The sequence below is a fragment of the Natronoarchaeum philippinense genome (assembly GCF_900215575.1).
Lineage (GTDB): Archaea > Halobacteriota > Halobacteria > Halobacteriales > Natronoarchaeaceae > Natronoarchaeum > Natronoarchaeum philippinense.
Map to the genome: position 1 here is coordinate 829,765 of NZ_OBEJ01000001.1, position 57,671 is coordinate 887,435.

Here is a 57,671-nt window from a genome sequence, read left to right on the forward strand (position 1 = left end):
TCGGCTGCTGTCTCACCGCCAGACCGAGCCGCGCGCTCAGCAGTGCCGGCCGGATCGTCGAATGCCATATGCAGACGACCGAGTCGGTCCCAGTTAGGGTCGTCGGTGAGGGTGTGGCGACAGCCCTAGGACGCCGTGATATATAGATGCAATGACCTGTCTGTGTTCGCCCCTGTCGATGCCCTTACAAGGGTACCACCTAACGGTGTACCTAATGGAGGCCGTCCTGTGGTACGTGTTCACCGGCACGCGGGGCGGAGAAAACAGAGCCAGAATCCTCCGGGCGCTCGACGACCGCCCGCGCAACGCGAACCAACTGGCCGAGGATCTCGAACTGGATTACAAGACCGTTCGACACCACCTCGACGTGCTCGCCGACAACGACATCGTCGAGAAGAGCGGCGACGACTACGGTGCGATCTATCTGCCGACCGACCGCGTTCGACACAACTGGGGTACCGTCGAACAGATTCTCGAACAGGTGAACTGAGTATGTACGAATTTGGGAAAGAGTATATCCGGACTGGGTGGAAAGAGGTGAACAGATGACGCTCCTGATCGACGTAGTGCGGCTCGCCGTGCTGGCGAACGTCCTGCTACTGACAGGACTATGCTACGTCTGGGGGCGAAACTACCTGCAGTTCCGGTCGAAACACACCGTTGGACTGTTGCTGTTCGGCGTGCTCTTGCTCGCCCAGAACCTGCTGCATCTCTACTACTACCTGCTCGATCCCACGCTGTCGACGTGGTGGCACAGCAGCGCGGTGTCGGCCCCGGTCTGGGAGGCTCAGATGGTGCTACACGTCGCCCAGACGATCGGACTTGCAGTCCTGATGTGGGTTACGTGGGACTGATCTCGGCTTCTTATTCCCCGACGCGCAACTGATAGCGAATCAGCAGGTAGGCGCCCTGAAACGCGCATTAGGTCCGGATTACGAACGAATTTGGGTGAGAGTTCGGAAAATCGACTTTAAATACCTCTCCGAGATTCGGAGTATGCGGCAACGCATCACCGCGGCACTGATGATCGTCGTCGTGACGACCAGCGTGGGGCTGGTCGGCGCGGCGCCCGCAGCGGCGGGAGATACCACTGCGTCTAACCACACGGCCTCGGTGACGTTCACCGAGCAGACATCGGGCGGAACGACAGTTACCGTCGACGAGGTAACGCTGCCCGACGGCGGCTTCGTCACGATACACGACAGCAGCCTCGCTGACGGCGCCACGTTCGGGAGCGTCGTCGGCACGTCGACGTATCTCGAAGCGGGCACCCACGAGAACGTGACCGTCACGCTCGACGAGCGCCTGAGCGAGGACGCCACGCTCACGGCCATGCCCCACAAGGACACCGACGGCGACCGCGCGTACACGTTCGTCTCCAGCAACGGGATGGCGGACGGTCCCTACACCGCCGACGGCGGCGCTGTCGTCCAGACCGCCAACGTGACCGTCTCGGCGACGGTGTCGATCACCGACCAGCCCACGAACGGCGACTCGATCGTCGTCGACTCGGTCGTGCTCTCGGAGGGCGGGTTCGTCACGGTCCACGACGCGAGCCTGCTCGACGGCGCGACGTTCGACAGCGTTCGCGGCACCAGCGAGTACCTCGAAGCCGGTCACCACGAGAACGTCCGGGTCCACCTCGACGACGAACTCACCGAGAACGCCACGGTGATCCCGATGGCGCATATGGACTCGAACGACAACCAGATGTACGACTTCGTCGAGGATCAGGGCGGCGCTGACGGCCCATACACCGCTGACGGCGGCGCGGTGCTCGACACCGCGATGGCGACGCTCCAGACCGAAGCGAGCGCGACCTTCGACGCCCAGACCACCGGCGGGCACCACGTCACCGTCTCCGAGGTGTTCGTGCCCGAGGGCGGCTTCGTCACGATGCACGACAGCTCGATCAACGACGGCGCCGTGTTCGACAGCGTTCGCGGCACCAGCGAGTACCTCGAACCGGGCCTGCACCACGACGTGACGGTTGCACTCGACGACCCGCTGACCGAGGACGGAACGCTCGTTGCGATGCCACACATGGACTCGAACGGCAACGAGACGTACGACTTCGTCGAGCAGGAAGGCGGCGCTGACGGTCCCTACACCGCTGACGGCGGTGCAGTCGTCGACGCCGGTGCAGTCACCGTCTCAGCATCGGTTTCGCTGGACGACCAGACCTCCGACGGAACGACCGTCGTCGTCGATTCGGTCGACCTCTCGGAGGGTGGCTTCGTGACGGTTCACGACTCCAGCCTGTTCGCCGGCGAAACCCTCGGCAGCGTTGTCGGCACGAGCGAGTACCTCGAAGCCGGCCACCACGAGAATGTGGCCATCGAACTCGACGAGAAGATCACCGAGACGCGCTCGCTCGTTGCCATGCCACACATGGACTCGAACGGCAACGAGATGTACGACTTCGTCGAGCAAGAGGGCGGTGCTGACGGCCCATACATCGCTGACGGCGGTGCAGTGGTCGACACCGGAACGGTCACCGTCCCCGCGGCGGTCTCGATCAGCGCCCAAGAGGGCGGCGACTCGATCGTCGTCGACTCCGTCACGCTGCAGGACGGCGGCTTCGTGACGATCCACGACGCGAGCGTCCTCGACGGCGCCGTGTTCGACAGCGTTCGCGGCACCAGCGAGTACCTCAGCCCCGGCACCCACGAGAACGTGACCATCGAACTCGACCAGCAATACGAGCAGGATGGCACTGCGATCGCCATGGCGCACATGGACTCGAACGGGAACGAGATGTACGACTTCGTCGAGCAGGAGGGCGGCGCTGACGGCCCCTACACCGCAGCGGGCGGCGCGGTCGTCGCTGACGCCTCCGTGATGGTGTCCGGAATGGACGACGGCAGCGGCTCCGACGAGATGGACGACTCCGACGAGATGGATGACAGCGAAGATATGGACGACTCGGGCGACTCCGAAAACACGAACGATAGCGACTCGACAGGCGAGGAGAGCGACTCTGAGAACGACGGCACGCCCGGCTTCGGCGTCGCCGCAGCGCTGGTCGCACTGATCGGCGCCAGCCTGATCGCCCTCCGGTCCCGCCGGTAAGCTGCGCTTTCGGCCCTCAAACGTTATTTTTCGGGACGCAATCTGACGCCGAGCGATGGCGTCGGTCGTGCTGGCTTAGACCACCGTGACGGCGACGCGGTGGTCGCCGGCATCGGTCGCAAGCACTACCTCGTCGACGATGCACTCGCTGACTGCGTCGCGCCAGTCCGCCACGGCCTGCTGGTGTCGATCGTGGTGACACTCGCGCGTGTACTCGACGTTCGGATCGGCACGAAGCGCGTCTTCGGAGTCGTCTGGATCGGGATAAGCGGGAAGATCGTCGACCAGCGCCCGCGGAGCGACGTGAATCGGCGCCGTCTCCCCGTACTCGTCGCCACTGGGGACGTGGAGCCGTGCGCGCATCCGCCCGCTGAACGGTGGCGTGATTCGAAGGACGGCGTCGCCGCCACCGCGCAGATCGGCTTCGAGCGCGGCGACCAGATCGTCAGTGCGGACCGCAATCGACCTGATCGCTGTCGGATCGTCTGACTCCGTCATCGGCGGACGTTGGTGCCAGACCTACTTAGCACCTTAACCAGCACGACGCCGCCGCTCCCCGGCTTGGCTGGAGCTGCTGGAATGGAAGTGTGAGAAGTTTGCGAGGGCAAGACGCTCCGTCTTGCCGCACTGTTGCCAGTGCGAGGGAAGGGATTTGAACCCTTGGACCTCTACAGGAGCGGATCTTGAGTCCGCCGCCGTTTCCGGGCTTGGCTACCCTCGCACGCGTCCGACCGAACGGACTCGCCCAGTTTGAACCCATCGGTTCGTCCGAGATGGGAGACTGCCACGCGGCGAGTGGGCCGAGGCGGCGCCCCTACGCGTCGGCGATGGCGGCGTCGATCCGTCGACGGAGTTCGTCCTCGTCGGATGCGTAGGCGAGGTGGGATCGGCAATCGCAGTCCGAGGCGCCGAACCCGTCGACGGGGCCCGCAGGCAGCGCTCTGGCCACGGGACACTCGATCTCTCTGCCGGGCGCGCGAACGGCGTCCCGGAGCGTCGTGGCCTCGTGACCCAACAAGTAGTCGACGTGCCAGTGTCGAACGTCGTGTTCGCCGGCCGCGACGCGGCGGTGTCGGTCGATACGCGAAAAGCCGCCGGCGCCGAGCGCGCTCCCGACGTAGGCGTACCAGCCGGCTGGAAGCTCGTGCGTTCCCAGCGCGCCGATCGGCGGGCTGATCGGCTCCGGGAGTTCGACGAGCAGCGCGTACGTACCACCGGTCATCGGGGGGCTACTCGACGCTGACCGGCCCGTCGTCGGCGTCGCCCGGCGTCCATTCGAGCTCGAACTCGACGCTGAGCTCCTCGACGCCGCCCTCGATCTCGCGCTCGGCTTTGATCTCGAATTCGGGGCGTTCTGGCGGGTCGAGTTCGAGCGACTGATCGCCGCCGCGGAGCGTGATCGACTCGCCGGCGTCGAGTTTGTCTGCGACGGCCCGGAGCGTCGCCGCGATGTCGCTGCGGGACTGGCTTCGCTCTGACTCGAACAGCACTTCTTCGGACATAGACAGATCTACGCGCCGAACGGTAATAAGCCAGCGGGAGCAGTGTCAGTCTCGGCCGGCCGCCGCCGGGTCGCAAGCAGGTCGCGCCGCCGCCTGATTAATCGTCTGGCTCGTCGGACGCGTTCGACGCCGAGGACGCCGCGTCGTCGCTCGACTGTGCCCCGACATCGTCAGCGGCGTCGAGATAACCCGGATCGACCGCGTACGGATCGACGGACCGGGCGGCAAGCAGTTCCGGCAGCACGATCCGGCAGAAATGAATCGTGACCAGCAACAAAAGCGGTGCCAGAAACAGCCCGTACCAGCCGAACACGAGCGGGCCGACGATGTAGGCCACCATCACGGCACCGAGATGGACGTTGCGGCCCGAGACGTACGGCCGAAGGAAAAAATCCGGGATCGAGTCGACGATCACGAACGACACGACAGCGAAGACGATCGGAAACCAAAACACGCCGGTGGCATCGTCGACGACGATCCGTCCGAACAGGTACGCTGTCATCGGGAAATAGACGAGTTTCATGCCGATCACCGGGATCAGGCTGGCGACGCCGGTGAGCAGACCGAGCAACACCGGGTAGGGAAGCGAGATCGCGGCGGGCGCGACGGCGTCGAGCGCGCTGTAGGTCAGTGCGCCGAGGACGCCCGTCGTGATCGCCGTCAGGATGTTACCGAAGAAGACGATCTGGAGGTCTCGATCGAGTTCGTAGCAGAAGGCGTCCATCACGCCGTGCTGGTCGCCAAAGCGCGCGCGAAACCACCGCGAGAGGTCGCGGCCGTCGCGCAGTAAGTAGTACGCGATCACGATCACGATCAGCAGATGTAACGCGAAGGTGCCGAGCAGTCCGACGTAGGACAGCGCCGAGTCGGCGGCGTCGAACAGCTGCCCGCCGTCGATGCCCGAGAGGAGCGTCTGCGGATCGTCGACGATCGCCGAGACATCGAGATAAGGCTCGATCACGGCTAGCTGTCCGGACAGATCGCTACCGTTGATCGCCTGCGAAAGCTCTTCGACGCCAACGACGAGCGTGTAGGTCGCCAGCAAGATCGCCGGCAGTGCGAGCACGACGAGCGCGGTCGCCGCCGCGACGCTGGGCGAGCCGATGCGGTGCTCGATGCGCTGGTAGATCGGTCGGGTCGAGTAGTAGACAAAGAGCGCGAACACGAACGTCCCGACGAACGCGACGACGATTCGGGTCAGCACTACGAACAGGAACGCTCCGAGCGCCCACCACAGCACCCGTGTCCGGTCGACATCGAGCCCGATGGCCATAGTTGGGCGGCACCCGCTACGATCAAAAGCGTTCCGCCACATCGTTGCCTGCGACGGATTTAACAGTCGTATGCGCGTATCCCCACCGGTGTTCGAGGCCGTCGCTGTCGAGTCGGGGCAAATGTTTGCGCAAGCCGCCGGAGCGTCGACAGGTGTGATACCGGCGCTGCTAGCGACTGGGCAGGACGCCGTCGCGGCCCAGTCGGGACCGATGGGGCCGGCAGCGCTGGAAAGCACCGTCGCCCGGATCGCGCTGGCGGCGGCGCTGGGCCTCTTTCTCGGACTGGAGCGGGAGTGGTCCCAGAAGACCGCAGGGATCCGGACGTTTTCGCTGATCAGCCTACTCGGTGCGGTGTTCGTCGTGCTCGATCGGGAAGCGCTGCTGGTCGTCGGCGGCCTGCTGGTCGTCGTCCAAGGCGTGTTGCTCGCGGTGCAGGGGCTGCTGGCCGACGACGAGGAAGACGAGGGGCTGAGCCTCACGACCTCGACGTCGATGCTGGTCGCCTACGGCGTCGGCGCGCTGGTCGCCACCGGCTTCGTCATCGAGGGCGTCACCGTCGCGGTGCTGTCCTCGCTGTTGCTCGTGTTGAAACGCGAACTCCACGACATCGCGTGGGGACTCTCCCGCGAGGAGTTGCGATCGGCCTCGGAGTTTGCGATCCTCGCGTTCGTGATCTACCCGCTGTTGCCGTCCGATCCGGTCGAAATCGACGTTCTCGGCGCGCCAGTACCCATCGAAGCCCGCGTCGCGTGGCTGATGGTGGTGATGGTGGCCGGAATCGGCATCGTCAACTACGCCGTCGTGATGAACTACGGCGGACGGGGCATCGCCGTCACTGGCTTTTTCGGTGGGCTGGCGTCCTCGGCCGCCGTCGTCGGAACGATGCTCGACCACGTCCGCCAGCGTCCGGACGCCGACGCCTACGCCATCGCTGCGATCTTGCTCGCCAACGCGGCGATGGCGCTGCGCAACCTCGGCATCGCGCTGGTGTTCACGCTCGGGAGCGGCCGACTCCTCTACGGCGCGCTCGTTCCGCTGGGCGCGATCGTCGTCGGCGCCGTGGCGATCGCGGCCTACGCCGCCGACTGGTCAGAGCACGTCGAGATGGAACTGGTCGATCCGTTCTCGCTGCGCAACGCGCTTGGCTTCGGCGTCGTCTTCCTCGCGGTGCTGGTCGCCGGCTCGCTCGCGGAGATCCATCTCGGTCGACTCGGGTTTTACGCGACGGCAGCCGCGACCGGGCTCGTCTCCAGCGCCGGCGCGACGGCGTCGGCGGTGATGCTGTACCGCGTCGGTGATCTTGACGGTGCCGCCGCCGTCGTCGCGATCCTACTTGCAACGGGCTCCAGCGTCCTCGTGAAAGTCGCGCTCGCTGGACTGGGGCCGGATCGAAACTTCGCCTATCGCGTCGCCGGTTGGAGCGTGCTGTTGCTCGCTGGGGCCGGCATCGCCACGGCACTGGCCACGGTCTGATGGGCGACTGAACGGCAGGAATGACTCGTCGACGCCGTCACCGGGACCGCCGACTCACTCGATAAAGCGAGCCTGCACGTCGCCGTCGGGCATCATGCACTGGTCTTTCTTCCCGAACCAGTCGTAGCGGTGTTCTGCAACGAAATCGTAGATCCGATCCCGTATCGCCCGAGGAACGACACGAAACGGCGCGAGTGCGGCGTAGACGCCGCCGAGAAGGGTGGCGATCCGGATGACGGCGCCGGACTTGACGTAGCAGTCGTCGCCCTCGATCAGGACGATCGACTCTAGCTCGTCGGTCGGAAGCCCGTGCTCGGCCAGCAGTTCCTTGCCGACCTCCGACTGCAGCGATGCGAAACGAAATCGTCCCTCCGGATCGCGCGGCACGACGAACTGTACGAAGCCGCTACAGAGGTTGCACACGCCGTCGAAGAGGATGATCGGACCGCCATCCGCGTACGCCTCGCTCATCTGTTAGAAAGAGTTTGGAGTCCGACGTAGTTGAGCGTTCCGTGTGTCCCACGGGCATGCGGCTACTCGGTTCTGCGTCGGTACAGCGTTTGTTTTACCATCAGGAAAGCTTATGCAACAGGGTTGCACATGCTGACAGACCTAGCTAGTTATGACACATCGCTCGCCCAGAGAAACCGCCCACAACCAGCTATCGACCGCTCTGGATCGGGTAGCGCCAATAGTTGGAAAGTGGTTTGAAATCGATCTGCGGGCCCTCGCCGCGTTTCGTGTTTCGCTTGGGCTACTGATACTCGCCGATCTGGCCACCAGAGCACGAAATATTGGGGCATTTTACACCGACGCAGGCGTGTTGCCACGGCAGGCACTGTTCTCCGATTACTCACCAGTGTACTCACTGCACGCAATTTCAGGAGCTGCATGGGCACAGACCCTGCTATTTCTCGTCGCTGGCGCGTTCGCACTTGCCCTGATCGTCGGCTACCGAACGCGTGTGGCGACCGTCGTCTCGTGGCTGTTGCTCCTGTCACTGCATGCGCGGAACCCGATGGTACTCAACAGTGGGGATGTCCTGTTGCGGATGCTTCTGTTCTGGGGCATCTTCTTGCCGTTGGACGAGCGCTGGTCGTTGTTTGCGGCGGACCGTACCGACGACACGGATCGAAGCACCGTCGCCTCGATCGCAACGATAGCGCTGTTGCTGCAGGTCGTGTTGATGTACGCGACGAACACGATCCACAAGTTCAACGGCGAGTTCTGGATGGACGGAGAGGCGCTCGTGTATATCCTAAGCGCGGATCAGTTCACCGTCCACCTCGGGAATGTGATCGCCGAGTACCACACGCTACTCGAGCTGTTCAACTACCTGTGGATGGGTCTGATCTTGGCGTCGCCGCTCCTGTTCGTGCTCACCGGTGCGTGGCGCGCAGTGCTGCCGACGATGTTCGTGGGGATGCATCTCGGAATGATCGTCACGATGCGTATCGGCCTGTTTCCACTGGTCGTCGTCGCTGCCTTGCTTCCGTTTTACCCGCCGGTGGTGTGGGATGCAGTGAGTAAGGCCGCTGAGCGAATCGGCCTCTCCGAAGTGTTGCGCACTGGACAGAACAAACTCACAAGGATCGCGGCGGCCGCACCGTCGTTCCGGACGCCATCCGTCCCGAACCCTGCTGGCGTGATCAACCACAGCCGAACAGCGTTTTTCACTGTCGTGCCGTACCTGCTGCTCGCTCTCGTCATCATGTCGAACGCTCAGGCTGTCGACTACGCTGAAGTTCCTGACCCGGGCGAAGAGGTTCTCGATACGGTGCAGGCTGAACAGAGCTGGCGGATGTTCGCGCCGGATCCGGCGCGGACGACCCGGTGGTTCGCAGCGCCGGCGACGCTCGAAAACGAGAGCAGAGTCGACGTGCTGCATAGATCCCAAGTCGACTTAGAACGCCCGGAAGATGTCGAGACGACGTATCCGACCGCACGGTGGCGCAAGTACCTCTCGAACGTGTATTCGGCCGACAACGAGAACCATCGGTCGTACCTCGCTAACTACCTGTGCGATCGCTGGAATCGCAACCACGAGACGGATGCGAAGTCGGTGACGATCTATCAGATGTACGAACGCTACGATCCCTACGCCGAGGAGATGGAAGCAGACGGGATCGTGAAAGTGATAACGTACAGCTGCTCCGGCGAGTTCGTTCAGAACGACTAGAGCAGCTCGGACTGCTTTTTAGCGCGGCCCTCCGCTCTCGTTCGTCACACACTGCGTCGGTCGGCACTGACGTTCTGTGCTCCAAATATTCGTAACTCGTCGCGGCGATACCGTCTCGAAGTCACACCCCAGTGGCGGCGTCAAAGCGGAAGGCGTCGTCACATCGCTCCTCGTCGAGACGGTTCTCCGTCGTGTCTGACCACCGCTGTGGTGGGGACTCTGCGGTGTTGCCCCTCCAGCAGCCGGACGCCACGTTGGGAGACTGTCCGGTGCCCGAAGCGTACAAACTGCATCGCTGGTTCGCAGTGAACCGCCTCGGGGTCAAGTGGTTCGAGAGAGCATAGCTCTCTCGTCATCACGAGACGGCTTTACCGTCTCGGACGACCCCGAGGCACTCGGCTTGCTCTGCCTGTAGGCAAACTCCGAGATCGTCCGTGCTACTGGCGAATAGGAGACGACGTGCGTGCTCTGTTTCGCACAGGCTCGCAAGCCGCGATTACAACTGCAGGATACCGTGACGACGAGGGGTCAGGGATGCCTGTGTCAGAGAACACAGCGGCGATCCGGTCATCGGCACCGCTGCGAGTCATCACAAACCCACTGCGTCGTTCCGTGCGCGGTGCCACGTGTTCATGAACCAGACGGCACGTGCGTAAGACTCGGCTGTGATATCATCGGCACAACGCGTTTGCACACGATCGCCATGCCGTCGGCTATCGACGTAGCGGCACAAAAAATGGAATCCGCGCGGTGCGGAATAGGGGGATCAGCCGCGAGGGCTGATTAGTTATTCGCGCTTGCGGAGCGCCAGCATGGCGGCGCCGAGCAGCGAGAGGATGGCCACGGCGATACCGAAGCCGGGCTGACCACTGCTGCCGGAGTCACCGGAGCTGTCGCCGGAGGAGTCGTCCGAGCCGGAGTCGTCCGAGCCGGAGTCGTCCGAGCCGGAGTCGTCCGAGCCGGAGTCGTCCGAGCCGGAGTCGTCCGAGCCGGAGTCATCCGAGCCGGAGTCGTCCGAGCCGGAGTCGTCCGAGCCGGAGCCGTCGTCACTCTCTGCGATGACGAATGCCGCGGAGGCGGACGCGTTGTCGACGGAGGTCGACAGTTCGTGCTCGCCAACGGGGTAGGAGTCGCTCGAGGTGTTGACCTCGAAGGTCAGGGTCGTGGTGCCCTCAGCGTCGAGGGAGACGTCCTGACTTGCGACGGAGTTCCCGTTGACCATCAGCGGGACGGACGTGTTGAGACCGTCAGCGCCAGCGGTCACGTCGATCATGACCTCAGCGGTGTCGTTCTTCGTCACGTCGTAGCTGGTGCTGCCGAAGGAGACCATCGTCTCAGCGTCGGAGCCACCGTCAGTGGACTCGACGAGCGTCGCGTCGAGGGTTGCCGTGTTCTCCGCGTCGTTGTTGTCCTCGGCACGGAGCTCGAACTCGGTGCCGGTGGTTTCACCGCTAAGGTCGAAGGAAGCGGTGAACGTGTTCGCGTCGTCGCCGGCCATCACGGTCGGCGTGTCACGCTCGACGAACGTGCCGGGTGCGCGGGCACGGGTGTCGATCGTGGTGCCGGGTGCGACGTTCGTCGTACCGGACACAGTCGCGTCAGCGGATGCCGCAACTTCGTCAGCGCTGTCGCCCCACGAGAGGGTGCGCTGTTCGATGGAGAATTCGCCCGAGATGGACTCGAGGTCGTCGTCCCAGTTGTCGACGAAGTTGTTGTTGGCGCCCATCTCGATCGTGGTCGAGAGGTCGGCGCTGCTCGGGAGAGCCTCGCCCTCATCGGAGGCGAGGTGGATGATGAACGTACCGTTCTGCTGGTCAGCGCTCAGAACCGTGGCGCTGAGGGTGCCCTTGTGGTTGAAGTCCTGGTCATCGCCTTCGCCGAAGGTTGCCCAGACGTTCGTCGCGTCGGGGCGGTTCGGACCAGAGACATCTTGGGACAGCTTGAGCTGCATTCCGGGGACACCTTCGCCAGCGTGGCCGATCTGGTCGCCCTGCTCGACGAAGCCGTAGACACTCTCAGCGTTGACCTGAACGAGCATCTCGTCGCCGTTGGCGATGGTGCTCGTCTCGGTCAGCGTGGCGTCTTGAAGGTCTTCAGCGTTGTTGACCGAGTCACTCGGTGCAGTCCAAGTAGACATCGAGGCCTCGCTGAACGAGGTGCGCTCGTTCAGCGTCAGGTAACCGACGTCCTGCTCGGTCTGCGTCGAGTAGTCGCCGTCACCGTACTCAGTAGCGATGCTCAGTTCGTAGCCCGTCGGGCCAAGGGCACCGGGGACATCCTGAGTGTTCGCGTTGTCGATGACGTTCAGCCCAGCACCATTGTCGCTGGTGATTTCGTAGTCACCGTTGTAGGTGTTGAGCGTAACGGTAATCTCTTCGTCACCAACCTCGTCGAGGTTGGTCACTTCGAGGTGCTGCTCGTAGTTGACGTCCTCGACGTCACCGACCTTGATGTAGACAGGGTTGTCGATGCCCTGTGCGGTGAAGGAGAACGAAACCTCGTTACCGACCTGACCCTCGTACTGGTCCTGTCCGAACTCGATGGTGTCGGGGGTCTGCTCGGTGACTTCGATCGAGGCCGAGTCGGACGCCGTCGTCTCGACGGACTCGATGTCGAAGGTGTAGTTACCGACCGTGCTCAGGTCCAGGCTCCAGGTGTCAGCGGGGTTGCCGGAGACGATAGCTGCGTTACCGTCGTCGGTCTCCTCACCGCCGGTGAGGTCAGCGAGCTCGGAGCCGCTGAAGGAGGAGCTGGAGATCCGGAACTCGGCGCCGTTTGCTAGGTCATCCGGAAGGTTCGTGCCCGTCCATTGGAGCGTTGCCTGCTCGTCAGTCTCGATGGACGAGGACTGGAACTCGAACGTGACCTCAGGCGTTTCGACGTAGAACTCACCGTACACGTTGGCGCTATCTCCAGAACCGGTCTGGAGGTAGTGGAAGCCACTCGCGTCGGTGGTGTCGATGGTCACGTGACCGTTTTCGCTCGCTCGGAGCACGTCGATGCGCTCGGAAGCGCCCTCGACACCCGAGTAGAGCTGAACTGCTTCACCAGATTCGAAGCCGCTGACGTTCAGCGTCTCGCCTTGGTAAACTGTTTCGTCCTGCAGCGATGCCTTATCGACTGCATTGCTATTCCCGTCATGGTTCGCGGCTGCAGTCCCCACCAGCGCGGCGGAGCCAGCAACCACAGAGAGAACCATCATCGCTGCCAGGAACACTGCGCGTCCCTTTTCGCGATATGAGTTGTTGTCTGTCATGTGTTGTTGTTGTAGTTGTTTGTCTGTCGATCAGACGGCGACAACATCGTTCGCACACGCACGGAAATCGTTCCGAACGGTGATACTTGGTGCTGCCACCATGGGTAGGGGTACAGTCCAAAGGTTACGCTGTCGTTATAAATGCTTTGTGGTGGCGTTAAGAACCTGTTACTTGTTGTCATGGGACGATACAGGTCTGCTCGCGGACTAGTAGGACCGGCGTATCGTATCGGCACACCAGTGAGTACTACTTGAACGAACCGAGAAATTCCCGGTCGTGTCGGTCGAGCGATTTCGGCGTGCTGACCTGTCAGTACGAGGCCGTTACTATCATATTCGGATGTGATAATCACGGCCTATCCGATGCCACACGACGGCAGCGATTCGGACTGCGACGCCGAGACGCCGCCGGCCGATGGCGCTCGACCGACGGTAACGCGGCGAGCGCTGTTGCGGTCGGTCGGCGGTGCGACGGCGCTTTCGTACACAGTTGGTTCAATCGCGCACGCGCGTGGACGCCGACGTGCGGATCTAGATCAGGACGGGCTCGTCGCGGCCGAAACGCACACTGGCCCCACAGAACGAGCGCTCGCAGCGACGTTCGGCGACCAGTTCGACGGGCTCGATCCGTCCCGTCGAGAGCTGTTGATCGATGTCCGGTACGTTCGCGGGACCAGCGTCGCCGCCGAGACGAAAGCGGCCATCGAGGGGTTGTTTCGGCGGGAAGGAATCCACGCCCAATGGCTCGACTATCCGAAGCGATACGATCGTGAGCGCTTCGAGCGAGAATACGGGTCGAACGCGCGTACCGTCCTCTGGGGCGGAAACAGTTTCTACCGGACCGAGATCAAGCGGGAGTTCAGAAACGTCGCCGTGCAGTTGGTCGTTGTCCCCGGACGGAGTCATCCCGCGTACGAGGGGCTCGTGTACAGCCCGTGGACCGACGCGCTCGGTGGAGGGCAGGACGGACACGTCAACGGATTCAGCGTGGGCAATCGCGCGGTCGTCGCCGAGCGCGATCAGGTCCGCGAAGAACAGCGCTTGATCCTCCACGAGATCGCACATCTCGCGCTCTGTCACGCCGACGATCCACAAAACGACGGCGTGATGGGCACCGGCGAACGGATCGACCTGACCGACCGTGAGTGGGAGCGGCTTCGGCGGAATCTGGACAACGTCCGCGATCGGACTGGCTACGACGTGCTGTTTCGGTCGTGTCTCTGGGAGGACTGTCTCCCGATGCTGTAGGCAGTGGGACAGGTTGATCTGGGGGACGACTCGACGCTATCGTCCCGATGAGACGTTCGTACTACCACACTCGGGACAGCGCGTCATCGTTCCCAACGAGACGACTTCGATCGTCTCCCACCGATCGCTGCCTGCGGGCGCCTCGAATCCGCAGGTCCAGCAATGCGAGCGCGACGTGGACTGTCGGGACTGTGGCATGCGAAAAGATAGCACCACCTACGTCATAAGTCTCACACACGAGGACCCCAGCACAGCAGCACTATTAACTCAATTACGAATTGCAGTACCTTAATAAGCATCGCCGTCGGAACACCACGTGATGCCCGAAATCACAGTGTCCGACTCGCTGTACCGCCAGCTCGAAGACGCCGCTGACGGAGGCGAGATGGAAGACGCGATGTGGGAGATGGTGTACCTACTCCAGCGCGGTTCAGACCCGACATAGAGGGTTCCGGAATTCGAGCGCCACGAGAGCGCGGCGTCGAAACGAAGACACCGCCGATGGTCTTTATTTTCCGGACTCGGGATCGGCGGCCGTCTCTGCCCGACGCAGCAACTCTCGGATCGGCCGGCCCGTGTCGGCCGCGGCTGCGGCGGCGTCGTCGTACTCGGCGCTGATGTCGTAGACGATGCCGTCGGAGTCGCTTGCGATCTTCACGTCGATATCGTACTCGTCGCCGTCGATCTCGATCGTCGCCGTCTCGAACGATCGTTCGGCGACCCAGCGATGACTGGCGCCCGCCTGTCGGACGCCGAGCGTCCCGGTCTCCTCGGCGAGACGGCGCGCGACGCGTTCTGCGTCGTCGGGCCGAGCGATTACCTTTATCAAGTGTCCCGGCCGGGACTTTTTCATCGTCGTGGGAACAATTGTCACATCTCGCGCGCCCGCGTCTGTCAACGTATCTTGTAGCCCACCCAGTACTTCCGGAGCAACATCGTCGACGTTGGTCTCGATCACGGCGATGTCCTCCGTGCGGAACCCACCGTCACGCTCGCCGACCATCGCACGGAGCACGTTCGGCCGGCCGTCGAGCTCGTGATCGCCGGCGCCGTAGCCCGACGCCGAAATATCGAACGCAGGGAGTTCGGTCACTCCGTCGGCGATGTGCGCGAGGATCGCGGCGCCGGTCGGCGTGAGCAGTTCAGCCTCGACCGGTCCGCCGCGGATCTGCCAGCCCGCCTGCTCGGTGATCTCGACGACCGCCGGGGCGGGGACGGGATACTCACCGTGGCTCATTTCGACGGTGCCCCCACCTACGGACACCGGCGTCGTGACGACCTCGTCGACGCCGAGATCGTCGAGCAAGAGCGCGGCACCGACAACGTCCGCGATGGCGTCGTCGGCGCCGACCTCGTGGAAGTGTGTCTCCGAGAGGTCCGTTCCGTGAACCGACGCTTCGGCGTCGCCGAGCACGCGGAATATCGCTTTCGTGTCGTCCTCGACCTGCTGGGGCAGTCCCATCGACTCGACGATCTCGACTACTTTGGGGAACGTCCGATTCGGTCCGGCACCTTCTGCGTGGTCGTGATCGTGAGGGTGGTCGTGCGAGTGCTCGTTGCTGTGACCGTGAGATGTGTCGTGGCTGTGCTCGTGAGAGTGCCCGACGCCGTGCTTTTGCAGGTAGTCCTCGGCGTCGTGTTCGTGCGAGTGGTCATCGGCGTCGTGCGCATCTCCATCGCCGCCGTCGAGCACCACGTCGACCGCCGTCGCCGCGATACCGGCACGATCCGTCTCGGAGACGACGTACCGAACGTCGAGAGCGTCTTCGACGGGAGCGAGCGCGTCCCGATCGGCGCCGGCCGCGAGCAGCGCTCCGAGCACCATATCGCCGCTGGCGCCGGTCCGGCCGTCGAAAGCGAGCTGTCGCATACGGTAGCTCGGGCGCGCGCCGTGGAAAACCCATCGGGTCGCGCCAAATGCCGGTTCGGCGTCCAGACGCCGCGGCGTCGAGACGGGGCGGGGCGTGCCTCAGCCGTTAGTCATTTGTACTCCCGTGACGCAATCATACATGGTAACACGTGACACTAGACGGCCCCTCGGTCCCACGGGTCCGACTAACAAAAGACATATCGGAACCGGTCCCGGACAACCGAACATCCCCGCAGGCACCCAATCATGAATGAAGTTCAACTCGAAGTTGCGAAGGCCTACCCCAACGACTCGGGCCGCGGCATCGCTCGCCTCGACCCGGACACCCTCTTGCACCTCAAGCTGAGTCCGGGCGACATCATCGAAATCGAGGGCGCCGACACCACCGCCGCCAAGGTGTGGCGCGCCGACCGACAGGACTGGAACACCGACACCGTCCGCATCGACGGGTTCACCCGGCAGAACGCCGACGTGGGCATCGGCGAGCGCGTGTCGATCCGCAAGGCCGAAGCGACCAAGGCCGACTCGCTGGTCCTCGCGCCGCCCGAGGAAGCCAGCGTGCAGTTCGGCTCCGACGCCGCCGGCATGGTCAAACGCCAGATCCTCAAGCGCCCGGTCGTCGAGCGCGACATCGTCCCGGTGATGTCGAGCACGAACCACCCGTTCATGCGCTCGCCCGGACAGGCGATCCCGCTGATCGCGGTCGACACCGAGCCCGACGGCGTCGTGCTCGTCACCGAAGACACCGATGTCGAACTGCGCGAGGAGCCGATCAGTGGCTTCGAGAAGACCGGCGGCGGCATCACCTACGAGGACATCGGCGGCCTCCAAGGCGAGATCCAGCGGGTCCGCGAGATGGTCGAGTTGCCGATGAAACACCCCCAGATCTTCAAGAAGTTGGGGATCGAGCCGCCACAGGGTGTCCTGCTGCACGGGCCGCCCGGCACCGGCAAGACGCTGCTCGCCAAAGCGGTCGCCAACGAGACCTCCGCCAGTTTCTTCTCTATCGCAGGGCCGGAGATCATCTCGAAGTACTACGGCGAGTCCGAACAGCAGCTCAGGGAGATCTTCGAGGACGCCACCGAGGAGTCGCCGTCGATCATCTTCATCGACGAACTCGACTCGATCGCGCCCAAGCGCGAGGACGTCACCGGCGAGGTCGAACGCCGCGTCGTCGCCCAGTTGCTGACGATGATGGACGGCCTCGAATCGCGGGGCCAAGTCATCGTCATCGCGGCGACGAACCGCGTCGACTCGGTCGACCCCGCGCTGCGGCGTCCCGGCCGGTTCGACCGCGAGATCGAGATCGGCGTCCCCGACGAGACGGGGCGCGAGGAGATCCTCCAGATCCACACCCGCGGGATGCCCCTGTCCGACGACGTGAATCTCGGCCATCTGGCCGACGAGACCCACGGCTTCGTCGGCGCCGACATCGAGAGCCTCACGAAGGAGGCCGCGATGAAGGCGCTGCGCCGCTACCTCCCCGAGATCGACCTCGACGAGGAGGATATCCCGCCGAGCCTGATCGACCGGATGATCGTCAAGCGCGAGGACTTCCGGGGCGCGCTCAACGAGGTCGAGCCCTCGGCGATGCGGGAGGTGCTCGTCGAACTGCCCAAGATCACGTGGGACGACGTGGGCGGACTCGAAGAGGCTCAACAGAGCATCCAAGAGAGCGTCGAGTGGCCGATGTCCAGCCCCGAGAAGTTCGAGCGGATGGGCGTCAACCCGCCCAAGGGCGTCCTGCTGTACGGGCCGCCCGGGACGGGCAAGACGCTGATGGCGAAAGCCGTCGCCAACGAGACCAACGCCAACTTCATCAGCGTGCGCGGGCCGCAACTGCTCTCGAAGTGGGTCGGCGAGTCCGAGAAGGCGATCCGCCAGACGTTCCGCAAGGCCCGGCAGGTCGCCCCGACGGTGATCTTCTTCGACGAGCTCGACAGCCTCGCGCCCTCGCGCAGCCAAGAGATGGGCTCGAACGTCTCCGAGCGCGTGGTCAACCAGCTCCTGACCGAGCTCGACGGGCTCGAAGAGATGGAGGACGTGATGGTGATCGGCGCGACCAACCGGCCGGACATGATCGACCCCGCGCTGATCCGGTCGGGGCGGTTCGACCGACTCGTGATGGTCGGCCAGCCCGACGTGGAGGGGCGCGAGCAGATCCTCAAGATCCACACGGACGACACGCCGCTGTCGCCGGACGTGAGCCTACGCGAACTCGCGGAGATCACCGACGGCTACGTCGGTAGCGATCTGGAGTCGATCTCGCGGGAAGCCGCCATCGAGGCGCTACGAGAGGACGACGACGCCGAAGACGTCGACATGCGTCACTTCCGGCAGGCCTTGGAGGATGTCCGGCCGACGATCACCGAAGAGATCCTCGACTACTACGAGCAGATGGAAGAGGAGTTCAAGGGCGGCGGGAGCAGCGACGCCGGACGCCGGAGCGGCGGCCGGATCGGCTTCCAGTAGCCCGCGACTGCGATTTTTGGTCGAGGAGAGCACCGGGAGACGATCGAGACGGCGCCACAGCCGGGGAAGTTATGACGGGTCGGTGAGTACCGCTGTTCATGGTCACGGCCTCCTACGTCCTCGGCGGCGCGTCGATGTTCATTCTGGGAGCCGTGTTCACGCGACTCGGAGCGAGCAACGACACCGAGGAGCTGTATCTGCAGGTGCTGGAGTACGGCTTCGCTATCGCATTCCTGACGATCGGCGCCGGACTGGTCGTGATCAGCCTTCTGTGATCGGGGCAGCAACAGCGCAAAACTCCCAAAGTGTTTGTACGCGATTGATAAAATCAGCGAGCCCCAAACCCTGACAAACGGTTCATTTTATCAGGTGTGGCTGTTTGAGTACCGATAGGTAGTGCTATCGTGACAGGTCCAGAACGCGACGGACTGTTCGCCTCGATCCGGAGCGACGCGGACGGGTCGATACCGCTGCGCGTCGCCCCGATGTTGATGCTCGGGCTGAGCATTCTGGTGCTGGTCATCCTGTACGTAACCACTGCGTGACTGACGGTGCGAGGCGATGCAACAATGACAACGACACAGACGAGGACAGGTGATCCGCCGAGCGTCACCCTCGAAGTTGTCGCGTGGACGCTGTCGGCGAGAGTGTGGGTCTGGACGGCGGTGCTGACCGCAGTCGTCGCGGTGTTGATCGGGCTCGTCGGCTGGTTCCAGTTCGACGCGCCGCCGGTAGCGACGATCGTTACGGCAATGACCACGCCGGACAGCATGCTGGCGACGTTTCTGAGCGGCCGAGCAGTGGCGTTCCTCCACTGTCAGCGCCACCGCGACCGCGCGATGGCAGCGGGGACGAAGACGCTCAACTCAGACGTCTCGCTGGCGTCGGTCGTGACGGTCGCGTCCTACACGATCGTCGGACTGATCGCGACCGGCGTGGCGATGCCGATCGTCTACGAGGTGACGGGGCCGTTCTTCTACCTCGCGGCCGGCATCGCCGTCGTGGCGACACCGATCGGCTTTCTGTTGCTCACCTACCAGCTGACGGAACTGGTCGCCGCGGATCGTTACCGGCGAGGGTTTCGCGTGCTGCCGGCGGCGTGGGTGTACGCCGTCTCGCTGCCGTGGCTCGTGCTCGTGTGGCTGCTCGTGACCGAACGGACCGCGCTGTACCCGCCGGTACCGCCAGCTATCCGCAACGCCACGTCGCTGATCTGGGGTGAGTACCTCACGATCGACGCTTGGGAAATCGCGTACGTCGGCCTCTGTGCGCCCACGGCGTTGGCGTTCGCGTACACGATCCGCCGGCAGTTCGAAGCCGTGTTTCGACGGATTTTCAGGCTGTGAGAGCCGATCAGCGGCGAAATCGGTCCGATCGGTAATATTATACTATTCTATCGCCTGTGTCCGACAACCGACCGATGGCACAAGCATCAGAGGACGAGACGGGAGACTTCTCCGTTCAGATCTCCGACATGACGCCCGAGCAGCTCGCCGCGGTGTCGATCTTCGGAGCTCTGCTGACCGGAGGCGTATTCAGCATGATCGGACTGCAACTAAACGTGGGGCGCTATCAGGCGGCGCTCGTCATCATCGGGCTGTTGCTCGTGATCCTGATCGGCACCGTGTTCGCCGTCATGCGCGCGATGGTGATCAGCGCGGAGAAAGACGGCGACAACCCGCTCGACGCGTTGACGAACCCGCTTTTCGTCGTCCTGTTCCTCTTTGTCGCCATCGCCGTCAGCGTGTTCGTCGGCGTCTACACCTGGCTGTTCTGAGTTTCCACAGTTCCAATTACTCCGTCGTTACTCTCCCGCCTCGACCAGCTCCGGCAGTCCCCGCAAATCCTCGATCTCGTGGGTTGCCGGCGTCGACAGTTCGGCGTCCCGCCGATGCGAACGCCGGACGAACGCAGAGTCGATTCCCGCCCGGTCGGCGGCAACGATGTCGCTCTGACTGTCGCCGACGTACAGCGGCTCGTCGACGCCGAGGCGGCTACGGACCGTCTCTATCATCGACGGATCGGGCTTCTTGGTCCGGAGTCCTGAGAGCGTCGGCTGGCGACCGATGGCGACATCGACCGCGTCGAGCCCGTAGTAGTCGACGACGTACGCGACGAGTTCGGCCTGATTGTTGCTGACGACGCCGACGGGCACGTCCAGCCCGTCGAGCACGTCCACGTCGTCGAACGCGGGCTTGCGCCCGGCACGGATCTCGGCTTGCTGAGCGAGCGCGGCGTTGCGGTCGCGGCGGCGCCAGAACGCGGCGGGATCGAAGCCATAGGAGTCGGCGACGGCTTCGAGATCGTCGATCGTGAGGTGGTGCAGCGCCTCGATGTCCTCGGCAGGCGGGTCGGCGACGCCGAACTCGCCGAACGTCGTCTCGATGGCGCGTTCGAGCACGTCGATCTCGGTGAGGTAGGTCAACACGCCGTCGTTGTCGAAGATGACCGCGTCGTACATACTGGTAGCTACCGGGCGTTGGCACCGGTCACACTTAGCTTCGAGAGAAATCGGATTCTGCAGCGCCCGGCGATCAGGACGACCGGGAGAGCGCGGGCACGAGCCCGCCGGCGGCGTCACGCAGCGCCCACCAAGCCGCCGCGAGCGCGAGTCCGCCGATCAGCCCCCCGGCGAGTGCGAGTTCGGCCTGTGCAGAGGGGGCGATGACGAGCCGACCCTGAAGCAGTAGTCCGGCGAGCAACGCGGCGGCGCCGAAAGCGGTCGCCGGAGTCCGGCGGGACGCCGATTCGTCCATCGACCAGAGGCCGAGGGACAACAGCGCGGCAAACGCCAACAGCCCGACGGCGTAGTAGCCGATGTGGACAGGGACGGATCCGGAGATCAGGACGAAGGGCGTGGCGACGGCGACGACGGGGACGAGTGCGAAGGCGGCGAGCGCCCCCCAGCGCTGGGGCGTTTCAAGCGCGGTGTCGAACGTCAGCGCCGTCGCGGTCACCAGCAGCGAGAAGATGAGGACCGCGAACACGAAGTGGGCGGTCAGGATCACGATCTCGTACTGGGTGACCGTCAGGGCGCCCAGAATGATCTGGGTCGGGAGCAGCGCTAGCGCGCCGGTCGTCGCCCAGCGCACCGCCTTCGAGCGACCGCGGCGCCACGCCGAGACGGTCAGCCCGAACACCATGAACCCGACGACCATCGCCACGAGCCGGTGGAACCACTCGATGAAACTCGGCCAGTTGGCCGGGAACAGCCCCAGCCAGCCGTCGCAGAACGGCCAGCGGCCCGCGCAGGTCAGCCCCGCGCCGGCCACCGCTGTGTAGATGCCGAGCAACAACAGCACGAACGTCAGGGCGGTCGTCGCCACCGCAAGCTGGTGGAACGAGACCAGTCCGCCGCCCCCCGTATCGGATGAAGCGGACGCCATACTAGACGATTGTCGGGCCTTCGCGCACTTAGCTTTGACCAAACTGGCGCGCCGCGGCGGGTCACCGAGGCGCCGGAGAACGGGCTGTGGCGTCCAGCGGCGGTCCGGAGCGTTCAAGGCGATCCTGTGGGTGGAGTCGTGTATGCGAGACGCACGCCTCGACGCCTATCTCGACGAGCACGGTCTGGAGTCGGTGTGGTTCGCGCGCCCGAACGCGTTCGCGTGGCTCACCGGCGGGAACAACGTCGTCGACCGCGAGGGCGATGTCGGCGTCGCCGCGGCCGGCTACGACGGATCGGACGTGACCGTCGTGACCGACAACATCGAAGCGCCGCGGCTGACCGACGAAGAACTGGCCGACGACGTTGCGGTCGAGACGTTCGAGTGGCACGCCGATTCGCTGGCCGACGCCGTCGCCGCGCGGGCCGCCGAACCCGCCGCCGCGGACTTCGACGTGCCCGGCTTCGACGCCGTCGACGCCCGCGAACTGCGCCAGCCTCTCTCCGAGGAGGATATCGAAGCCTACCGAACGCTCGGACGGGAGACGGCGGCGGCCGTCGAAGCCGTCGCGCGGGAGCTCCAGCCGGGCGACACCGAGCGCGAGGCCGCCTCGGCGCTCCGGGTCGCGCTGTCGGCGCGGGGCATCGAGTCGCCGGTCGCGCTCGCCGGCGGCGCGGAGCGCGCCCAGCAGTACCGTCACTACACGCCCCAGCCGGTCGAGTTGGGCGACTACGCGCTGCTGTCGGTCAGCGCCGAGATGGCGGGACTGCACGCCTCGTGTACTCGCGCGGTCGCGTTCGACGCGCCCGAGTGGCTCGACGAGCGCCACGACGCCGCGACGGCGGTCGAAGCCCAAGCGCTGGCCGCGACACAGGAGGTCGGGCAGTCCGGCGGCACCGCCGGCGACGTGTTCGAGGCCGTGCAGGACGCCTACGCCGCAGTCGGCTACGAGGGCGAGTGGCGCAACCACCATCAGGGCGGTGCGGCCGGATTCGCCGGCCGCGAGTGGATCGCCACGCCCGGCCACGACGCCCCGGTCCACCTGCCGATGGCGTACGCGTGGAACCCCACGGTACAGGGCGCAAAGAGCGAGGACACCGTGCTCGTCACCGAGGACGGCTTCGAGTCGCTGACGACCACCGGCGACTGGCCGACTCTGACCGCGACGGCGCCGGACTACGATGTCGAGATCGAACGACCCGCCATCCTCGACGGCGGCGCCGACGAATAGCACACCCGGTTTTTCGACGGTCGTCGAACCCCGCCTTGGGTGCCTTTTTACCCGTACAGGCTGATGACTTCTCCCATGGGACTGGACGAGGACTCGCTGGAGTACCACAAGGAGGAACCACCGGGGAAGATCGAGATTGCGACCACCAAGCCGACCAACACGCAGCGCGATCTGAGTCTGGCGTACTCGCCCGGCGTCGCGGCGCCGTGCCGCGAGATCGACGACGATCCCGAGAAGGCCTACAGCTACACCGCGAAGGGGAATCTCGTCGGCGTCGTCTCGAACGGGTCGGCGGTGCTCGGCTTGGGGGATATCGGCGCGCAGGCGTCCAAGCCCGTCATGGAGGGCAAGGGCGTGCTGTTCAAGCGCTTTGCCGACATCGACGTGTTCGATCTGGAGTTCGACCACGACGATCCCGAGGCGTTCGTCGAGTCGGTCGCCGCGCTGGGGCCGACGTTCGGGGGGATCAATCTCGAAGACATCAGCGCCCCGGAATGTTTCGTCATCGAGGAGCGCCTGCGCGAGCGCATGGACGTGCCGGTGTTCCACGACGACCAGCACGGCACCGCGATCATCAGCGGCGCCGCGCTACTCAACGCCGCCGAGATCGTCGACAAGGACCTCTCGGACCTGAAGATCGTCTTCTCCGGTGCGGGCGCAAGCGCCATCGCGACGGCCCGGTTCTACGTCTCGCTGGGCGCGAAAACGGAGAACATTCGCATGTGTGATTCCTCGGGGATCATCACCCAAGAGCGCGTCGAGCGCGACGACGCCAACGAGTACAAGCGCGAGTTCGCCAGCGACGTTCCCGAGGGCGATCTGGCGGACGCGATGGAGGGGGCCGACGTGTTCGTTGGACTGTCGGTCGGCGGCCTCGTCGACGAGGAGATGGTCCGGTCGATGGCGGCCGACCCGGTCATCTTCGCGATGGCGAACCCCGATCCCGAGATCGACTACGAGACGGCAAAGCAGGCCCGCGACGACACGGTGATCATGGCGACCGGACGTTCGGACTACCCGAATCAGGTCAACAACGTGCTCGGCTTTCCCTTCATCTTCCGGGGCGCGCTCGACGTGCGTGCCAGCGAGATCAACGAGTCGATGAAAGTCGCCGCCGCCGAAGCGCTGGCCGAACTCGCACGCCAAGACGTGCCCGACGCCGTCGTGAAGGCCTACGGCGACCAACCTCTGCAGTTCGGCCCCGAGTACATCATCCCGAAGCCGCTCGATCCGCGCGTCCTGTTCGAGGTCGCGCCCGCCGTCGCGCAGGCGGCAATCGACAGCGGCGCCGCCCGCTCCGACCTCGACATCGACGAGTACACCGAGACGCTCGAAGCCCGGCTTGGCAAGTCCCGCGAGATGATGCGCGTCGTGCTCAACAAAGCAAAGAGCGAACCACAGCGACTCGCGCTCGCCGAGGGCGACGACGAGAAGATCATCCGCGCGGCCTACCAGTTAGACGAACAGGGGATCGCCGAACCGGTGCTGATCGGCGACCCCGAGGAGATCGGCGACACCGCCCGCGAACTCGGCCTGCGATTCGACCCCGAGGTCGTCGATCCATCGAGCGACAACTACGAGGAGTACGCCGAGCGGCTCTACGAGCGCCGCCAGCGCAAGGGGATCACCCGGAGCGAGGCCGGGGAGATGATCCACGACAGCAACTACTTCGCCTCGGTGATGGTCGAGGCCGGCGACGCCGACGCCATGCTGACGGGGCTGACCCACCACTACCCCTCGGCGCTCCGCCCGCCGTTGCAGGTGATCGGCACCGCCGACGACGCCGAGTACGCCGCCGGCGTCTACATGCTGACGTTCAAAAACAGCGTCCTCTTTATCGCCGACGCGACGGTCAATCAGGACCCCGACGAGGACGTGCTCGCGGAAGTGACCCGCCACACGGCCGAACTCGCGCGGCGGTTCAACGTCGAGCCGCGGGCGGCGCTGCTGTCGTACTCGAACTTCGGCTCGGTGAAAAACGAGGAGACCCGAAAGCCACGACGGGCCGCAAAGCGGCTCCGGGAAGACCCCGAGGTCGACTTCCCGGTCGACGGCGAGATGCAGGCCGACACCGCCGTCGTCGAGGACCTCTTGGAGGGAACGTACGAGTTCTCGGAGCTCGACGGCCCCGCGAACGTGCTCGTGTTCCCGAACCTCGAAGCAGGCAACATCAGCTACAAGCTCCTCCAGCGCCTCGGCGGCGCCGAGGCCATCGGCCCGATGCTCGTCGGAATGGACAAGCCCGTCCACGTCCTCCAGCGCGACGACGAGGTCAAAGACATCGTCAACATGGCGGGCGTGGCGGCGGTCGACGCCCAGCAGGAGTAGGACCGCGAGCGAGCGGCTGAGCAAGCCGCTTTTTCCGAACGTTTCGAGGAGTGAGAGCGAAGCTATCTCGTGGAGAAAAGGGTCACCGCGTCAGTCGCTCGCGTGGCGGTCGGCGCGGGACGGCGGCGGGAACTGCTGGGGTGATCGGTCGATCCGGCCGGGCAACACGCACCGATCGGGCTCGCGGTTGACGTGTTCGTACTGTTCGGGCGCGTTAGCCAGCGGATGCGCGGGGTTCTGCTCGCTCCGGATGCGAGCGGCTCGGACCGTCTCGAAGCCCGAGAGCCGCGCCCGGACGCCGCGCCAGTGGTGTTCGACGCCCGGCGGCGTTCGAAGCTCGTGTGGCGGTTTCCCATCGGGGTGGCGCCCGGCGAGCACCGCGGCGTTGACGTTCTCGGCGAGGTCGTCGTGATCGACGAGAACGCCGATACGAGCGTCGTCGGGGGCTCGCGCCGCGAGCACGTCGAGTCCGAGGTGGAGCGCCCGATACTCGGCGATGTTGTTGTCGGGAACGGTTTCTGCGATCGAAAGGCGAGCAACGCGCGTCCCGTCCCGCGTTTCGATGACGGCGCCCAGTCCACCCGAGCCATCGGCGCGGAACGACCCGTCGGTCGCAACGTAGTAGTCTCGGTGGTGGGTTTCGGGAGGATGAGCGATGTGCGGCGTTGGTGACTCGTCGAACAGGTCCCGCAATCCAGACCGGCCGTGAGCGGCCATGCGAGAGACAAGAGGGTAGATGAACTTAAAGCTGCGGACCGTACTGGTCCGGACCGGGACGTACGTCACCGCTTCGACGCCGAAGCTGGACGGGGGAATACGCGACATCGGCAGATCGAAAGCACGTTGAACGACGGTACGAGATGGACGGCCATGAGTACCGGACGAGACGTTGGCCTGTTCGTCGCGCTGGCGGCAATCTGGGGGACGGCCTTTGTCGCGATCAAAGCCGGGCTGTCGTACTTTCCGCCCGTGCTCTTTGCCGCGCTGCGATACGACATCGCCGGACTACTAATGCTCGGTTACGCCGTCGCCGCAGTCGACCAGTGGCGACCGCACACCAAGGGAGAATGGTCGCAAGTGGTCGTCGGTGCGGTGCTGTTGATCGCTGCCTACCACGCGTTCTTGTTCGTCGGCGAGCAGAGCGTGACGAGTGCGACCGCCGCGATCGTCGTCAGCCTCTCCCCGGTTCTCACGACCGGGTTCGCGCGGGTCTTACTCCCCGACCAGCGGCTTTCGACGCTGGGCGCGCTCGGGCTTGCAGCCGGCTTTGCCGGCGTCGTGATCGTCGCTCGACCGACGCCCGACGCCGTGTTCTCGGCCGATGTCGTCGCCGTCGGGCTGGTGTTTGCCGCCGCGACGGCGTTCGCGCTGGGAAGCGTGCTCTCGAAGCGGATCGCGGCGTCGCTACCGATCGAGACGATGGAAGCGTGGTCGATGCTCGGCGGCGCCGCGATCATGCACGCGGTCAGCTATCTACTCCCCGGCGAAGCGTTCGCGGACGTGATCTGGAACGGCGAAGCGCTGGCTGCGCTTGGCTATCTGGCAGTCGTCGCCAGCGCGCTCGGCTTTCTGGTGTACTTCGAACTACTGGACCGCCTCGGGCCGGTCGAGATCAATCTGGTCTCATACGTCGCGCCGGTCTTCGCCGCCGTCGCGGGATGGGCGCTACTGGGCGAGGTCATCGACGCCGGGACGGCGCTTGGCTTCGCCGCGATCGTTTTCGGATTCGCACTGCTCAAGCGCCGGGCGATCGCCAGAAAGCTATCGGCGGCGTGAGTGACGGCAACACGGACACGCGAGAAAGCGTCAGCGGGGGGTGGGGGACCTGCGGGCGAGTGGCACGATCAGCGTTGACGGTGGGGGTAGCCGACAAGCAGTGCCAAGAGGTTCAGGGCCAGCAACGAGAGGAACGTGACCGTTTGCTGGCTTCCTTCGAGGCCCGTCGCAAGCAGCGGAACGTGGAGGAACGGCAGGGCGACGGCGCTCCAGAAGCCGATCATCCGGATCGGAGCTACGACTGACCCCGCGAACTGATTGTAGACGTGCTCACGGAGTGATTGGCGCTCGGTTGCGTCGGCGGCGATCGTTCCTTGGTCGTTGTAGGTGGAGGGGCTGGACATGGGTTGGCGCCTACTTCCACCAACAGCGGCAACCCACATATAGGGGTGTGAGCCTTTCTTTCCTTTCGTCCCATTTCACTGGAACGATCTCCGGGAGCCGACGTTTTACGAGCGGCTAAGACGCAAGTAAACGTTTTATAACTTGCAGAGAAGTGGTAATCCAACATATCGGGGTGCTGTGAGGACACACCGATCTGACGGTCGAGCAGCGACTATCGAGCAAGCTGAGTTCCGGTCCACAAGCTCCGACCGCTATGCGCTCGCATCACCCGCGCGAATCTCGATCGAGGCCGACACGGCGTCGCCGCGGACGGTCAGCGTCTGATCGTAGGTGCCTGCTGGCGTCTCAGTCGGGACGGCGAACTCGACCGTCGCGCGCTGTCCGGCTCGCAAAACGACAGTCTCGGTGTCAACGGTCGCGCCGTCGAATCGGTACGTCACCGACGCGGCCCCCATGTCGCTCCCGCGGTTCGAAACGTCGACGGCGATCGTCGCGCTGGCGTTTCTGTTCACTGATTCGGGAGCCTCAACGCCGCCGAGCCGATACTCGGTATCTTTGACCGTCACAGTCAGCTCGTCGGCCGGGAAGCGGTGGGTCGAAGTGTTGGCACGCGTCGCGGTAGCTGTCACCGTGCCCGATTGGGTGAACTCGACCGTCGCCTCGCCGTGCTGGTCGAGCCAGTACGTTCGGTTACCGACGGTGAGTTGGCCGGGGAGCGGTTCGCCGGTGTCCGAACGGACTGCGGTGAATCTGACCGACTCGCCCGATTCGACCGTCGTCTCGTTTGCCGAGAGCGACACTGGCGCGGCGTACCGGTACACGCGGAGCGTCTGCTCGACCGGTTCGAACGCGATCGAATCGGAGTTGGTCGTCGTGCCTCGGACCTGATACTGTCCCGCACGGTCGTACGAGACCGTCACCGCGCCGTCGACGGTGCGGAGCGACCGGTTGCCGACAGTCAGGTTGCCGTCGATGGTCGCGCCCGTGTCGGTTCGGAAGAGCGTCAGCCGAACGGTTTCGCCCGGGCGCGGCGCGGAGCGGTTCATCGCGATCGCAAGTCTGACCTGCTGTCGCTCGGCCGAGACGCTGACCGAGTCTGAAACGTATCGCTGGGCTGCCGTCGGATCGCGGCGAGCGACTGCCTCGAAGTGACCGGCGCGCTCGATACGAGCGACAGCGTGTCCCCGCTGATCGGTCTGGAGTGTCCGGCCGGCGACCGAAATCGTGGCCGTCACGGGGGCGTCCGTGTCAGCACGCCGGACCGCAAACCGGACCGCGTCCCCGGCGGTGACGTTCGTCGCGTTCGCACTGACCGCGAGCGGGATCTTGTAGCGTTCGACGGACAGTATCGTCCCGTCAGCGACGTACCGGACCGACTCGGTGTTTTCTTTCCGGATCGTCGCCGTGTACGACCCGCCCCCTTCGAAGGTCACCGTGGCCCGGCCGCTGTCGTCGAACGAATACTCCGAGCCGCCGACGGAGAGCGTCGCGCTCGATGCCGGCGTTCCATTCTCGTAGGTGGCGTTAAACAGGACCGCTCCGCCGGGTCGCAACGAGCTGCGGTTGACCTCGAGCGCCAACGCCACTTCCTCGCGGGACTCGTTGTTGATGTCTTGGAACGGAAACACCGTCCCGCTGCCGTCACCACTCATGACCGGCGTCGATCCGACGCCGGCGAGCGCGATGATCAGCGTTCCGAACACGATCACGGCGATCCCGATGATTTTGGGATCCTTGCGCGGATCGTACTCTCTCGACCCGTCGCTGCTGGTGGTCGTTGGGGGGCGGTGGTCGCGCGGTGGGGACGATACCGTCGTCGTCACGATACGTTGCCTCGCTGGAACGTGCTATGCGGGCGTGCGTTATATGCGTTCGGCTCGGCTGCGAAACGCCGCTACTCCACTGAACCGCCGAACGAACGGCCAAACTATATTGTCGGGGACGCCGAACGCTAAACGACTCATGACCGAGGAGCCCGAGGAGGCCGAAGACGATCCATCGGTTCTCACTCCCGAGGAGCTACAACTCGAAGACGTTCGGGAAGATGCCGTCCAGAAGATTGGAGACAACAGATACGTCATCAAGCCGAACGAGGACGACTCCGAGGGACAGACGCGGGACGGTCACATCGTCGAAACTCCGGACGCAGACGACGTTCCGGACGCCACACCAGCGCCGGCCCAATCAGACGCTGACGCTCCCAGCGATACCGAAGCGCAAGACGCTTCGAGCCTTGGCCCGGCGTCATCACGCCAAGACGCTGACGCTCGCGAGGACGCCCGATCACAGGACGGACCCAACATCGATCTTGACGCCAGAACCGTCGCCCTCGAACACGCTACTGGCGAGTACGGCATCGACGCCGTGGTCGACACCGGCGACGGTATCGTCGAACGACGCATCACCGCCGACGACCAGATCGGCGTCTTCGAGTCGTTCCTGCGATGGTACGCGCTACAGATCGATGCCGAAAGTCCGCCAGCGGCGACGATTTCTGCGATGCTGGCCGAAGCAGACCTCAGTGAGTGACGCCGCCGTCACGCTCCGAGCGAGCGTCGAGACTACTGGATTAGCCACGCGTCGTCTCGACGCCGATCGTTGCCTCATTAATTAGGTACGTGATTTATCCGTAGAGGTGCGCAATCAGCGTTCAGCTTTAGATGGGCGATTCATGAATATTGGAACGATTCTGGACGAACTCGGGTTGGACGCGCTCGCACCGGGAGGCCCGGATCGTCCCGACGCCGGACCGGACGGACCGCAAGACGACGACTCCGAGGAGGACGAGGAGTCCGAGGCCGTCGACGAACAGTCGGACGGCGAGGAAAGCACCGGCAGCCGTTCCGGTGGACTGTTCGGCGGCCGATCGAGCGACGACGCCGACGACGAACTCGTCGAGCGCCTCGACGACGTCGAGTACGAGATCGACCAGATTCGTAACGATGTCGAGCAAAACGAGGCGACGATCGAGGGGATCGAGAGCGAGCAGCTCGATCTCCACGACCGGATGGGCCAGATCGAAGAGCACAACGCCACGCTGCTGGGCGTCTACGATCAGCTCACCGACGGCGTCAATCCCTTTACCGACAGCTGGGATCACTCCAGCGAGCCCAAAGCCAACGGCGGCGAGTCGACCTACGGCGTCATCCCGAACGAGGACGACGACAGTCCCGAGCAAGAGGAGCGGCGGACGCGCAAGCGTCGTGAGGGTCGCTCCCGCCGCGACGAGACTGCGGACAGCACTGACGACGAGCAGGATGCGGACGACGCCGACGAGCGGGCGCCGACGCCGAGTCCCGAGCCCGCCTCGACGCCGGTGCCGGAGACGCCGCCGTCGGGGACGACGCCGCCGGAGAACGGGCCGTACCTGACGGAGTTCGCCGACACGTACGCCACCGACGTGCTCGTCATGGAGTGGCTCTCGATGCTGATCGACACCGCCGGCGAGGAAGGCGCACTCAAGGCGCTGGATCACTACGACCGCATCGACTGGGTCAGCGAGTCGATCCGCCGGCAGCTTGAGGTCGTACTTAGCGGCGCGTGGAGCGAGTCAGACACCGCACCACGAAACGATCTGAGCACCGACGTTCACGACCGAAGCTTCCGGTTTATCGCACGGCTCTCCCAGCAGGCACAGCTTGCCAAGACCGACCACCGGAGGTGACCGAGGATGGGATTCAGCACCAGCGCTGCCGTCGCAGTCGTCTCGATCGGCGTGTTGATCAGCGTCGGGCTGCTGTATCCCGCAGTCGAACAGTCCGTTCAAGATATCTCCGACGCGACCGACCAGCGCCAAGATCGGATGCTCGACACGCGCAACAGCGACGCGCTCGTCTACAGTGCGAGTTACAACGCGACGAGCGACGTTCTCAACGTCACGGTCAACAACACCGGCACGGTGACGATGGGCACCGCGGCGACTGACCTGCTAGTTGACGGGCGGCTGGCGACGAATCGGTCGACGTTCGTCGGCGGCGTCGGCGGGCGCGAGCTTTGGGTGCCCGGCGAACAGCTACGAATCGCGGCGTCTAACGTCACGACGGCACCCGAACGGGTGGTCGTCGTGACCGGCACCGGGCTGGAACGGACGAACACCAGCGTCGCGGAGGTGGCCTGACGTGGCGAGCGTCTCCGTCTCCCATCTGATCATCTTCATCGCGGCGCTGACGGTGTCGGTCGGTGTCGCCACGACGCTGACGGTCAACGTCCAGAGCATGACCGCCTCGATGGACGAACGGGGCGAAAGCGTCGCCAACGACATCGAGACCGACGTGACCATCATCAGCGATCCCGGCAGCCCCGCCTCGATCTACGACGGCGCCGGCAACGTAACGCTCCTCGTGAAAAACACCGGCGACAGGCCGATCGACATCGAGAACGACCCGCCTGACGTGCTGATCGACGGGCGCTACCAGCCGTCACCGACAGTCACTATCATCGGCGACTCGTCGACGGCGTGGGGCGAAGACGACGTGATTCGTGTCGTCGTCGACGAGAGCTTAGAGCCGGGCGGCCACAGAGCGACCGTGCGCACCGGATCGGCCGAAGCGACCATGCGATTCCGCGTCAACTGACCTGACCATGCCCGATCTATACAATCTCGGACTCGAAGAGCGCGACCGGGTGAACCCGTCGCTTGGCGGCGGGCTCCCCGAGGGGAGTATCGTACTGATCGAAGGGAAACACGGCGCCGGCAAGAGCGTCATCACGCAACGGTTCTGCTATGGCCTCTGCGAAACCGGCACGAACGTGACCTACGTATCGGCCGAGCACACCGCCGGCGGGCTGATCAAGCAGATGGGGTCGATGGAGTACGATATCGTCGACCACCTGCTGCGCGAACAGCTGTTGTTCCTGCACGCCGACGTGGACACCGTCGACACGATCAACGGCGACGAAGATCCCGAGCCGTCGACGGGCCGCGAACTCATCACCCAGATGATGCGCGCGGAGGTGATGTGGCGCAGCGACGTGATTATTTTCGACGGGTTCGACGGCATACTCCTGCACGATCCCCACTACGAGGCGATCAGCGAGCACGGCGACGCCGACGACATCATGCAGAACCTCATCACCTACTTCCGGCAGATCGTCGGTCAAGATAAGACGATCGTGCTGACCGTCAATCCCGATTCGCTGTCCCGGACAGCCCTGCGGCCTCTGCGTGACGTATCGAACGTCTATCTCTCCTTAGAGATGGAATCGATCGGGAACGAGGTCCGGCGGAAGATGGTCGTCAAGAAGTTCGCCGGGATGGGTAATCAGGTCGACGACAACATCGGCTTTGCCGTCCAGTCGGGGCGTGGGCTGACGATCGTAACGCGAACGGTGGCCTGACAGATGACGGAACTCGGCTCCCCCCAACTGACCGGCCGCCTCGAATCGCTGGCAAACGAGCACGACCACCTGCGCCAGCATCTCGAATCGAAGCGCGAAGAGCACGGTGAGTATCCGACCTACACCGACGAACTCGAAGACCAACACGAGATTGCTCGCCCCAACGTCGTCTACCCGACCCAAGGCGAGCATCCGGTGTTCTGTCACGTCCACGGCGACGTTGGGTCCTCGACGACCTACTACGTCGTCGAGCCGACGCTAGACGCCGACGAGCAGGAGACGTTCAAGGAGGTCCGGCAGCGCATTCTCGAAAAGAGCGTCAACAAGCCCGCGCCCAGCGACGACGAACAGTTCGTCGATCACATCGACGAGTTGCTCGGAGCAGTGTCCCACGTCGGCGGGACCGCAACCGGCGCGCTCCAGCAGTTGCTCGGCACGCGAATATCGCTGTCCAGAGAGACGTACCACCGGATTCGCTACCGCCTCCAGCGCGACATCGTCGGGTTGGGGCCGCTCAACCCGGTGATGCAGGACCCGCAGAACGAGGACATCCACGTCATCGGCCCCCACCAGTGCTACGTCGATCACGGAACCTACGGCATGTTGCCGACGACGGTTGATTTCGGCACGCCCGCCGAATTCGAAAACTGGATCCGCAACATGGGCGAGCGGATGGACACGCCGGTCAGCGACTCGAACCCGATCATCGACTCGACGCTGCCCGACGGCTCGCGTATCAACATCATCTACTCCGACGACGTGTCCGTGCAGGGGCCCTCGCTGACGATCCGTCAGGGCGACGAGGTCCCCTTGTCGGTGTTCCAGATCACCAAGTGGGGCACCCTCTCTCCGAAGTTGGCGGCGTACCTCTGGCTCTGTCTGGAGAACGAACAAACCGTGTTCGTCGTCGGCGAGACGGCGTCGGGCAAGACGACGACGCTGAACGCCATCACCTCGTTCATTCCCCGCGACTCGAAGATTTACACCGCAGAAGACACCGCCGAGGTGCTCCCGCCCCACGACACGTGGCAACAGCTCTTGACTCGCGAGGGGCAGGGCGACGACGAGAGTTCCGACATCGACCTGTTCGACCTCGTCGCGGCGGCGCTACGTTCTCGCCCGGACTACATCATCGTGGGCGAGGTTCGTGGCGCCGAGGGACAGATGGCGTTTCAGGCCGCCCAGACGGGCCACCCCGTCATGCTGACGTTCCACGCCTCAGACATCGTCTCGATGATCCAGCGCTTTACCGGCGAGCCGATCAACGTCCCCGAGACGTTCATGGACAACTGCGACGTGGCACTGTTCCAGAACCGCGTCAAACAGGGCGACCGCGTCCTGCGGCGCGTGACGAGCGTCCAAGAGATCGAGGGGTACTCGAAGGTCGACGACGGCGTCATCACGCAGCAGGCGTTCAAGTGGGATCCCACCGACGACGAGATCGTCTTCACCGGGATGAACAACTCCCACGTGCTCGAAAACCAGATCGCAGAGCTGCTCGGCTACGAGAACACCCGAGATATCTACGACGAACTCGATCGACGCGCGCAGATCATCGAACGGTTGATCGAGGCCGACGTGCTCGGCTACGACGAGGTCAACGACGCCATCCAAGTGTTCCAGCGCGACGGCGTCGAGTCGCTGCCGATCGACATCACCGGCCTGCCATCGTCGCCCCAGTCGGTCTGACCGGGCGCCGAGCGCGTCCCCAGTTGGGGTAACGTTTCGTACCTGCAGCGCAATCACCAGAGCGAACGGCTGACGACCGACTCCACGACCACGTATGGCGACTAGCTCCGACACGGCGACGGCGACCGACGCGACCCAGACAGAGGAGGGTGACTCGGTCGATCTCAAGGAGGCGATCCGGTCGCTGGTACTCGCCTACGAGCACATGGACATGTCGATCCGTCGGTACCTTCTCACCGTGTTGCTGCCGTCGGTCGTCGGCGCCGGTGCGGTGATGATCTCGCCGCTGTTCATACCGATCCCCGGCGTGGCGACGGGACCGGTGATCATGCTCGCGCTCCTGTTGCCGTTCGTCGCAATCGTCTACCCCAAGCTGATGCAGGACCGAAAGCAACAGCAGGTCCGCGAGCGCTTTCATTTGTTTATCACTCATATCACGGTGCTGTCGACGACCAACATCGACCGCGTGGAGGTGTTTCGTACGCTCTCGAAGGAAGACGAGTACAAAGCGATTGCCACCGAGATGGGCCACATCGTCGCGCTGATCGACACGTGGAACCAGAGTCTCGACGACGCGTGTCGGTTCCGCGCTCGGCGCGTCTCCAGCCCGCTCATGCGGGACTTCCTCGAACGGTTAGCCTACACCGTCGGCGCGGGCCAGCCCATGTCGGAGTTCCTGCTGTCCGAGCAGGACAACATCCTCCGGAACTTCACGACGCGGTACGAGAACCAACTCGATCGCCTGAGCGTGATGAAAGACGTCTACCTCTCGGTGATCAACTCGACGACGTTCGGGCTGGTCTTTGCAATCTTGCTCCCGTTCCTGATCGGGATCGACCCGATGATCGCCCTCTCGAGCGTCATTACGCTGTTTTTCTTCGTCCAACTAGCGTTCCTGTACGTGATGAACAACGTCGCACCACAGGACCCGGTGTGGAGTCACGCCGACGGCATCGCGCTGGATCGCAACGTCCGGCTTCGCATCGCGCTGATCGTCGGAACGGGGCTTGCGTTGTTGCTCGCGGCGGTGACCTACCTCGCGCTCGACGGCGTGCTCCCGGACGGCGGGCTTCCCGACGCGATCTGGATGGCGGTACCGTTTACCCCGCTTTTGATTCCGGGGCTCGTAATCCGGCGCGAGGAGAGCCGCGTCAAAGAGCGCGACGGCGAGTTCCCCTCGTTCATCCGAGCGCTCGGGGCCGTCGAGAGCGTCAAGCAGAGTTCCTCGTCGTCGGTGCTGTCGAGCCTCCGGCGCAAGGACTTCGGCGCACTGACCGACAACGTCAACGACCTGTACAAGCGCCTTGCGATGCAGATCAACTCGACGCTCGCTTGGCGGTACTTCGCCGCCGAGACGGGATCGTACCTGATCCAGAAGTTCAGCGACATGTACGTCGTCGGCCGCCGAATGGGCGGCGAGCCGCGTCAGCTGGGTGACCTCATCGAGACGAACTTCACGCAGGTGCTGAACCTCCGCCAGATGCGAACCCAAGAGACCGGCACGATTATCGGCGTCATCTACGGCATCACCGCGACCAGTACGTTCGCCTTTTTCGTCGGGTTGGAGATCGTGAACCTCCTCAAAAACATCACCGCCGACATGGAACTGAGTCAGGCCGGCATGGGCGCGCTGTTGCACCCGCAGGTGTACGACGTGCCCGAGATCCGCTTTTACCTGTTCGTCGCGGTGATTCTCAACGCCTTCCTGTCGTCGATGATGATCCGAATTATCGACCGCGGGCACTCGCTCAACGCGCTGACACACTTCGTCGCGATGGTCTGGATGAGCGCCATCATCTCGTGGGTTACCACGGTGCTGATGTCGGCGATCATCTCGGTCTGAACGACGCCGAAGGACAATCGCCGGTGCTGGCGAAGGAATACGAGAGCAGAGAAGGAAGACCCCGTTACTCGTCGGACGCGTCGGCGTCGTCGTGGTGCTCGTGACAGAACTCGCTGTCGCCCAGCGCCGGCCGGGTGCAGGCCTCGCCGTCCGCGGTCGTCGCGGCGCACTGGTTTTCCTTCGGCACGCTGCCACTGGAGTCGTCATTACCACCGAGCCCGCCGACGGCGCCCATCGCCTCGTCGCCGAGTCGGAGCGTCGTCAGATCGCGCTCGATGCTGTCGCCGGCGATCGCGGCGACGAACTCCAGCGAGCGCGCGTGTCGCTCGTAGGGCGTGTCCCGAAGCGACTCGACGCTGGTCTCGCGGTCGATCGCCTCGTCGCCGGTCAGCTCGTCGACCGAGAGCCCGCGCACGTAGTCGACCATCGTGTTGTACACCTCCTCGCTGATCCAACGCACGTCGCGGTAGTACCGCAACGCGCGGATCGCGCCGCTGGATCCGAAGGCGCTCCCGAGATATCGGGCCCACGCCATCGCCGTGACCTGCTCTGCGGCCGTGCCGTCGAGGCTCTCCAGATGTGGACCGCCTGTCGACGGCGCCGAGTGATGCTGGCTCAAATGTTCCACCTGCGAGACCTATCTAACCGAACGGGCATATCATTTTTTGACAACGAATTATAACGACGCCGGATCGGGTGGACAGGCTGGGAGAGGTATTCAGAGATGATCCAAAACGCTCCCAATTCGGGCTAACACTACAATATACCTCGAATAGCGGCACCAACCTAATTAGATAGGGTGTGGTATCGCGGTGGGCCTACTCCCCTAGGTAGCATCCTTTTTTCATATACCTTGTAAGGAAGGTGTAGCGGCCGACCGAGACGGTGGCCGTAAAACTAACGCGAGGATACACAGCATGGATATTACAATTCCAAATCTTTCGAGAGATACTGACCGCGGTCAGGTCGGTATCGAGACCCTGATCATCTTCATTGCGATGATCCTGGTTGCGGCAATCGCAGCGAGCGTACTAATCAACACAGCGGGCTACCTGCAGAACCAGGCGTCCGCGACGAGCGAGGACTCCGAGGCGCAGGTGTCCAACCAAGTGCTCGTGCTGAGCTCGATCGGCGAGATCGACACGGAGTACGGCCCGGAGATGTCCTCTGCAAACGTCACCTTCGAGTTCGACAACAGCAGTGACGTCTTGCGATACGTCGACGACGACCAAGAATACGAGTTCACGTCTGATCGCGGTGACTTGCTGGTCAATACGTCAGGTGATAATGCCACTCTGACCGAGGCCAGCAACTTCGAGGCCGGCGACGTCTACGACCTCACTAACGCACCCGGTGGCCTCGCTGACGACGATTCGATCAACGTCACGTGGGTCCCGTCTGCTGATGACGTGGATAACGTGAGCTGGAGCCTCAACATCAGCAGCGTTGGCGAAGACGCGACTGTGAACCTGAAGCCGACCAACGGCGCCACTGTCGAGTACAGAGTCCGATCTGATACGCAGATCTCGCACGTCAGCATGACCGTCATGCAGTCGCCCGGTGCGAACGAGATCGACCTCGCAGGCGCATCCGTCGAGTACATCGGTCCCGACGGCGAGGCGACGCTGGGCTACAGCGAAACCCCTGCCCTCGGAGCGTTCACCGTCAACGGAACGACCGACAACGACAACACGGCACCCGTCCTGACCAGCCGTCAGGACCGGTTCACGATCGGCATCGAGCTGACTGACGACGAAGGACAGGACCTCCGCTACCTGCAGGAGGGCGAGGAGGCAACGATCCGCATCGTCACGCAGTCCGGTAGCGTGGCCACCGCGGTGCTGAACGTCCCCGAGTCGCTCAGCTCCTACGACGGCAGCGACGCGGTCGAACTGTAAGCGGTACCGAACCGCTTTCGCGGCTCTCTGGATGGAGATTCTCTGACGGACGCACGGAGCGTGCATCCGACCGCGCTGATGCGGTCCACGTTTCCGTCGCCGCGACGCCGGAGATCGGCGTCGTCGACGCGACGGGATTCATTTTTCGACACCGATAGTTGCCGAGTAGTTGTTACTCTACGATCAATTAGATATATACGTCGGGTTTGGTAACTACGGATATCTGACTTGCATGACGGATAGGATTCACGTGCTGCATCTCGACGACAACGAGCGGTTTCTCGACGTCGTTTCTACGTTTCTGGAGGCTGACAACGACGATATCGACGTGACATCGGAGACAGAGGCCGAGGCGGCGCTCGATCGGCTCGACGGCCCCGAGCGCATCGACTGCGTCGTCAGCGACTATCGGATGGGACCGACAGACGGGGTTGACTTCCTGCGCTCGGTCCGGGAACGCGATCCTCGGCTTCCGTTCATTCTCTATACCGGCAAGGGTAGCGAGGAGGTCGCAAGCGAGGCGATCACACAGGGCGTCACCGACTACCTTCAAAAGAAACACACCGATCAGCAGTACGACCTGCTGGCCAACAGAATCAGGAACGCGGTCGACCGGACGCGAGCAGAGCGTCACCTCGCCGAGCGCGAGCAGATGCTGACAGGGCTCCACGAGGGACTGCGCTCGCTGATGCGAGCGGCCACGCGCGAGGAGATCGCGGATCTGGCGGTCGACATCGCCGACGACGTGATCGGACTGCCGTGGATCGCGGTCTACCTGCTCGACGAGTCAGCCGGCGTGTTGCGCCCAGTGTCATACGTCGCCGACGTGAAGGGGTTCGACGACGAGCCGCCGACGTTCATCGGCGGTGAGAGTTTAGCTTGGGACGCGTTTGTCGACGGTGAGGCGCGTCGTCACGAGGACGTGCAAGCCCACGAGACGGTCTACACCGGAGAGACGAATCTCAACAGCGAGTTGAGTGTCCCGCTCGGCGACCACGGCGTCTTGCTCGCGGGGACGACCGACGATGCCGAACTGGACGATGCCACAGCGGAGTTTGTCGAGATTCTCGGCGCCAACGGCAAGGCGGCGCTCGACCGCGCCGAGCGCGAGGCGACGCTGCGCGAACGCGACCGCGAACTCGAACGCCAGAACACACAGCTCAAGCGTCTCAACCGGATCAACACGGTGATCCGCGACATCGATCAGGCGCTGGTGAAGGCGTCGACCCGCGCCGAGATCGAACAGGAGGTCTGCGAGCGACTGGTCGATATCGACCCCTACGCGTTCGCGTGGATCGGCGGCTACAGCGACATCAACGAGACGATCCGGCCGCGTGCGAAAGGTGGCGACGAGCAGCAGTATCTCGGAAATATCAACCTCGACGGCACCGACAACCCGGTCCAGCAGACGCTGCAAGACGCCGAAACGCAGGTCGTCCAGAACATCTTCGAGGACGACCGAATCGGGAGTTGGCGAAAAGAGGCGCTGAAGTGTGGCTTCCGGTCGGTTGCGACCGTTCCACTGGTGTATGAAGGGGCGGTCTACGGCGTCTTGCAGATCTACGCCGACAGGCTGGACACATTCGACGAGGAGACCGAGAGCGTGCTCTCGGAACTGGGTGAGACGATCGGCTACGCGATCAACGCGATCGACCGGAAGGAGGCGCTGATGACCGACAGCGTCGTGCAGGTGGAGTTTCGGGTGCCCGACGCCGACGACTTCCTGTACGACCTGTCGGCAGACACCGCAAGCAACGTCGACCTGCGGACGATCCTCCCCCAGTCAGACGGCAGTCACCTCATTTTCTACTCGATCGCCGACACCGATCCCGACGACGTAATCGAGTTCGCGGAGAGCGCCAGCGGCGTCTCGGACGCCCGCTTGATCAGCAAGCGCAACGGCACCGCCTTGTTCGAGTGTCGGACCGCCAACGACACCATTGCGACGACCGTCGCCGACCACGGCGGCGTCCCGCGGACGGTGCGAGCCGACCCGAACGGCGGCCGCGTCGTCGTCGACCTCCCGGAGGTCGCGGAAGTGCGCTCGTTCGCCGAGCGGATCACCTCGGCGTACCCCTCGGTGGAGTTCGTCGCCCGGCGCGAACGTACCAGCGCCGCCCGGAGCAAGCGGTCGTTCCGCGAGCAGTTGGACGATCACCTCACGGATCGCCAGCGCGAGGTGCTGGAGGCGGCGTACTTCTCTGGCTACTTCGAGTGGCCCCGCGAGAAAACCGGGGAGGAGATCGCCGAGGCTCTCGGCGTCGCGCCGCCGACGTTCAACCAGCACCTCCGAGCCGGCGAGCGAAAGCTCTTCGAGACGCTGTTCGAACCCGACGCCCACGACAAGGCGTAGGGTCGGCCGACGCCGACAATACACTGCGCGAGACCAGTCGGTAACACTGATTGGGACGGGGAAACGACACGGTACCGATGACCGAGTGGCTTCGTCGCGCTGTCGGGTCGATCGGTGCCGTCGGGTTGATCGTCGTCGCCTACGCGGCGATCTACCAGTTCGGGATGGCTCAGTTCGAGGGGGAGATGGTCGGCTTCGTCCACTCGATTCAGGTCGTCGTCGAATCGCTGACTACTGCGGGATACGGCGGCGACTCGCCGTGGGAAAGTGCGCTGATGAACGCATTCGTCGTCACGATGAACCTCACCGGCGTGTTGCTCGTCTTCTTCGCGGTTCCGGTGTTCGTGGTCCCGCTGATCGAAGACGCCATCGAGACTGAGGTGCCGACCTCGATCGACGAGACGGGCCACGTCGTGATCTGCGGGCACACCTCGATCAGCGAGTCGCTGCGGACCGAACTGGACGCCATCGACGTACCGTACGTGTTCGTCGTCGAGGACCACGACCACGCCAGAGACCTCCACACCGAGGGCTGGCCGGTCGTCGTCGGCGACCCGACCGCGACGCGGACGCTCGAATCGGTGAGTCTCACCGACGCGCAGGCGTTGATCGCCAACGTCGACGACGAGGTCAACGCCAGCATCGTGCTGGCGGCGCGTCAGGTCGCGCCCGACAGGCGGATCGTGAGCGTCGTCGAAGACCAAGACACCCACGAGTACCACGAGTACGCGGGCGCCGACAGCGTCATCCAGCCCCGCAAAGTGCTCGGCGAGAGCCTCGCGCGCAAGGCGACGACCTCGCTGTCGACCGAACTCGACGACGCCGTCGAACTGGACGACGATCTGGCGGTCGCCGAGTTACGCATCCATCAGGGAAGCGACGTGGCCGGCAAGACGCTCGGCGAGGCCGAAATCCGCGAACGCTTCGGCGTCAACGTGATCGGCAGTTGGCACAGCGGGGAGTTCCTGCCGGCGCCGAACGCCGACCGGCGTCTCGACGAGAACACGATCCTCGTCGGTGCGGGCCACCGAGACGACCTCGCGGCGCTCAAGAGCCAAACGATCACGTCGGGTGGCAAACGCCGCGGCCACATCGTCCTCGTCGGCAGCGGCGTCGTGGGCCAGACCGCGGCGAGTGCGATCCGGGACACTGGCCGGGAGGTCGTCGTCGTCGACTGGGACGCCGAGACGGGCGCCGATGTCGTCGGCGACGCCCGGGACCGCGAGACCTACGTCGAGGCCGACATCGAGGACGCCGCCGCCGTCGTGCTGGCGCTTGGCGACGACACGGCGTCGGTGTTTGCCTCGCTCGTGCTCGAACAGGTCGCGCCGGACGTGGAAGTGAACGCCCGCGCGAACGAGGACGACAACGTCCCGAAGCTCTACCGGGCTGGTTCGGACTACGTCGTCTCGCTCTCGTCGGTGACCGGGCGGATGCTGGCGACGAACCTGCTCGACGAGGAGGTGCTGACGCCCGAATCCCAACTGGAGCTGATCCGGACGAACGCGCCGAACCTCGCCGGCCGAACGCTCGGCGATGCCGACGTTCGGGCCGAGACCGGCGCGACGGTCGTGGCGGTCGAGCGCGACGGCGAGATGAACGCGGACCTCGGTCCGGCGTTCGAAATCCGACAGGACGACGTGTTGCTCGTTGCAGGTGACGACGAGGCCATCGCCGAGTTCTCCGATCTCGCTGGCGTCTCCGCGATCGAGCAAGTCGCACACGGCGAGGACACGACCCGGCCGTGGGAGGACGACTGACGGTACTCTTATAGTTCTGTAAACTGCGCTTGCTAGCGTGGTTTACGAAACAGGAAACCGAACGGTCGACGACGCCGTCCGTCGCGTGCTCGACGGGGAGCGCCTCGACCGCCGGGACGGACTCGCGCTGATCGCCCAGCCGGTCGGCGACCTCGCACCGGCGGCCGACTACGTCCGGTCGGAACTGGGCGACGACACGGTCGACGCCTGCAGCATCGTCAACGCCAAGGCGGGCAACTGCGCCGAGGACTGTGGGTTCTGTGCCCAGTCGGTCCACTTCGACACCGGGATCGACAACTACGGCTTTCTCGGTCCCGAGAAAGTGCTCGAAGCCGCCAAGCGCGCCGAGCGCGACGGCGCCCAGCGCTTTGGCATCGTCGTCGCGGAGAAAGGTGTCTCGAAGGAGCGCCGCCCCGACGAGTGGGACGACGTGATCGAGGCGATCCGGCTCGTCCGCGATGAGACCGACGTGGAGGTCGACGCCAGCCTCGGCATCCTCACCGACGAGGAAGCCGAGATCTTGGCCGAGGAGGGGCTGAATCACTACAATCACAACATCGAAACCTCGCCCCGATTCTTCCCCGAGATCGTAGACAGCCACAGCTTCGAGGACCGCGTCGCCACCCTCGAAGTCGCCAAAGAGGCCGGGATGGACCTCTGTGCCGGCGTCATCCTCGGGATGGGCGAGACGCCGACCGACCGGGTCGACGCCGCCGTCGCCCTGCAAGAGATCGGCGTCTCCTCGCTTCCGGTGAACGTGTTGAACCCGGTCGCCGGGACGCCGTTGGCCGATCGGCTGGACGGGACGGCCGACATCACCACCGAGGAGATCGTCAAGACGGTCGCCGTCTACCGACTGCTCCACCCCGAGGCTCGCGTCCGGCTCACAGGCGGCCGCGAGGTCAACCTCGACGCCGACGAGCAGCATCTGCCGTTTGAGGCGGGCGCCGACGGCATCCTCACGGGCGATTATCTCACCACCGGCGGCCAGTCACCGGGCGAGGACATCGAGGCGATCGAGCGGGCGGGACTGGAGCCAAACACCCAGGTGAACGAGTTCGACCCCGAGGCGGTGAAAGCTCGGGGCGACGACACCGCGACGGACGACGGCTCCGCGACGGATCCCGACGACGCCGCAGTCGGCGTCGACACCGCGGCGGGAACGGCGACGAGCGAAGCGACCGACGATTAGCGCACACCGACCAATCATGAACGAGATCGACTTTGCGGTACTGGGAACCGGCGGCATCGGACGACGAACGCTCGAAGTGAGCCAGCACAAAGAGCAGCTGCGGCCCGTCGCGGCCTGCGATCGCAACGGCATTGCCCTAGACCGCGACGGCCTCGATGTCGAGGAGTTGCTGGACGCGACGGAAGGAAACATCGCGGGCGACGGGCGCGGTGACACGGACGGCCCGGACGCGGCGACCGACGGCGGCGTCGCCACCGACAGCGGCGGCGTCAAGCAGACCGGCGAGGGCGCCGGCATCGTCGCCTCCGAGCAGGGCGAGCCGACGGCGACGCCGATCGACGACGTGATCGCGGTCGCCGAGGACCTCGACGCCGTGCTCATCGCGCTGCCGAACCTCGAACACGACTTCATCCCGCGGATCGCAGACCGGTTTGCCGACGCGGGCTACTCCGGCGTCCTGATCGACGTGCTCAAGCGTTCGCGGGTGATCGGCATGCTCGACGAGCGCGCCGAGACGTTCGAGGAGGCGGGACTGACGTTCGTCTGTGGCGCCGGCGCGACGCCGGGATTTCTGACTGGCGCGGCCGCGCTCGCGGCCCAGTCGTTCGTCGAGGTACACGAGATCGACATCTGGTGGGGCGTCGGGCTGAAATCAGGCTACAAGGACAACCGCGGGACGGTCCGGGAGGACATCGCCCACCTCGACGGCTACGACATCGAGACGGCGCGAGACCTCAGCGACGACGAGATCGAGGAGATCGTCGAGGCCCACGACGGCGTGCTGGAGTTCCACGACATGGAACACGCAGACGACGTGCTGTTGGAGCGGGCGGGGATCTGTGACGCCGAGGACGTGACCGTCGGCGGCGTCCTCGACGTTCGGTCCGACGAGAAACCGACGACGACCACCGTCACGGTGACGGGCACGACCTTCGACGGCGAGCGCGCGACCAACACGTTCGAGTTGGGCGACGAGACGAGCATGGCCGCGAACGTCAACGGGCCGGCGCTCGGCTACCTGCAATCAGCCGTCCGGCGCAACCGCGCCGGCGAGTACGGCGTGTTCGGGCCCGCCGAGTTGATGCCAGGGTTCTGAGCCAGTCGGGTAGCCGTGAGGTCCTGTTACTCCGCGGCGTCTTCGGCATCGCCGTCGTCGGTCGACCGCCCGAGCGCATAGCTCGCACCGCCGACCGCCGCGATGGCAGCCGGGACGCCAAAGCCCGGCGTGCCGCTGTCGGATCCGGACGCCCCGCCACCGCCGGACCCGTTCGATCCGGTTTCGCCGCCGGGCTCGGTTTCGTCTTCGCTCGAATCGAATTCGGACGTGTCGCCGTCGTCCGATGCCGAATCGCTCGCTTCGTCGTCGCCTCCACCCTCGACGTCTTCGGGTTGCACGGGCTCCGGTTCGTCCGACTGACCGCCGTCCCCGCCGGCGTCCACGTCGCCGAGGGCGACCGGGCCGCCGGTCCACGACGACGTGTGGCCGAGCGTTCCGAGCCGGACGCGCGAGCCGATGCTCGATCCCCCCTCGAGTTCGATCGCTTCGAGGTACATCTCGTCGCCGCCGAGGTAGGCGACGCCGTCGACGACCGTCGGGCCGGTCGGCGTCGCGTTGGCCGTCCCGGTCTCCCAGTGGATCTCGCCGCTCTGGAGGTCGAGGGCGTAGAGTTTGCCCGCGTCCGTGGTGACGTAGGCGGTGCTGGCGCTCGACGAGCCGCCTGCGATCGTCGGCGGGGAGCCGATCTGTCCGTCGAGTTGCTTACTCCACTGCTGGTCGCCGCCGAGGTCGAAGCCGTGGAGCGTCCCGTCGAACGACGGCGCACAGACGATGCCGTCCGCGACGGTTACCATGTCGTACACACCGTCGCTCGTTCCGGCGTTCCACTGTTGCTGTCCGCTTTCGGCGTCGATCCGGTAGAGATTCCCGGCCGTATCGCCGACGAACACCGAGCCGCCGGCGACCGTCGGGGCTGCATCGACGTAGCTGGCTGTCCGGTGCTGCCAGCGCTCCTCCCCGGTTTCGGCGTCGATGGCGAAGACGCCTCTGTCCTCGCTGTCTTTCACGTTCGGCGAGCTCCCGACGTAGACGGTGCCGCCGACGACTGTCGGCGTGCCCGCGCCCAGCTCCTCAGTTCGGAACTCCCACAGATGGTCGCCGGTTTCGGCGTCGAGCGCGACCACGGTGTTCGCGTGGCCGACGTAGACGGTGCCGTCGGCGACTGTCGGCGATGTCTCGACGGCCCCGCCGAGGGGCCGGTCCCACAACTGCTCGCCGGTCGCGGCGTCGAGCGCACGGACGCCGGACCTGGCGTCGACGTACACTGTACCATCGACGACGGTGGGAGAGTTGTCGATGGTAGGGACCGCTGTCGACCACTGTTCGTCACCGGTCTCGGCGTCCAGCGCGTACATCGTTTCAGTAGGCATGTCCGGCGGGTTGTCGCTGCCGGCGTACACCGTGCCGTCGACGATCGTCGGCGGACCGCCGAAGGATCCGTTCATCTCGACGGACCAGACGCTATCGCCGGGGGCAGCGACACTGCTCGCCACGCCCGCCGTCCCGAGGCCGACGAGTCCCAGTCCCACGCCACAACACCGCGTCAGGAAGGATCGGCGTTTCATAGTTCACCAGATAGACAGAAATTTGATAAGCTTTTGGAGTCCTGCACATTTGACCACTGCCAGCCGGCTGTCGGCCTCTGCTGACGGTTGCCAGCACCACGCGATATCAGCGAGGCAAAGTGAGAAAGGCTTTACCACAGGAGCCGCAGGAGCCACTTATCAAAGGACGGCGCCGGTTTCGGCCGCAACCGGCACCTCGGAGCTGAGCTATGACGGGCGAGTACGAGCCGATCAAGCGAAATCCATCCGGGAGGACAGCGCGTGAGTGACGAGCACGAGGCCGGCGACCGGGCGCCGCCCGGGCCGCTCGACGGCAATCGCGGGTTCGATATCGCAGGTCGGCTGGCCGACCGGGAGCGCCGGGATCTCCGCCGAGAGCTGTCGCCCGCGGATCGCGTCGCCGAGCGCGCGCAGTTCGCTCCGGCGCCCGGCAGCGGGCTCCCGGTGCTCGACGGCGAGGAGCGACTGATCTTCGCGTCGAACAATTACCTCGGGCTGACGAACGACGACCGCGTTGCCGAAGCCGCAACGGAAGCCGCGAACGTCGTCGGCACCGGCGCGGGCGCGAGCCGGCTCGTCACCGGCGACACGCTGGTCCACCGAGATTTGGAGGATCGACTGGCCGAGAGCAAACAGACGGAGCGCGCGCTCGCCTTTTCCTCGGGCTACGCGGCCAACGTCGGGACGATCGCAGCGCTCGATCCGGACGTGATCTTTTCGGACGAGCTCAATCACGCGAGCATCGTCGACGCGTGTCGCCTCTCGGGCGCCGAGGTGATCATCTACGATCACTGCGACGCCGAGGATCTGGCCGCGAAGCTCGGTGACGCGGCACGGGATCCCGAGACGACCGACGGCTCGTGGCTGATCGTCACCGACTCGGTGTTCAGCATGGACGGCGACGTGGCGCCGCTGGTCGACATTTGCGACGTGGCCGAGCAGGCCGGTGCGTGGGTGATGGTCGACGAGGCCCACGCCACCGGCCTCTACGAGGGCGGCGGCGGCATCGTCCAGCGCGAGGGCATCGCCGACCGCGTCGACATTCAGCTGGGGACGCTCTCGAAGGCGCTGGCGAGTCAGGGCGGGTTCGTCGCCGGCGACGCCGACCTGATCGAGTATCTCGTCAACGCCGCCCGGTCGTTCGTGTTCTCGACCGGCTTGGCGCCGCCGGCCGCCGCGGCGGCATCGGAGGCGCTCCACATCACGCGTACGTCCGACCGGCGCGATCGGCTCTGGCGGAACGTCGAGTTCCTGCGGGAGGGACTGACCGACCTCGGCTTCGAGGTCCCCGGTGAAACCCAGATTCTTCCAGTGCTCGTCGGCGACCGGAGCGGCGCGCTGGCGCTCGCCGACGCGCTGTACGACCGCGGCGTCGTCGCGCCGGCGATCCGCCCGCCGACGGTCCCTGAAGGCCAGAGCCGGATCCGCGTCGCGCCGATGGCAACCCACGGCGCCCGCGATCTCGAACGCTGTATCGACGCCTTCCGCGAAGCCGGCGAGGAGGTCGGACTGCTGTGACCGCCGCCGTGGCGTCCCGGTGGGGCAAAGTGTGACCCGCGGCCTGTTCGTCGCCGGCACCGACACCGGCGTCGGAAAGACGGTCGTGACTGCCGGATTAACGGGCTGGCTCCGCGACGCCGGCATCGAAGCGCGTGCGGTCAAGCCCGCACAGACGGGGTATCCGCCAGATGACGACGCCGGGATGGTGGCGGAAACCTGTGACGACGCCGACGCGGCGACCTGTCTCCGTCGGCTCGAACCGGCGCTGGCGCCCCGCGTCGCCGCGGAGCGCGAGGGCGTCGACCTCTCCTACGAGGCGATCCGCGAGGGTTGTGAGCGGGTTCTCTCGGAGCCGTCGGTCGAGGCTGGCATCGTCGAGGGGATCGGCGGGCTGCGGGTCCCGCTGGCCGGCGACCGCGAGGTGATCGACCTCGTCGCCGACCTCGATCTGCCGACAGTCGTCGTCGCGCGCTCGGGGCTGGGAACGCTGAACCACACCGCGCTGACGGTCTCGGCGCTGGAGCGGCGCGGCGTCGAAGTGCCGGCGATTCTGCTCAACGAGTACGAGGGCGCAAGCGTCGCCGAGCGGACGAATCCCGCCGAAATCGAGCGCATGACGGGCGTCGGCGTCGAGACGATGCCACAACTCGATCTCTCTGATCCGTCGGCAGCAATCGGTGGGTTGCGGGACGCCGTCGACGAGTGGTCGCCGGTCGACGCAGTCGGTGATTGAAACGCACGCGCAGTCGGCCGCCGCGTCGGCGCCTACGAGTCGAGGAAGGAAACCCCAGTCACCTCGAAGCGTGCGCCCCCAGCGTCGCTCTCGGTTGCTTCGACCGCCCAGCCGTGGGCTTCGATCGCGTTCTGGACGATCGCCAGCCCCAGTCCGGTGCCGTCGTCGTTTGTGGTGTGGCCCGACTCGAAGACATCGCTGCGCGCGTCAGCCGGGATTCCTGGACCGTCATCTGCGACGAAAAAGCCATCCTGTCCTGCACCGGCGTCGAGCGTTCCGACGCGGATCGTCACCGTCGTGTTAGGGGCGTCGTCAGATACGTCCGCATCGCCCGCTGGGGAATCCGTATCGCCCGTCTGCGCCACCGAGGCGTCAGCAGCGGACGCCGGTTGTGCTCTGGCGTCCCCGTGAGGCGTCGCCGAGGCAGGATTGGTCGACCCGTGCTCGACAGCATTCCGGAACAGGTTCTCGAAGGCCTGCGTGAGCCGATTGCGGTCGCCGCTGACGGTGCCGAGTGTCCCGATCTGGAGGTCGGCACCTCTGGTGTCGACGTTCCCTGCGGCGTCCTCGGCGACCGTCGTGAGGTCGAGTCGCTCGGGGTCGGAGATGGTCTGCCCGTGGGCGACCAGCGTCCGAACGTCCTCGATCAGCTCGTCCATCCGTTCGTGCGCCGACCGAACCTGTTCCGCGTGGTCGGGGTCGCCGGTCTCTTCGAGCAGGTCGAGGTACCCGTCTGCGACGTTGAGGGGGTTTCTGAGGTCGTGCGAGAGCACCGACGCGAACCGGTCGAGTTGCTCGTTCTGACGCTGGAGTTCCTGCTCGCGACGCTTTTGTTCGGTAACGTCGTGGACGAGTACGATCCGACCGGCACGCCGTCCTCGGTCGTCGGCAAACGGTTCGATCGTGATGTCGAAGTGCTGGCCATTGCGGGAGCGTTCGAGGTGGCGGGCGCCGTCGATGTCGTCCGTCCTCGCCGCGAGCTCGTCCGAGAGCCGTGGCCAGTCCGCGAACGCGTCGGTGGCTGGCGTTCCAACGAGATCGTCGACGCCGTCGTCGAGCAAGCACTCCATCTCATCGTTGGCGTCGGTGATCCGTCCCTCGGGATCGATCACCACGACGCCGCTGGGGATGCGATCGACGACGGTGTCTCTGGCAACCGGCGAGAGGTCCATGAACTCGTAGCTCGCCATCGCCCAGTAGACCGCGCCGGCTGCGACGCCGAACCCGAGCGGCGTCCAGTCGAGCCCGGTCGTGCCCGAAAGCCACAGCGCATTGCCCGCCCACGGGACCAGCACGCTAACCAGCATCGCGGTCGACTGGCCGCGGTACAGCGACTCCGAGCGGTAGAGCTGTTCGAGCATCATCACGGTGCCGGCGATCAACAGGAGGTACGAATACAGCGCGTGGCCCCAGAACCCGATGCCGTAGACGACCTCGAACCCGTAGACCGACCCGGCGTCTCTGATGGTCGAGTGCCAGATCAAGTGGTGGTTCTCATTCGTCCACACAAGCACGTTCACGAGAAGCGGCTCGATACAGAGCGCTGCCAGAACAGGCCGGGAAACGTATCGCTCGCGTCCGGTGTACTCGGCCGCCAGAACGAACCACGACAGCACGGTCAGCGTGATACCGACGTAGGCAGCCTTGGCCGCGATGACCGACAGCTCGTACCCTGCGAGCACCTGCACGAGCGTTGTCAGCGACCAGATCGCCGGGCCGAAAGCGAGCCCGGCCAGCGCAGTCGCTCCCGGCGTCGGGCGGCGCCGGGCGGCGAGCACCGCGATCGTGAGCATCAACGCCGCCGCAGGCGCGACGACCCACGCGTAGATCGCTGTCAGAACCATAGATATCGGAGCGCGATCAACGATCGCTGGCTACGGCTGGTTGTTACTATATGATAATAAATCGGGTGGCCGACGATACCGATGCCGTCGAGTCGATCTCAGGCGATCTGGTCGTCGTACTCCTCGGCCGACAGCAACGCGTCGAGGTCGCCCTCGTCGTCGAGTTCGATCTCCAGCATCCAGCCATCGCCGTAGGGATCGTCGTTGACGAGTTCGGGCGCGTCGAACAGGTCCTCGTTGACGGCCGTGACCTCGCCGCTGACGGGAGCGTACAGGTCCGAGACGGCCTTGATGCTCTCGACGACGCCGAACTGATCCTCTTGTGCGACCGCGTCGCCGACTTCGGGCAGTTCGACGAACACCACGTCGCCGAGTTCGTCCTGCGCGAAGTCGCTGATGCCCACGTGGACGGTATCGCCGTCGCGGCGCGCCCATTCGTGCGATTCCAGATAGTGACAGTCGTCGGGAGTCTCGAAGCTCATCTATCGAGGAAGTTCGGGGACTCGACCCTTGCCTTTTTCGCCTGGTCGCGTACCTCGACGCGGACGGTCGTCCCGTGGTCGGCGTGCTCGGCGTCGACGTAGCCGAGGCCGATCGGTTCGTCGAGCGTCGGGCTCATCGTCCCGCTCGTGACCGTGCCGATCCGGTCGCCCTGCGGGGTCGTCACCGCGTAGCCGTTCCGGGGGACGCCGCGGTCGATCAGCCGAACGCCGACGAACTTCTGGTCGACGCCTTCCTCGTGGGCGCGCTCTAGGGCGTCCCGGCCGACGAACTCGGTGTCGAGCTTGACGGCGAAGCCGACGCCGGCCTCGTAGGGGTTCCGTGGGTTCTCTGCGGGGTCGAAATCCTGCCCCGAGAGGAGGAAGCCGGCCTCGGTTCGTAAGGTGTCGCGCGCGCCGAGGCCGCAGGGCTGGCACTCGAAAGCGTTCCAGACCGCTTTGGCCTCGTCCCATGGGGCCAACACCTCGAACCCGGCTTCGCCGGTGTAGCCCGTCCGCGAGAGGAGACAGTCGACGCCCGCGACCGATCGGTGATCGGCTTCGAACCGAGCGATGTCGTCGACCCGCTCGTCGGCGGCGCCGGCGGCGAGATCTGGCGCTTCGGGGCCCTGCACGGCGAACATGGCGTACTCGCCGGTCCGATTCTCGACGGTGGCGTCGAGTCCCCATTCGTCGCGGTGGTCGGTCCACCGGTCGAGCATCTGCTCGTCGTGGCCGGCGTTGGGGACGAACAGGTACTCCGGCGTCTCGCTCGGTAGTCGATAGACCACGGTGTCGTCAAGGATGACACCCTCGTCGTCGGTGATCATCGAGTACTGGGAGTCACCCGGCGAGAGTGCGGTCACGTCGTTGGTTGTAAGCCGCTGCAGCAGCGCTTCGGCGTCCGGCCCGCGTACCTCGATCTCGCTCATGTGCGAAACGTCGAAGATCCCCGCCGACTCGCGGACCGCCCGGTGCTCGGTCCGGATCGAATCGAACTCGACTGGCATCTCCCAGCCGCCGAACTCGGTGGTCTTGGCTCCCGCGTCCTCGTGGACCGCCGCGAGCGGCGGCTGTCGTAGCGACATACTGGACTGGTAGCTTGCTGCGAAGTAATGCTTTGCGTCGCACGGTCGTGAGTACGCACGGCCGGCACCCGCTGGTGCCGGGACGGCTCGACCGTTCCGTCACACCTATCCAGCGACGGCGGCAACGGAGCGCATGATGGAGGATCAGCGAACCGCCCGGGACCGGGCCGGCGGTGATGCCGAGCCGGCAGCCGACGAGTCGGTTGACGCCGAGCTGACGGCCGGTGACGGTGCGGCGGACGACGCCGATGCCACCGAGACGACGGCAGACGACGACAGCGACGCCGGTGCCGAAGCCGACCACGACGCCGTGACGGAGACGATCGACACGATCGACGGCGATGCCGACGGCACCCGCGTCGGCCTGTTCGTCGACGGCCCCAACGTCCTGCGCGACCAGTTCGACGTGGACCTCGACGACGTGCGCGAGGCAGCCGCCGCGTTCGGCCGCCTCGGCATCGCGCGGCTCTATCTCGACGAGCATGCCACGCCGGGGCTGATTCAGGCCGCCGAGGCCCGCGGCTACGAGGTCGTGATCACGAGCGGCGACGTGGACGTCAAGCTCGCCATCGACGCCAGCGAGAGCGCGATCCGCGACGAGATCGACGTGCTGGTGATCGCCTCGCGGGACACGGATTTCAAACCGGTCATCGAGACGGCGGGACGCAACGGCGTCCGGACGGTCGCCATCGCGCCGGGCACTCACGGCCGCTCGGACGCGCTGCGCAACGCCGCCAACGACGACGTGTTGCTCGGGGAGTGAGATCCGAAGGCGAGCGTCCGCTGAAGCGAAGTATTTTCCCGCCCGGGCAGTCCATCTCACGCCCATGGAACTGGACACGCCGGTACTGGACGATCACATGCATCTCGACCCGGATCACGGGCGCGGGATCGACGCCGTCGAGGACTTCGCCCATCTGGGCGGCACGCACCTGCTGGTTGTCAACAAGCCGTCGTGGCACCTCGGCGTCGAAGCCGGCGACCCCGACGCGGTCGATCCGGCGGCGGCCGGCGAGGAGTTCCGTGAGGTGTTCGAGCGCACGATCAAGGTCGTCGAAGCGGCCAGCGACGTGCTCGACGGCCGAGCGTGGCCGGTCCTCGGCGTCCATCCCGGACTGATCAGTCGACTTGTCGACGAGCGCGGCTTTTCGCCCGAAGACGCCCGCGACGTGATGCAGGCCGGGATCGAGGTCGCCGCGGAGTACGTCGCCGACGGCGAGGCGCTCGCGCTCAAGTCCGGGCGTCCCCACTACGAGGTCTCCGAGGCAGTCTGGGACGCCTCGAACGAGGTGATGCGCCGGGCCTTCGAGTGTGGCGCCGAGATCGGCTGTGCGGTCCAGCTCCACGCCGAGGCAAGCGAGGATATGAGCGAGGTCGCCGAGTGGGCCGAGGAGGCCGGCCTGCCAGCCGAGCGGGTCGTCAAGCACTACGCCAGTGGGCGGCTGGCGGGCCCGATCCCGAGCGTGATGAGCGAGAAAGAGCGCCTGCGCGTCGCCGCCGAGTCGGGCGAGCCGTTCCTGATGGAGACCGACTTCGTCGACGACCCCGACCGGCCGGGCGCGGTGTTGGGTCCCAAGACCGTCCCGCGACGGGTCCGATGGCTCCTCGAAGAGGGGTACGAGGACGCCGTCCGGCGCGCGCACGTCGAGACGCCCCAGTCGGTCTACGGCATCGACACCGAGGCGACGCTGTCGGAGTGATCGGCGCCGATCCCGACAGCAGTTCCGGTTTCAAGCCCGGCGTCTCGATACTCAGAGAGTCGAATCGGGCGTTGTCACGGCTGTAGCGTGTCCTGCCGCCATAATAGGGCCGACTGACGGAGAGAAAGGGTTTTCAGGGCGCCAGCGTACGATCAATGTATGAGCGCGCCGCCGAACGAGTTCTACTCCGAAGAACGCTGGCAGAACTGGCTCGATCGCATCTCCGACGAGGAGCTCGATCCCGAAGACGAAGACTCCGCCCGACTGCTCCTGAACCTACAGGACGACGCTGCGATCGCCGTGGCGAAGGTCGTTTCGGCCTACGACGACGGCGACCTCGACGCCGAGACGGCCGTCGAGGAGATCGACGACATCCGCGAGATCGTCCTCGGGGAAGTCGAGTTCGAAGACGAGGAGAAGGAACTGCTCGTCGATGACGTTCAGACCAGCCTCGTTTGCGTGTTCTACGCCGCCGAGGAGTACGTCACCGGTGGCCCCGCTGAGGAGGCCAGCGTCGAGGAGTACGTCCGCGCCGCGGCCGACGCCGAAGCCGAGGAGAACGTCGACGCCGCGCTGGGCTACGTCGTGCAGGCGGGCACCCGGATCATCGACGACGACGAACTCGATCTGACCGTCGCCGAGGAGTTGGAGTACGGCCTCGTCTCGACGTGGGTCAACGGCCTCGACAGCCTCCAGAGCGCCATGAGCGACCCGGAGGTCGTCGAAGAAGACGACGAAGAGGAGTAAGGGCCTGCTCGCCGAAGCGAGTCAGTAACTGGATTTTCGACACCGTATCGTTCTCGCAGCTGCAGTTTAATTTTCCATCTAGCTGTGCCAACACTCTTTTTATTGCGGCTACCTTTCGACTGGTCAAGGATGAGGTTTCGGGGCGACGACCGCGCTGTTGTCATCCAGATCGGCGCAGTGATACTGCTCGCTGCGATCGTGCTTGCGATGACCGGGTATCAGGCGACGGTCGTCCCCGACCAGAACAGCGAGATCGAGTTTAATCACAATCAGGAGGTCCACGGGGAGTTACAGAACCTCCGGAACGGCATCGTCTCGACGGCGAGTGGGGGACAGGGCGGCGCCTACTCGATCACGCTCGGAACGAACTACCCAGCCCGCGCGCTCTTTGTCAACCCGGCGCCGCCGAGTGGCCAACTCAGGACGCTGGGAACGGGACAGGTCGTGATCGAGAACGCCGACGCGACGGGCGACGGCGGCGTGAGCGAGTACTGGACCGGCGCAAATCGGACGGTCAACACGACTACCTTTGCCTACCAGCCGAGCTACAACGAATGGGACAACGCCCCGACGACGATCTACGAGCACTCGCTGCTGTACGACGCCCACCCGAGCGGCGCCAACACGACCGTCACTGATCAGGTGCTCGTCGACGGCGACGAAATCACGCTTGTGACGCTCGCGGGTGAACTCCAGAAATCCTCCAGCGCGACGGCGTCGGTGAACGTTCGGACGGTGAGCGCGTCGACGAACGCGATCAGCGTCGAAAGCACTGCCAGCAACCCGATCCGGCTCACCGTGCCGACGCGGAGTCCGAGCGTCTGGAACAAAACGCTCGGTGAGAACGCCAGCATCGTCAACAACCAGAGCGCCGGTGACTACGTTCTCTCGACGATCGAACTCGATCCCGGCAAGTACGACCTTCGGATGGCACGCGCCCGGGTCGGTGAGACATCCAGCGGCTCGACACCCGATACGGGCGCCGAGTATCTCGTCGAAGTTGACGACGGCGGGCCGGTTCCACGCGGCGAACCGACCACGGTCGTCGCGGAGGTTCGGAACCGACACAACAACCCGGTTTCAGACGCCGAGGTTCGCTACACCGTCGGCGGCGGCACGGTACAAACTGCAACGGCCGGTACCGACGGACGCGTTCGGATCGACGCCGCGGGCGGAGACACCGTCGAAGCTTGGTTCAACGCGAGCGATTTCACCAGCGCACAGAGCTACCAGAAGCTCTCGATCGAGGTCCCGGTCGGAGGTGGCGGCGGGAGCAGCGCCTACGCCGTGAGCTGGGACCTGACGGCGATCGAAGATCGAAACGGCGCCGGCATGGACTGTTACTCGTCGAACTCGACGTGCGTCTTCGACGTCACTGAAAGCGGGAGCCGAGAGGCCCCGCTCGTGATGGGGACCGATCCCGTCGCCGACGGGGCGACCGTCGAGTACGCGATCAACGACACGTCGGTGGCCGAACTCGATCCGGACGTGGGACGCACGGACGGATCGGGTGAGAACACGACCGTCCTCAATGCGAGCCAGTCCGGGACGGTCACCGTGTACGCCTCAAGCGGGAGCGACGGCGACGCTCTCGACGTGAAGATCCAGAACTACGCCGGTCTGACGCCGACGCTGTCGATCGACGACGTGCGAGGGTTCGGTGAGTACGACAACACTCACGCCTATCAGGCGTCGATCGACGTTTCGGAGCTCAGCGGGGTTCAGACGCAGAACCTCAAGGTTCGCCTCCGTGTCGAGGGCGATACCGAGGGCGTCGTCTACCAGAACACCCGTTCGCTTAGCGAGATTTCCGGCGAGCAGGTCACCGTCGAGTTCAACGATGTCGATCAGCTCACCGCCGACAACTACACGTACACGGTGACCGCAGACGCCGACAATGCGAATCAGGTCCAGCAGACCGGAACGTTCCGAGTCCTGACCGCGTTCTTCGATAGCCTCGACGCGACGGTCACGAGCCAGCGCACTGGCGGCCCGAACAACGCGGAAGAGGCGTCAGAAGTCACGTTCAGCTACAGGCTGTCCTCGGATGCAAGCGGCGTCGACGTGCGGGCTGAGGACTCCACTGGTGCGGTCGCCACAGCAACGGGGCCCGGCGGCTCCGGACAGGAACAGACCGTGACCGCTACCTTCGGCGGCGGCGGCCAGCCGACCGACAACTACCCGCTCACAGTTCGGGCTGATATTCCGGGCGGTGAGTGTTACACCGCGACGATTCAGAACGGCGGCGATACGCCGACGCTCGCCAACGGCGACTGGACGGAGTGCTCATGACGCCGGCACAGACCGAAGCTACGGTCGGTGGCGTCACACAGGAGGTGACTGTCACTCGTGTCGTTTGATGCAGACACCCGAGCGCAGGTCGTCCAGATCGGCGCGGTGTTGCTGTTCGCCGCGCTGATTCTGGCGATGACCGGGTATCAAGCGACGGTCGTCCCCGACCAGAACGCCGAGGTCGAACTCTCCCACAGCGACCAAGTACAGAGCGGAATGGTCGAGCTTCGCAACGCCATCGTTTCTCCGGACAGTCGCACACAGCGGGACGTGACGGTTCCGCTGGGAACGCGATACCCCGAGCGGACGCTGTTTATCAACCCAGCTCCGCCCTCCGGGAAGTTGCGCACGATCCGGGGGGAGATGAACGTCTCGAACGTATCGGTGGCCGGCGAAGCCGGCGACTACTGGGGATCCAGTCGGACGTTCTCGACTGGACTGATCACGTACCGACCCAACTACAACGAGCTCGACGACCCGGCGACGACCGTGATTGAGGGGTCGCTGGTGTACAACCGATTCGAGAATGCCGAGCGGACGCTCGCCGACCCGACGTTCATCGACGGAACTCGGATCTCGCTGGTCGCGCTGCAGGGCTCGGTGAGCGCCTCGACGACTGGAAGCGAGCGGATCAGCGTCTACACGGGGCAACGACCGACCAGAACCGTCTCGGTAACGGGCGAAGCCGCAGGCGAAAACGTCACCGTCAGTCTGCCGACGCTGCGTTCGGAATCCGACTGGGCCCAGTACCTCGATGCGGCCGATCACGTCAGCGACTGGAGCGTGGCTCAGACCCCGGGATCGAGCTACGGCACGCTCGAAATCGTCTTCGAGCGACTCGACGAGAGCGGCCAGCCGATCGAGTACGACCTGAGCGTCGCCGAGGTCGGGGTCGGCGAGGAGGTCGAGTCAACGGGAGCCGCGTACGTCACGCCAGTCGGGAGCGGCGTCGAGACGGTACAGTCGGGACAGATGACAGACGTGACTTTCGAGGTGCGCGGGGAGTACGACGACCCGATCGCCGACCGGCAGGTGAACCTCAGCGTCATCGAGGGACAGGGGACGCTGATCGGCGACGACGGGGACGGACAGACTGTCACCGCGACGACCGACACCGAGGGACGAGTCGAAGTTACGTACGTCGCCGGGGATGACGAAACCGGTGACGTGACGATCGGTGCG

The 57,671-nt window shown here is 65.0% G+C and carries 52 protein-coding genes and 1 tRNA gene (2 of these 53 only partly in view); 34 read left to right on the top strand and 19 right to left on the bottom strand.

The features are described from left to right. Window positions 1–68, bottom strand: partial view of an inositol monophosphatase family protein gene (locus CRO01_RS04225; protein WP_097007848.1) — the 5' end (the start) only. The gene continues 724 nt to the left of window position 1, outside the view; the window shows 68 of its 792 coding nt (coding positions 1–68); it begins with the start codon at window positions 66–68; its stop codon lies off the left edge, out of view. Between the two features lie 146 nt (window positions 69–214). Between CRO01_RS04225 and CRO01_RS04230 the strand changes: the two genes are divergently transcribed. From CRO01_RS04230 to CRO01_RS04240, 3 genes are all read left to right on the top strand, one after another. Beyond that, window positions 215–490 carry an ArsR/SmtB family transcription factor gene (locus CRO01_RS04230; protein WP_097007849.1) on the top strand — a complete coding sequence of 92 codons (276 nt, stop codon included), beginning with the start codon at window positions 215–217 and terminating at the stop codon, window positions 488–490. 55 nt (window positions 491–545) lie between these two features. Beyond that, on the top strand, window positions 546–854 hold the full coding sequence (locus tag CRO01_RS04235; RefSeq protein WP_097007850.1) for a hypothetical protein: 309 nt from the start codon (window positions 546–548) through the stop codon (window positions 852–854). Between the two features lie 142 nt (window positions 855–996). After that, window positions 997–3,072: a DUF7282 domain-containing protein gene (locus CRO01_RS04240; protein WP_097007851.1), complete on the top strand. Its 2,076-nt coding sequence runs from the start codon at window positions 997–999 to the stop codon at window positions 3,070–3,072. 75 nt (window positions 3,073–3,147) lie between these two features. Here the strand turns inward: CRO01_RS04240 and CRO01_RS04245 are convergent, their stop codons facing one another. The 5 genes from CRO01_RS04245 to CRO01_RS04265 all read right to left on the bottom strand — a co-directional run bounded on the left by CRO01_RS04245 (window position 3,148) and on the right by CRO01_RS04265 (window position 5,847). Next, a complete protein-coding gene (locus CRO01_RS04245) occupies window positions 3,148–3,570 on the bottom strand; it encodes a hypothetical protein (RefSeq protein ID WP_097007852.1) in 423 nt (140 codons plus the stop codon). A 139-nt stretch (window positions 3,571–3,709) separates the two neighbouring features. After that, window positions 3,710–3,793 (bottom strand) — tRNA-Leu (locus CRO01_RS04250). A 93-nt stretch (window positions 3,794–3,886) separates the two neighbouring features. Continuing rightward, complete coding sequence (locus CRO01_RS04255) at window positions 3,887–4,294, bottom strand: GIY-YIG nuclease family protein (protein ID WP_097007853.1); 408 nt, start codon at window positions 4,292–4,294, stop codon at window positions 3,887–3,889. Window positions 4,295–4,301: 7 nt separating this feature from the next. Then, window positions 4,302–4,574: an amphi-Trp domain-containing protein gene (locus CRO01_RS04260; protein WP_097007854.1), complete on the bottom strand. Its 273-nt coding sequence runs from the start codon at window positions 4,572–4,574 to the stop codon at window positions 4,302–4,304. A 97-nt stretch (window positions 4,575–4,671) separates the two neighbouring features. Beyond that, entirely contained in the window at window positions 4,672–5,847 is a 1,176-nt protein-coding gene (locus tag CRO01_RS04265) for an AI-2E family transporter (RefSeq protein ID WP_179747389.1), read from the bottom strand. A gap of 211 nt (window positions 5,848–6,058) precedes the next feature. Here CRO01_RS04265 and CRO01_RS04270 point away from each other — a divergent pair, with 211 nt between their 5' ends. Beyond that, complete coding sequence (locus tag CRO01_RS04270) at window positions 6,059–7,321, top strand: MgtC/SapB family protein (protein WP_097008334.1); 1,263 nt, start codon at window positions 6,059–6,061, stop codon at window positions 7,319–7,321. 54 nt (window positions 7,322–7,375) lie between these two features. Here CRO01_RS04270 and CRO01_RS04275 read toward each other — a convergent pair whose 3' ends face one another. Next, window positions 7,376–7,792 (bottom strand): thiol-disulfide oxidoreductase DCC family protein, encoded by a 417-nt coding sequence (locus tag CRO01_RS04275; protein WP_097007856.1) that lies wholly within the window; start codon window positions 7,790–7,792, stop codon window positions 7,376–7,378. 151 nt (window positions 7,793–7,943) lie between these two features. Between CRO01_RS04275 and CRO01_RS04280 the strand changes: the two genes are divergently transcribed. Then, entirely contained in the window at window positions 7,944–9,500 is a 1,557-nt protein-coding gene (locus CRO01_RS04280) for an HTTM domain-containing protein (RefSeq protein ID WP_097007857.1), read from the top strand. A gap of 787 nt (window positions 9,501–10,287) precedes the next feature. Here the strand turns inward: CRO01_RS04280 and CRO01_RS04285 are convergent. Further along, window positions 10,288–12,717 (bottom strand): BGTF surface domain-containing protein, encoded by a 2,430-nt coding sequence (locus CRO01_RS04285; protein ID WP_179747390.1) that lies wholly within the window; start codon window positions 12,715–12,717, stop codon window positions 10,288–10,290. Between the two features lie 402 nt (window positions 12,718–13,119). Here CRO01_RS04285 and CRO01_RS04290 point away from each other — a divergent pair, with 402 nt between their 5' ends. Both CRO01_RS04290 and CRO01_RS04295 read left to right on the top strand, forming a co-directional pair. After that, on the top strand, window positions 13,120–14,004 hold the full coding sequence (locus CRO01_RS04290) for a hypothetical protein (RefSeq protein WP_218839121.1): 885 nt from the start codon (window positions 13,120–13,122) through the stop codon (window positions 14,002–14,004). 319 nt (window positions 14,005–14,323) lie between these two features. Next, window positions 14,324–14,449, top strand: a complete 126-nt coding sequence (locus tag CRO01_RS04295) for a phosphohydrolase (RefSeq protein WP_097007859.1) — start codon at window positions 14,324–14,326, stop codon at window positions 14,447–14,449. A 63-nt stretch (window positions 14,450–14,512) separates the two neighbouring features. On the opposite strand, the gene larC is transcribed toward CRO01_RS04295, so the two are convergent. Then, complete coding sequence (larC, locus tag CRO01_RS04300) at window positions 14,513–15,874, bottom strand: nickel pincer cofactor biosynthesis protein LarC (RefSeq protein WP_097007860.1); 1,362 nt, start codon at window positions 15,872–15,874, stop codon at window positions 14,513–14,515. Between the two features lie 246 nt (window positions 15,875–16,120). Here larC and CRO01_RS04305 point away from each other — a divergent pair, with 246 nt between their 5' ends. From CRO01_RS04305 to CRO01_RS04315, 5 genes are all read left to right on the top strand, one after another. Beyond that, entirely contained in the window at window positions 16,121–18,346 is a 2,226-nt protein-coding gene (locus CRO01_RS04305; protein WP_097007861.1) for a CDC48 family AAA ATPase, read from the top strand. Between the two features lie 98 nt (window positions 18,347–18,444). Then, a complete protein-coding gene (locus CRO01_RS16500; RefSeq protein ID WP_179747391.1) occupies window positions 18,445–18,621 on the top strand; it encodes a hypothetical protein in 177 nt (58 codons plus the stop codon). Window positions 18,622–18,750: 129 nt separating this feature from the next. After that, window positions 18,751–18,891 carry a hypothetical protein gene (locus CRO01_RS16505; RefSeq protein WP_179747392.1) on the top strand — a complete coding sequence of 47 codons (141 nt, stop codon included), beginning with the start codon at window positions 18,751–18,753 and terminating at the stop codon, window positions 18,889–18,891. A gap of 24 nt (window positions 18,892–18,915) precedes the next feature. After that, window positions 18,916–19,692: a hypothetical protein gene (locus tag CRO01_RS04310; protein WP_143824902.1), complete on the top strand. Its 777-nt coding sequence runs from the start codon at window positions 18,916–18,918 to the stop codon at window positions 19,690–19,692. A 74-nt stretch (window positions 19,693–19,766) separates the two neighbouring features. Then, a complete protein-coding gene (locus CRO01_RS04315; protein ID WP_097007863.1) occupies window positions 19,767–20,123 on the top strand; it encodes a hypothetical protein in 357 nt (118 codons plus the stop codon). A 27-nt stretch (window positions 20,124–20,150) separates the two neighbouring features. On the opposite strand, the gene CRO01_RS04320 is transcribed toward CRO01_RS04315, so the two are convergent. Further along, window positions 20,151–20,807, bottom strand: a complete 657-nt coding sequence (locus CRO01_RS04320) for an HAD family hydrolase (protein ID WP_097007864.1) — start codon at window positions 20,805–20,807, stop codon at window positions 20,151–20,153. A 73-nt stretch (window positions 20,808–20,880) separates the two neighbouring features. After that, entirely contained in the window at window positions 20,881–21,732 is an 852-nt protein-coding gene (locus CRO01_RS04325) for a COX15/CtaA family protein (protein WP_097007865.1), read from the bottom strand. A gap of 142 nt (window positions 21,733–21,874) precedes the next feature. On the opposite strand from CRO01_RS04325, the gene CRO01_RS04330 reads away from it, so the two are divergent. Both CRO01_RS04330 and CRO01_RS04335 read left to right on the top strand, forming a co-directional pair. Then, window positions 21,875–22,963, top strand: coding sequence for a M24 family metallopeptidase (locus CRO01_RS04330; RefSeq protein WP_097007866.1), 1,089 nt, complete (start codon window positions 21,875–21,877; stop codon window positions 22,961–22,963). A 75-nt stretch (window positions 22,964–23,038) separates the two neighbouring features. After that, window positions 23,039–25,291, top strand: a complete 2,253-nt coding sequence (locus CRO01_RS04335; protein ID WP_097007867.1) for an NADP-dependent malic enzyme — start codon at window positions 23,039–23,041, stop codon at window positions 25,289–25,291. 90 nt (window positions 25,292–25,381) lie between these two features. On the opposite strand, the gene CRO01_RS04340 is transcribed toward CRO01_RS04335, so the two are convergent. Next, a complete protein-coding gene (locus CRO01_RS04340; protein ID WP_097007868.1) occupies window positions 25,382–26,008 on the bottom strand; it encodes a ribonuclease H in 627 nt (208 codons plus the stop codon). Window positions 26,009–26,161: 153 nt separating this feature from the next. Between CRO01_RS04340 and CRO01_RS04345 the strand changes: the two genes are divergently transcribed. Further along, window positions 26,162–27,067 (top strand): DMT family transporter, encoded by a 906-nt coding sequence (locus CRO01_RS04345; protein ID WP_097007869.1) that lies wholly within the window; start codon window positions 26,162–26,164, stop codon window positions 27,065–27,067. A 68-nt stretch (window positions 27,068–27,135) separates the two neighbouring features. Here CRO01_RS04345 and CRO01_RS04350 read toward each other — a convergent pair whose 3' ends face one another. Beyond that, window positions 27,136–27,411: a hypothetical protein gene (locus CRO01_RS04350; RefSeq protein WP_097007870.1), complete on the bottom strand. Its 276-nt coding sequence runs from the start codon at window positions 27,409–27,411 to the stop codon at window positions 27,136–27,138. 252 nt (window positions 27,412–27,663) lie between these two features. After that, the gene (locus CRO01_RS04355) at window positions 27,664–29,235 is read right to left on the bottom strand and encodes a CARDB domain-containing protein (protein ID WP_097007871.1); all 1,572 of its coding nucleotides are present in this window, start codon (window positions 29,233–29,235) and stop codon (window positions 27,664–27,666) included. 139 nt (window positions 29,236–29,374) lie between these two features. On the opposite strand from CRO01_RS04355, the gene CRO01_RS04360 reads away from it, so the two are divergent. From CRO01_RS04360 to flaJ, 7 genes are all read left to right on the top strand, one after another. After that, window positions 29,375–29,941, top strand: a complete 567-nt coding sequence (locus CRO01_RS04360) for a DUF7500 family protein (protein WP_097007872.1) — start codon at window positions 29,375–29,377, stop codon at window positions 29,939–29,941. Window positions 29,942–30,083: 142 nt separating this feature from the next. Next, window positions 30,084–31,076 carry a FlaD/FlaE family flagellar protein gene (locus tag CRO01_RS04365; RefSeq protein WP_097007873.1) on the top strand — a complete coding sequence of 331 codons (993 nt, stop codon included), beginning with the start codon at window positions 30,084–30,086 and terminating at the stop codon, window positions 31,074–31,076. Between the two features lie 6 nt (window positions 31,077–31,082). After that, window positions 31,083–31,529: a flagellin gene (locus CRO01_RS04370; RefSeq protein WP_097007874.1), complete on the top strand. Its 447-nt coding sequence runs from the start codon at window positions 31,083–31,085 to the stop codon at window positions 31,527–31,529. Between the two features lies 1 nt (window position 31,530). Next, window positions 31,531–31,986 (top strand): fla cluster protein flaG, encoded by a 456-nt coding sequence (locus CRO01_RS04375; RefSeq protein WP_097007875.1) that lies wholly within the window; start codon window positions 31,531–31,533, stop codon window positions 31,984–31,986. 7 nt (window positions 31,987–31,993) lie between these two features. Continuing rightward, complete coding sequence (locus CRO01_RS04380; RefSeq protein WP_097007876.1) at window positions 31,994–32,749, top strand: ATPase domain-containing protein; 756 nt, start codon at window positions 31,994–31,996, stop codon at window positions 32,747–32,749. Window positions 32,750–32,752: 3 nt separating this feature from the next. Further along, window positions 32,753–34,438 (top strand): type II/IV secretion system ATPase subunit, encoded by a 1,686-nt coding sequence (locus CRO01_RS04385; RefSeq protein WP_097007877.1) that lies wholly within the window; start codon window positions 32,753–32,755, stop codon window positions 34,436–34,438. A 94-nt stretch (window positions 34,439–34,532) separates the two neighbouring features. Continuing rightward, entirely contained in the window at window positions 34,533–36,281 is a 1,749-nt protein-coding gene (gene flaJ, locus CRO01_RS04390; RefSeq protein ID WP_097007878.1) for an archaellar assembly protein FlaJ, read from the top strand. Between the two features lie 64 nt (window positions 36,282–36,345). Here flaJ and CRO01_RS04395 read toward each other — a convergent pair whose 3' ends face one another. Beyond that, window positions 36,346–36,909: a FlaD/FlaE family flagellar protein gene (locus CRO01_RS04395; RefSeq protein ID WP_097007879.1), complete on the bottom strand. Its 564-nt coding sequence runs from the start codon at window positions 36,907–36,909 to the stop codon at window positions 36,346–36,348. Between the two features lie 289 nt (window positions 36,910–37,198). Here CRO01_RS04395 and CRO01_RS16995 point away from each other — a divergent pair, with 289 nt between their 5' ends. The 5 genes from CRO01_RS16995 to CRO01_RS04420 all read left to right on the top strand — a co-directional run bounded on the left by CRO01_RS16995 (window position 37,199) and on the right by CRO01_RS04420 (window position 44,580). After that, window positions 37,199–38,179: an archaellin/type IV pilin N-terminal domain-containing protein gene (locus CRO01_RS16995; protein WP_097007880.1), complete on the top strand. Its 981-nt coding sequence runs from the start codon at window positions 37,199–37,201 to the stop codon at window positions 38,177–38,179. A 232-nt stretch (window positions 38,180–38,411) separates the two neighbouring features. Continuing rightward, window positions 38,412–40,532 carry a bacterio-opsin activator domain-containing protein gene (locus CRO01_RS04405; protein WP_097007881.1) on the top strand — a complete coding sequence of 707 codons (2,121 nt, stop codon included), beginning with the start codon at window positions 38,412–38,414 and terminating at the stop codon, window positions 40,530–40,532. Between the two features lie 77 nt (window positions 40,533–40,609). Next, window positions 40,610–42,292 carry a potassium channel family protein gene (locus tag CRO01_RS04410; RefSeq protein ID WP_097007882.1) on the top strand — a complete coding sequence of 561 codons (1,683 nt, stop codon included), beginning with the start codon at window positions 40,610–40,612 and terminating at the stop codon, window positions 42,290–42,292. 37 nt (window positions 42,293–42,329) lie between these two features. After that, window positions 42,330–43,484 carry a biotin synthase BioB gene (gene bioB, locus CRO01_RS04415; protein WP_097007883.1) on the top strand — a complete coding sequence of 385 codons (1,155 nt, stop codon included), beginning with the start codon at window positions 42,330–42,332 and terminating at the stop codon, window positions 43,482–43,484. 16 nt (window positions 43,485–43,500) lie between these two features. Further along, window positions 43,501–44,580, top strand: coding sequence for a transcriptional regulator (locus tag CRO01_RS04420; protein WP_097007884.1), 1,080 nt, complete (start codon window positions 43,501–43,503; stop codon window positions 44,578–44,580). A gap of 26 nt (window positions 44,581–44,606) precedes the next feature. Here CRO01_RS04420 and CRO01_RS04425 read toward each other — a convergent pair whose 3' ends face one another. Beyond that, a complete protein-coding gene (locus tag CRO01_RS04425; protein WP_097007885.1) occupies window positions 44,607–46,106 on the bottom strand; it encodes an outer membrane protein assembly factor BamB family protein in 1,500 nt (499 codons plus the stop codon). 261 nt (window positions 46,107–46,367) lie between these two features. Here CRO01_RS04425 and CRO01_RS04430 point away from each other — a divergent pair, with 261 nt between their 5' ends. Then, window positions 46,368–47,624, top strand: coding sequence for an aminotransferase class I/II-fold pyridoxal phosphate-dependent enzyme (locus tag CRO01_RS04430; protein ID WP_097007886.1), 1,257 nt, complete (start codon window positions 46,368–46,370; stop codon window positions 47,622–47,624). A 31-nt stretch (window positions 47,625–47,655) separates the two neighbouring features. After that, complete coding sequence (gene bioD, locus CRO01_RS04435) at window positions 47,656–48,339, top strand: dethiobiotin synthase (RefSeq protein WP_097007887.1); 684 nt, start codon at window positions 47,656–47,658, stop codon at window positions 48,337–48,339. Window positions 48,340–48,371: 32 nt separating this feature from the next. Here the strand turns inward: bioD and CRO01_RS04440 are convergent, their stop codons facing one another. From CRO01_RS04440 to gcvT, 3 genes are all read right to left on the bottom strand, one after another. Continuing rightward, window positions 48,372–50,183: a histidine kinase N-terminal 7TM domain-containing protein gene (locus CRO01_RS04440; protein WP_097007888.1), complete on the bottom strand. Its 1,812-nt coding sequence runs from the start codon at window positions 50,181–50,183 to the stop codon at window positions 48,372–48,374. Window positions 50,184–50,281: 98 nt separating this feature from the next. Then, on the bottom strand, window positions 50,282–50,665 hold the full coding sequence (gene gcvH, locus CRO01_RS04445; RefSeq protein WP_097007889.1) for a glycine cleavage system protein GcvH: 384 nt from the start codon (window positions 50,663–50,665) through the stop codon (window positions 50,282–50,284). Further along, window positions 50,662–51,750: a glycine cleavage system aminomethyltransferase GcvT gene (gene gcvT, locus CRO01_RS04450; RefSeq protein ID WP_097007890.1), complete on the bottom strand. Its 1,089-nt coding sequence runs from the start codon at window positions 51,748–51,750 to the stop codon at window positions 50,662–50,664. Before gcvT ends, gcvH begins: the two co-directional genes overlap by 4 nt. A gap of 214 nt (window positions 51,751–51,964) precedes the next feature. Between gcvT and CRO01_RS04455 the strand changes: the two genes are divergently transcribed. The 5 genes from CRO01_RS04455 to CRO01_RS04475 form a co-directional block, all read left to right on the top strand. Further along, window positions 51,965–52,513 carry an NYN domain-containing protein gene (locus CRO01_RS04455; RefSeq protein WP_375097333.1) on the top strand — a complete coding sequence of 183 codons (549 nt, stop codon included), beginning with the start codon at window positions 51,965–51,967 and terminating at the stop codon, window positions 52,511–52,513. A gap of 64 nt (window positions 52,514–52,577) precedes the next feature. Beyond that, the gene (locus tag CRO01_RS04460) at window positions 52,578–53,450 is read left to right on the top strand and encodes a TatD family hydrolase (protein WP_097007891.1); all 873 of its coding nucleotides are present in this window, start codon (window positions 52,578–52,580) and stop codon (window positions 53,448–53,450) included. 159 nt (window positions 53,451–53,609) lie between these two features. Beyond that, on the top strand, window positions 53,610–54,197 hold the full coding sequence (locus CRO01_RS04465) for a DUF2150 family protein (RefSeq protein WP_097007892.1): 588 nt from the start codon (window positions 53,610–53,612) through the stop codon (window positions 54,195–54,197). A gap of 129 nt (window positions 54,198–54,326) precedes the next feature. Then, a complete protein-coding gene (locus tag CRO01_RS04470) occupies window positions 54,327–56,489 on the top strand; it encodes a hypothetical protein (RefSeq protein ID WP_097007893.1) in 2,163 nt (720 codons plus the stop codon). A 57-nt stretch (window positions 56,490–56,546) separates the two neighbouring features. Further along, window positions 56,547–57,671: the start of a LamG-like jellyroll fold domain-containing protein gene (locus CRO01_RS04475; RefSeq protein WP_097007894.1), read on the top strand. 2,985 nt of this gene lie beyond the right edge of the window; the window shows 1,125 of its 4,110 coding nt (coding positions 1–1,125); the start codon lies at window positions 56,547–56,549; the stop codon falls past the right edge of the window.

What these genes read in the sequence shown, in the direction of transcription:
- CRO01_RS04230 (WP_097007849.1), top strand. Translation starts at nt 215, where the DNA reads ATGGAGGCCGTCCTGTGGTACGTGTTCACCGGCACGCGGGGCGGAGAA.
- CRO01_RS04235 (WP_097007850.1), top strand. Translation starts at nt 546, where the DNA reads ATGACGCTCCTGATCGACGTAGTGCGGCTCGCCGTGCTGGCGAACGTC.
- CRO01_RS04240 (WP_097007851.1), top strand. Translation starts at nt 997, where the DNA reads ATGCGGCAACGCATCACCGCGGCACTGATGATCGTCGTCGTGACGACC.
- CRO01_RS04245 (WP_097007852.1), bottom strand. Translation starts at nt 3,570, where the DNA reads ATGACGGAGTCAGACGATCCGACAGCGATCAGGTCGATTGCGGTCCGC.
- CRO01_RS04255 (WP_097007853.1), bottom strand. Translation starts at nt 4,294, where the DNA reads ATGACCGGTGGTACGTACGCGCTGCTCGTCGAACTCCCGGAGCCGATC.
- CRO01_RS04260 (WP_097007854.1), bottom strand. Translation starts at nt 4,574, where the DNA reads ATGTCCGAAGAAGTGCTGTTCGAGTCAGAGCGAAGCCAGTCCCGCAGC.
- CRO01_RS04265 (WP_179747389.1), bottom strand. Translation starts at nt 5,847, where the DNA reads ATGGCCATCGGGCTCGATGTCGACCGGACACGGGTGCTGTGGTGGGCG.
- CRO01_RS04270 (WP_097008334.1), top strand. Translation starts at nt 6,059, where the DNA reads ATGGGGCCGGCAGCGCTGGAAAGCACCGTCGCCCGGATCGCGCTGGCG.
- CRO01_RS04275 (WP_097007856.1), bottom strand. Translation starts at nt 7,792, where the DNA reads ATGAGCGAGGCGTACGCGGATGGCGGTCCGATCATCCTCTTCGACGGC.
- CRO01_RS04280 (WP_097007857.1), top strand. Translation starts at nt 7,944, where the DNA reads ATGACACATCGCTCGCCCAGAGAAACCGCCCACAACCAGCTATCGACC.
- CRO01_RS04290 (WP_218839121.1), top strand. Translation starts at nt 13,120, where the DNA reads ATGCCACACGACGGCAGCGATTCGGACTGCGACGCCGAGACGCCGCCG.
- CRO01_RS04295 (WP_097007859.1), top strand. Translation starts at nt 14,324, where the DNA reads ATGCCCGAAATCACAGTGTCCGACTCGCTGTACCGCCAGCTCGAAGAC.
- larC (WP_097007860.1), bottom strand. Translation starts at nt 15,874, where the DNA reads ATGCGACAGCTCGCTTTCGACGGCCGGACCGGCGCCAGCGGCGATATG.
- CRO01_RS04305 (WP_097007861.1), top strand. Translation starts at nt 16,121, where the DNA reads ATGAATGAAGTTCAACTCGAAGTTGCGAAGGCCTACCCCAACGACTCG.
- CRO01_RS16500 (WP_179747391.1), top strand. Translation starts at nt 18,445, where the DNA reads ATGGTCACGGCCTCCTACGTCCTCGGCGGCGCGTCGATGTTCATTCTG.
- CRO01_RS04310 (WP_143824902.1), top strand. Translation starts at nt 18,916, where the DNA reads ATGACAACGACACAGACGAGGACAGGTGATCCGCCGAGCGTCACCCTC.
- CRO01_RS04315 (WP_097007863.1), top strand. Translation starts at nt 19,767, where the DNA reads ATGGCACAAGCATCAGAGGACGAGACGGGAGACTTCTCCGTTCAGATC.
- CRO01_RS04320 (WP_097007864.1), bottom strand. Translation starts at nt 20,807, where the DNA reads ATGTACGACGCGGTCATCTTCGACAACGACGGCGTGTTGACCTACCTC.
- CRO01_RS04325 (WP_097007865.1), bottom strand. Translation starts at nt 21,732, where the DNA reads ATGGCGTCCGCTTCATCCGATACGGGGGGCGGCGGACTGGTCTCGTTC.
- CRO01_RS04330 (WP_097007866.1), top strand. Translation starts at nt 21,875, where the DNA reads ATGCGAGACGCACGCCTCGACGCCTATCTCGACGAGCACGGTCTGGAG.
- CRO01_RS04335 (WP_097007867.1), top strand. Translation starts at nt 23,039, where the DNA reads ATGGGACTGGACGAGGACTCGCTGGAGTACCACAAGGAGGAACCACCG.
- CRO01_RS04340 (WP_097007868.1), bottom strand. Translation starts at nt 26,008, where the DNA reads ATGGCCGCTCACGGCCGGTCTGGATTGCGGGACCTGTTCGACGAGTCA.
- CRO01_RS04345 (WP_097007869.1), top strand. Translation starts at nt 26,162, where the DNA reads ATGAGTACCGGACGAGACGTTGGCCTGTTCGTCGCGCTGGCGGCAATC.
- CRO01_RS04350 (WP_097007870.1), bottom strand. Translation starts at nt 27,411, where the DNA reads ATGTCCAGCCCCTCCACCTACAACGACCAAGGAACGATCGCCGCCGAC.
- CRO01_RS04360 (WP_097007872.1), top strand. Translation starts at nt 29,375, where the DNA reads ATGACCGAGGAGCCCGAGGAGGCCGAAGACGATCCATCGGTTCTCACT.
- CRO01_RS04365 (WP_097007873.1), top strand. Translation starts at nt 30,084, where the DNA reads ATGAATATTGGAACGATTCTGGACGAACTCGGGTTGGACGCGCTCGCA.
- CRO01_RS04370 (WP_097007874.1), top strand. Translation starts at nt 31,083, where the DNA reads ATGGGATTCAGCACCAGCGCTGCCGTCGCAGTCGTCTCGATCGGCGTG.
- CRO01_RS04380 (WP_097007876.1), top strand. Translation starts at nt 31,994, where the DNA reads ATGCCCGATCTATACAATCTCGGACTCGAAGAGCGCGACCGGGTGAAC.
- CRO01_RS04385 (WP_097007877.1), top strand. Translation starts at nt 32,753, where the DNA reads ATGACGGAACTCGGCTCCCCCCAACTGACCGGCCGCCTCGAATCGCTG.
- flaJ (WP_097007878.1), top strand. Translation starts at nt 34,533, where the DNA reads ATGGCGACTAGCTCCGACACGGCGACGGCGACCGACGCGACCCAGACA.
- CRO01_RS16995 (WP_097007880.1), top strand. Translation starts at nt 37,199, where the DNA reads ATGGATATTACAATTCCAAATCTTTCGAGAGATACTGACCGCGGTCAG.
- CRO01_RS04405 (WP_097007881.1), top strand. Translation starts at nt 38,412, where the DNA reads ATGACGGATAGGATTCACGTGCTGCATCTCGACGACAACGAGCGGTTT.
- CRO01_RS04410 (WP_097007882.1), top strand. Translation starts at nt 40,610, where the DNA reads ATGACCGAGTGGCTTCGTCGCGCTGTCGGGTCGATCGGTGCCGTCGGG.
- CRO01_RS04420 (WP_097007884.1), top strand. Translation starts at nt 43,501, where the DNA reads ATGAACGAGATCGACTTTGCGGTACTGGGAACCGGCGGCATCGGACGA.
- CRO01_RS04425 (WP_097007885.1), bottom strand. Translation starts at nt 46,106, where the DNA reads ATGAAACGCCGATCCTTCCTGACGCGGTGTTGTGGCGTGGGACTGGGA.
- CRO01_RS04440 (WP_097007888.1), bottom strand. Translation starts at nt 50,183, where the DNA reads ATGGTTCTGACAGCGATCTACGCGTGGGTCGTCGCGCCTGCGGCGGCG.
- gcvH (WP_097007889.1), bottom strand. Translation starts at nt 50,665, where the DNA reads ATGAGCTTCGAGACTCCCGACGACTGTCACTATCTGGAATCGCACGAA.
- gcvT (WP_097007890.1), bottom strand. Translation starts at nt 51,750, where the DNA reads ATGTCGCTACGACAGCCGCCGCTCGCGGCGGTCCACGAGGACGCGGGA.
- CRO01_RS04460 (WP_097007891.1), top strand. Translation starts at nt 52,578, where the DNA reads ATGGAACTGGACACGCCGGTACTGGACGATCACATGCATCTCGACCCG.
- CRO01_RS04465 (WP_097007892.1), top strand. Translation starts at nt 53,610, where the DNA reads ATGAGCGCGCCGCCGAACGAGTTCTACTCCGAAGAACGCTGGCAGAAC.
- CRO01_RS04470 (WP_097007893.1), top strand. Translation starts at nt 54,327, where the DNA reads ATGAGGTTTCGGGGCGACGACCGCGCTGTTGTCATCCAGATCGGCGCA.